At 63.7% G+C, this 57,671-nt stretch carries 42 protein-coding genes and 13 pseudogenes (1 of these 55 running past the window's edge); 28 read left to right on the forward strand and 27 right to left on the reverse strand.

The annotated features are described in order from the left end of the window. Window positions 1–292: 292 nt before the first annotated feature. The 3 genes and pseudogenes from BVER_RS01430 to BVER_RS35025 all read left to right on the forward strand — a co-directional run. Window positions 293–1,228: pseudogene (locus tag BVER_RS01430) on the forward strand (ATP-binding cassette domain-containing protein); the annotation flags it as partial. After that, on the forward strand, window positions 1,212–2,300 hold the full coding sequence (locus BVER_RS01435; RefSeq protein WP_269750722.1) for a TolC family protein: 1,089 nt from the start codon (window positions 1,212–1,214) through the stop codon (window positions 2,298–2,300). The pseudogene BVER_RS01430 and the gene BVER_RS01435, both read left to right, overlap by 17 nt. Before the next feature lie 17 nt (window positions 2,301–2,317). After that, window positions 2,318–2,548 (forward strand): TolC family protein, encoded by a 231-nt coding sequence (locus BVER_RS35025; RefSeq protein ID WP_269750723.1) that lies wholly within the window; start codon window positions 2,318–2,320, stop codon window positions 2,546–2,548. On the opposite strand, the gene BVER_RS01440 is transcribed toward BVER_RS35025, so the two are convergent. Next, entirely contained in the window at window positions 2,538–3,119 is a 582-nt protein-coding gene (locus BVER_RS01440; protein WP_050451758.1) for a TetR/AcrR family transcriptional regulator, read from the reverse strand. The two genes, BVER_RS35025 and BVER_RS01440, sit on opposite strands and share 11 nt — an antisense overlap. Before the next feature lie 109 nt (window positions 3,120–3,228). Between BVER_RS01440 and BVER_RS01445 the strand changes: the two are divergent. Continuing rightward, a pseudogene (locus tag BVER_RS01445) lies at window positions 3,229–3,697 on the forward strand (nuclear transport factor 2 family protein). Window positions 3,698–3,713: 16 nt separating this feature from the next. Here the strand turns inward: BVER_RS01445 and BVER_RS01450 are convergent. Next, window positions 3,714–4,736, reverse strand: coding sequence for a transporter (locus tag BVER_RS01450; protein ID WP_050451759.1), 1,023 nt, complete (start codon window positions 4,734–4,736; stop codon window positions 3,714–3,716). A gap of 351 nt (window positions 4,737–5,087) precedes the next feature. Here BVER_RS01450 and BVER_RS01455 point away from each other — a divergent pair, with 351 nt between their 5' ends. The 3 genes from BVER_RS01455 (at window position 5,088) to BVER_RS01465 (ending at window position 6,466) form a co-directional block, all read left to right on the forward strand. Beyond that, window positions 5,088–5,330, forward strand: coding sequence for a hypothetical protein (locus tag BVER_RS01455; protein ID WP_232316329.1), 243 nt, complete (start codon window positions 5,088–5,090; stop codon window positions 5,328–5,330). Continuing rightward, the gene (locus BVER_RS01460) at window positions 5,327–5,854 is read left to right on the forward strand and encodes a response regulator (RefSeq protein WP_232316330.1); all 528 of its coding nucleotides are present in this window, start codon (window positions 5,327–5,329) and stop codon (window positions 5,852–5,854) included. The genes BVER_RS01455 and BVER_RS01460 overlap by 4 nt, the downstream gene beginning before the upstream one ends. A gap of 333 nt (window positions 5,855–6,187) precedes the next feature. Beyond that, window positions 6,188–6,466 carry a hypothetical protein gene (locus tag BVER_RS01465; protein WP_050451762.1) on the forward strand — a complete coding sequence of 93 codons (279 nt, stop codon included), beginning with the start codon at window positions 6,188–6,190 and terminating at the stop codon, window positions 6,464–6,466. 79 nt (window positions 6,467–6,545) lie between these two features. Here the strand turns inward: BVER_RS01465 and BVER_RS01470 are convergent, their stop codons facing one another. Then, window positions 6,546–7,547 (reverse strand): chemotaxis protein, encoded by a 1,002-nt coding sequence (locus tag BVER_RS01470; RefSeq protein WP_050451833.1) that lies wholly within the window; start codon window positions 7,545–7,547, stop codon window positions 6,546–6,548. A 370-nt stretch (window positions 7,548–7,917) separates the two neighbouring features. On the opposite strand from BVER_RS01470, the pseudogene BVER_RS01475 reads away from it, so the two are divergent. The 3 genes and pseudogenes from BVER_RS01475 (at window position 7,918) to BVER_RS01485 (ending at window position 10,329) form a co-directional block, all read left to right on the forward strand. Then, window positions 7,918–8,357, forward strand: a pseudogene (locus BVER_RS01475) (CBS domain-containing protein). A 139-nt stretch (window positions 8,358–8,496) separates the two neighbouring features. Next, window positions 8,497–9,490 (forward strand): annotated as a pseudogene (locus BVER_RS01480) (diacylglycerol/lipid kinase family protein). After that, on the forward strand, window positions 9,487–10,329 hold the full coding sequence (locus tag BVER_RS01485) for a metallophosphoesterase family protein (RefSeq protein WP_050451763.1): 843 nt from the start codon (window positions 9,487–9,489) through the stop codon (window positions 10,327–10,329). The pseudogene BVER_RS01480 and the gene BVER_RS01485 overlap by 4 nt, the downstream one beginning before the upstream one ends. Here the strand turns inward: BVER_RS01485 and BVER_RS01490 are convergent. Then, window positions 10,313–10,708, reverse strand: coding sequence for a PPC domain-containing DNA-binding protein (locus tag BVER_RS01490; protein WP_050451764.1), 396 nt, complete (start codon window positions 10,706–10,708; stop codon window positions 10,313–10,315). The two genes, BVER_RS01485 and BVER_RS01490, sit on opposite strands and share 17 nt — an antisense overlap. 87 nt (window positions 10,709–10,795) lie before the next feature. Here BVER_RS01490 and BVER_RS01495 point away from each other — a divergent pair, with 87 nt between their 5' ends. Both BVER_RS01495 and BVER_RS01500 read left to right on the forward strand, forming a co-directional pair. After that, a complete protein-coding gene (locus BVER_RS01495; RefSeq protein WP_050451766.1) occupies window positions 10,796–11,137 on the forward strand; it encodes an MAPEG family protein in 342 nt (113 codons plus the stop codon). Window positions 11,138–11,221: 84 nt separating this feature from the next. Continuing rightward, the gene (locus BVER_RS01500; protein WP_050451767.1) at window positions 11,222–11,896 is read left to right on the forward strand and encodes an alpha/beta hydrolase; all 675 of its coding nucleotides are present in this window, start codon (window positions 11,222–11,224) and stop codon (window positions 11,894–11,896) included. Between the two features lie 3 nt (window positions 11,897–11,899). Here the strand turns inward: BVER_RS01500 and BVER_RS01505 are convergent, their stop codons facing one another. The 10 genes and pseudogenes from BVER_RS01505 to cobA all read right to left on the reverse strand — a co-directional run bounded on the left by BVER_RS01505 (window position 11,900) and on the right by cobA (window position 23,671). Continuing rightward, window positions 11,900–12,853 (reverse strand): nucleoside hydrolase, encoded by a 954-nt coding sequence (locus BVER_RS01505; protein ID WP_050451769.1) that lies wholly within the window; start codon window positions 12,851–12,853, stop codon window positions 11,900–11,902. Window positions 12,854–12,857: 4 nt separating this feature from the next. Next, the gene (locus tag BVER_RS01510) at window positions 12,858–14,369 is read right to left on the reverse strand and encodes an ATP-binding response regulator (protein WP_232316331.1); all 1,512 of its coding nucleotides are present in this window, start codon (window positions 14,367–14,369) and stop codon (window positions 12,858–12,860) included. Window positions 14,370–14,399: 30 nt separating this feature from the next. Further along, window positions 14,400–14,864 (reverse strand): hypothetical protein, encoded by a 465-nt coding sequence (locus BVER_RS33205; protein WP_232316332.1) that lies wholly within the window; start codon window positions 14,862–14,864, stop codon window positions 14,400–14,402. Window positions 14,865–15,254: 390 nt separating this feature from the next. Next, complete coding sequence (locus BVER_RS31120) at window positions 15,255–15,413, reverse strand: hypothetical protein (RefSeq protein WP_157055892.1); 159 nt, start codon at window positions 15,411–15,413, stop codon at window positions 15,255–15,257. A gap of 109 nt (window positions 15,414–15,522) precedes the next feature. After that, window positions 15,523–18,297 (reverse strand): Hsp70 family protein, encoded by a 2,775-nt coding sequence (locus tag BVER_RS01520; RefSeq protein WP_050451773.1) that lies wholly within the window; start codon window positions 18,295–18,297, stop codon window positions 15,523–15,525. Beyond that, entirely contained in the window at window positions 18,298–20,178 is a 1,881-nt protein-coding gene (locus BVER_RS01525) for an Hsp70 family protein (RefSeq protein WP_050451776.1), read from the reverse strand. After that, window positions 20,175–20,748 (reverse strand): annotated as a pseudogene (locus BVER_RS01530) (DUF2760 domain-containing protein). Before BVER_RS01530 ends, BVER_RS01525 begins: the two are co-directional and overlap by 4 nt. 325 nt (window positions 20,749–21,073) lie before the next feature. Continuing rightward, a pseudogene (locus BVER_RS01535) lies at window positions 21,074–22,186 on the reverse strand (CmpA/NrtA family ABC transporter substrate-binding protein). A gap of 21 nt (window positions 22,187–22,207) precedes the next feature. Then, window positions 22,208–22,804 (reverse strand): ANTAR domain-containing response regulator, encoded by a 597-nt coding sequence (locus tag BVER_RS01540; protein ID WP_157055893.1) that lies wholly within the window; start codon window positions 22,802–22,804, stop codon window positions 22,208–22,210. 96 nt (window positions 22,805–22,900) lie between these two features. Continuing rightward, a complete protein-coding gene (gene cobA, locus BVER_RS01545) occupies window positions 22,901–23,671 on the reverse strand; it encodes a uroporphyrinogen-III C-methyltransferase (RefSeq protein WP_157055895.1) in 771 nt (256 codons plus the stop codon). A 633-nt stretch (window positions 23,672–24,304) separates the two neighbouring features. Here cobA and BVER_RS01550 point away from each other — a divergent pair. The 9 genes from BVER_RS01550 (at window position 24,305) to BVER_RS01590 (ending at window position 35,656) form a co-directional block, all read left to right on the forward strand. After that, the gene (locus BVER_RS01550; protein ID WP_050451834.1) at window positions 24,305–25,633 is read left to right on the forward strand and encodes an MFS transporter; all 1,329 of its coding nucleotides are present in this window, start codon (window positions 24,305–24,307) and stop codon (window positions 25,631–25,633) included. Window positions 25,634–25,647: 14 nt separating this feature from the next. Beyond that, the gene (gene nirB / locus BVER_RS01555) at window positions 25,648–28,188 is read left to right on the forward strand and encodes a nitrite reductase large subunit NirB (RefSeq protein WP_050451782.1); all 2,541 of its coding nucleotides are present in this window, start codon (window positions 25,648–25,650) and stop codon (window positions 28,186–28,188) included. A 17-nt stretch (window positions 28,189–28,205) separates the two neighbouring features. Then, complete coding sequence (nirD, locus tag BVER_RS01560; RefSeq protein WP_050451783.1) at window positions 28,206–28,550, forward strand: nitrite reductase small subunit NirD; 345 nt, start codon at window positions 28,206–28,208, stop codon at window positions 28,548–28,550. Then, window positions 28,547–29,815 carry an NAD(P)/FAD-dependent oxidoreductase gene (locus BVER_RS01565; protein ID WP_083452003.1) on the forward strand — a complete coding sequence of 423 codons (1,269 nt, stop codon included), beginning with the start codon at window positions 28,547–28,549 and terminating at the stop codon, window positions 29,813–29,815. The genes nirD and BVER_RS01565 overlap by 4 nt, the downstream gene beginning before the upstream one ends. A gap of 18 nt (window positions 29,816–29,833) precedes the next feature. Continuing rightward, entirely contained in the window at window positions 29,834–32,569 is a 2,736-nt protein-coding gene (locus BVER_RS01570) for a nitrate reductase (RefSeq protein ID WP_050451785.1), read from the forward strand. A gap of 532 nt (window positions 32,570–33,101) precedes the next feature. Next, the gene (locus tag BVER_RS01575) at window positions 33,102–33,449 is read left to right on the forward strand and encodes a hypothetical protein (RefSeq protein WP_050451787.1); all 348 of its coding nucleotides are present in this window, start codon (window positions 33,102–33,104) and stop codon (window positions 33,447–33,449) included. A gap of 90 nt (window positions 33,450–33,539) precedes the next feature. Continuing rightward, entirely contained in the window at window positions 33,540–33,854 is a 315-nt protein-coding gene (locus tag BVER_RS01580) for a hypothetical protein (protein ID WP_050451788.1), read from the forward strand. Between the two features lie 147 nt (window positions 33,855–34,001). Beyond that, on the forward strand, window positions 34,002–34,940 hold the full coding sequence (locus BVER_RS01585) for a hypothetical protein (RefSeq protein WP_232316333.1): 939 nt from the start codon (window positions 34,002–34,004) through the stop codon (window positions 34,938–34,940). Window positions 34,941–35,074: 134 nt separating this feature from the next. After that, window positions 35,075–35,656 carry a hypothetical protein gene (locus BVER_RS01590; RefSeq protein WP_050451789.1) on the forward strand — a complete coding sequence of 194 codons (582 nt, stop codon included), beginning with the start codon at window positions 35,075–35,077 and terminating at the stop codon, window positions 35,654–35,656. Window positions 35,657–35,695: 39 nt separating this feature from the next. Here the strand turns inward: BVER_RS01590 and BVER_RS01595 are convergent. From BVER_RS01595 to BVER_RS01625, 8 genes and pseudogenes are all read right to left on the reverse strand, one after another. After that, a pseudogene (locus BVER_RS01595) lies at window positions 35,696–37,131 on the reverse strand (heavy metal sensor histidine kinase). A gap of 86 nt (window positions 37,132–37,217) precedes the next feature. After that, complete coding sequence (locus BVER_RS01600) at window positions 37,218–37,931, reverse strand: heavy metal response regulator transcription factor (RefSeq protein ID WP_050451790.1); 714 nt, start codon at window positions 37,929–37,931, stop codon at window positions 37,218–37,220. 115 nt (window positions 37,932–38,046) lie between these two features. Further along, window positions 38,047–39,507, reverse strand: coding sequence for an efflux transporter outer membrane subunit (locus BVER_RS01605; RefSeq protein ID WP_050451792.1), 1,461 nt, complete (start codon window positions 39,505–39,507; stop codon window positions 38,047–38,049). Window positions 39,508–39,834: 327 nt separating this feature from the next. After that, window positions 39,835–39,990 (reverse strand): annotated as a pseudogene (locus BVER_RS36630) (efflux RND transporter periplasmic adaptor subunit); the annotation flags it as partial. Beyond that, on the reverse strand, window positions 39,933–40,739 hold the full coding sequence (locus tag BVER_RS33215; protein ID WP_502255020.1) for an efflux RND transporter periplasmic adaptor subunit: 807 nt from the start codon (window positions 40,737–40,739) through the stop codon (window positions 39,933–39,935). The pseudogene BVER_RS36630 and the gene BVER_RS33215, both read right to left, overlap by 58 nt. 15 nt (window positions 40,740–40,754) lie before the next feature. After that, window positions 40,755–43,952 carry an efflux RND transporter permease subunit gene (locus tag BVER_RS01615; protein WP_050451793.1) on the reverse strand — a complete coding sequence of 1,066 codons (3,198 nt, stop codon included), beginning with the start codon at window positions 43,950–43,952 and terminating at the stop codon, window positions 40,755–40,757. 294 nt (window positions 43,953–44,246) lie between these two features. After that, the gene (locus BVER_RS01620) at window positions 44,247–44,516 is read right to left on the reverse strand and encodes a DUF4148 domain-containing protein (protein WP_083452002.1); all 270 of its coding nucleotides are present in this window, start codon (window positions 44,514–44,516) and stop codon (window positions 44,247–44,249) included. Window positions 44,517–44,750: 234 nt separating this feature from the next. Then, window positions 44,751–45,035 carry a DUF4148 domain-containing protein gene (locus BVER_RS01625; RefSeq protein WP_050451796.1) on the reverse strand — a complete coding sequence of 95 codons (285 nt, stop codon included), beginning with the start codon at window positions 45,033–45,035 and terminating at the stop codon, window positions 44,751–44,753. A gap of 335 nt (window positions 45,036–45,370) precedes the next feature. Here BVER_RS01625 and BVER_RS33220 point away from each other — a divergent pair. Both BVER_RS33220 and BVER_RS01630 read left to right on the forward strand, forming a co-directional pair. Next, window positions 45,371–45,847 (forward strand): annotated as a pseudogene (locus BVER_RS33220) (DUF5672 family protein); the annotation flags it as partial. 240 nt (window positions 45,848–46,087) lie between these two features. Further along, window positions 46,088–47,220 (forward strand): annotated as a pseudogene (locus BVER_RS01630) (Nramp family divalent metal transporter); the annotation flags it as partial. 67 nt (window positions 47,221–47,287) lie between these two features. On the opposite strand, the gene motB reads toward BVER_RS01630, so the two are convergent. Together motB and motA are read right to left on the reverse strand one after the other, a co-directional pair. Then, the gene (gene motB, locus BVER_RS01635) at window positions 47,288–48,340 is read right to left on the reverse strand and encodes a flagellar motor protein MotB (protein WP_050451797.1); all 1,053 of its coding nucleotides are present in this window, start codon (window positions 48,338–48,340) and stop codon (window positions 47,288–47,290) included. Between the two features lie 43 nt (window positions 48,341–48,383). Beyond that, window positions 48,384–49,253 (reverse strand): flagellar motor stator protein MotA, encoded by an 870-nt coding sequence (motA, locus tag BVER_RS01640; protein ID WP_050451799.1) that lies wholly within the window; start codon window positions 49,251–49,253, stop codon window positions 48,384–48,386. A 250-nt stretch (window positions 49,254–49,503) separates the two neighbouring features. Here motA and BVER_RS01645 point away from each other — a divergent pair. Together BVER_RS01645 and BVER_RS01650 are read left to right on the forward strand one after the other, a co-directional pair. Continuing rightward, window positions 49,504–50,326, forward strand: a pseudogene (locus BVER_RS01645) (helix-turn-helix domain-containing protein). Between the two features lie 134 nt (window positions 50,327–50,460). Then, the gene (locus tag BVER_RS01650) at window positions 50,461–50,733 is read left to right on the forward strand and encodes a hypothetical protein (protein ID WP_050451800.1); all 273 of its coding nucleotides are present in this window, start codon (window positions 50,461–50,463) and stop codon (window positions 50,731–50,733) included. A 279-nt stretch (window positions 50,734–51,012) separates the two neighbouring features. Here the strand turns inward: BVER_RS01650 and BVER_RS01655 are convergent, their stop codons facing one another. After that, window positions 51,013–52,503 (reverse strand): MFS transporter, encoded by a 1,491-nt coding sequence (locus tag BVER_RS01655; protein WP_050451801.1) that lies wholly within the window; start codon window positions 52,501–52,503, stop codon window positions 51,013–51,015. A gap of 115 nt (window positions 52,504–52,618) precedes the next feature. Beyond that, window positions 52,619–53,911 (reverse strand): annotated as a pseudogene (locus BVER_RS01660) (MFS transporter). A 501-nt stretch (window positions 53,912–54,412) separates the two neighbouring features. Here BVER_RS01660 and BVER_RS01665 point away from each other — a divergent pair. Next, complete coding sequence (locus tag BVER_RS01665; RefSeq protein ID WP_050451802.1) at window positions 54,413–55,156, forward strand: response regulator transcription factor; 744 nt, start codon at window positions 54,413–54,415, stop codon at window positions 55,154–55,156. 70 nt (window positions 55,157–55,226) lie between these two features. Here the strand turns inward: BVER_RS01665 and BVER_RS01670 are convergent. After that, a pseudogene (locus BVER_RS01670) lies at window positions 55,227–56,130 on the reverse strand (dihydrodipicolinate synthase family protein). A 202-nt stretch (window positions 56,131–56,332) separates the two neighbouring features. Between BVER_RS01670 and BVER_RS01675 the strand changes: the two are divergent. Both BVER_RS01675 and BVER_RS01680 read left to right on the forward strand, forming a co-directional pair. Then, window positions 56,333–57,292, forward strand: a complete 960-nt coding sequence (locus BVER_RS01675; RefSeq protein ID WP_050451835.1) for a 4-hydroxyproline epimerase — start codon at window positions 56,333–56,335, stop codon at window positions 57,290–57,292. Further along, window positions 57,289–57,671: the 5' end (the start) of an NAD(P)/FAD-dependent oxidoreductase gene (locus BVER_RS01680; RefSeq protein WP_050451803.1), read on the forward strand. The gene runs 799 nt beyond the window's last position; the window shows 383 of its 1,182 coding nt (coding positions 1–383); it begins with the start codon at window positions 57,289–57,291; the stop codon falls past the right edge of the window. Before BVER_RS01675 ends, BVER_RS01680 begins: the two co-directional genes overlap by 4 nt.

A 57,671-nucleotide genomic window follows, 5' to 3' on the forward strand; every position in this document is an offset into this window, starting at 1 on the left:
TGCGTGGCTATTTCGCGTACCACGCAGTCCCCACGAACTCGCGCGCGCTTGGCGCGTTCCGTTACCACGTCGTTGATCTCTGGCGGCGCGCGCTCCGGCGTCGCAGCCAGAAGGATCATATGACGTGGACACGGGTCGAGAGGATCGCGGATGCCTGGCTCCCTCAACCTCGCATTCTTCATCCATGGCCTGATCGGCGCTTTGTCGTCAAGCACTCAAGGTAGGAGCCCGGTGCCTAAATTGGGCACGCCGGGATCTGTGCGGGGGGTGTTCAGTAATGGACATCCCTACCGCAATCACCTGGATGGCGGCGCAACTTATGTTGAGCGGCGCGGTGTCGGTCGGCGTGTTCTATTCGTTCCTGATCTACAAGGGACTGATGTCCGAGCGTTTCGCGAGCACGATCAACTCGACGTTCCAGTACTTCATGCTGAGCGTGCCGGTTGCGCGCGTGGACGATATCGTCGAAGCTAAATCCGAGCGCTATACGCCGCTCGTCGATAGCCAGAAGGCGACGGAGGTGCGCGATTTTCGTCATATCGAAGTGCGCGACGTGACTTTCAACTACGGCATTTCCGATGAAGCCGTGCTGCGAAACCTGAGCTTCGAAGTGTCGCGGGGCGACAAGATCGTGATCACCGGGCCGTCGGGCAGCGGCAAGTCCACGCTGTTCAAGCTGCTGGCCGCGGCGGAACCGCTGCAGCACGGGCATATGGCGCTCAACGGTATCGCGTGGCCGAACCTCGCCGTCGATGAAATCCGCCGGCATATGGCGCATATGCGGCAGGGCGACATCATCCTGCACGGTTCGATCGCGGATAACGTCACGCTGTTCGCCGGCAACGCCGATGAAGATCGCGTGCACAAGCTGCTCGCCGACGTCGGCCTGCTCGACGATGTGATGCGCCTGCCCATGCGCACGCGCACGATGATCAGCGACACGATCGCCAATATTTCGGCGGGGCAGCGGCAACGGCTGTTGCTGGCGCGCGCGTTGTATCAAGATCGCGAAGTGCTGATGCTCGACGAACCGACTTCGAATCTCGATCCCGCGTCGGTGCGGCATATCGAGGGCTTGTTGCAGAGCCTGAATCGCACGGTCGTCGTGATTACGCACGACATGTCGCTGGCATCGTCGTTCGATGTTCGCTATCGCTTCGTCGATGGCGGACTCGTGCGCGACGCGCAAGCTCAAACGCCGGAACTCGCAGATGCAATCGATGAATAAGCTGCGCGTGTCCGCGTGGGCGTTGGCCGCGTGCTGTCTGTTCGCGACGACCGCGCGCGCCGACGATCTGATGACGATCGTTCAGCACACGCTCGACTACGACAAGGACGTCGGGCAGGCGCGTGGCGATTTCGAAGCCGCGAAGCAGGCGATTCCGATCGCGCGCGCGGCGCTGCTGCCGCAGATCGGCGGCGGCTGGGGATGCTCGTACAACGAGATCAAGATGGACGGTTTTCCGCGTCAGCACTACTGGCAGAACGGCTGGACCGTGCAGGCCACGCAGCCGCTGTTCGACTGGAGCAAGTGGACCGCGTATCAGCAGGCCGATTATGTCGCCGCGCAGGGCACGGTGAAGCTGGCGGCGGCGCAGCAGACGGCGATGCTCCGTGCCGTGCGCGCCTATTTCGACGAACTCGCCGCCGAGGACGAACTCGCGCGCACGCAAGACTATCTCGCCGCCATCGATACCCAGCGCGACCAGATTCGCAAGAAGCGCGCGGCGGGCGAGGCGACCCTCATCGACGAGCGCGATGTCGATGTCGCGCGCGAGCAGGCGCAAATCCAGCAAGTCGACGCGCAGCAGGATCTCGCTATGAAGCGACGCATGGTGCAGCAGGTAAGCGGGCAGCCGACTGCATCGCTGAACAGCTTGTCGGGCGGCACGGCACTGCCGGGTGTGACGCCGGAGAATCCGGATGTGTGGGCGGATCAGGCGCGATCGAGCGGTTACGACGTGCAGGCGAAGCAACTCGAACGCGAAATCGCGCGGATGGATTCGACCAAGGCGCGCGCGGCGCATTATCCGGTGGTGTCGGTCAACGGGTCGTACACGCCGGCGGGTGCCGCGTCGGGCTATTCGCGTCCGACGACGACGACCACCGCCATGTTGCAGGTCATGATCCCGATTTACTCCGGCGGTGAAATCCAGGCACGACTGAAGCAGACGCTCGCGCTCGAAGACAAGGCGGAGCAGGCGCTGGAATCGGCGGCGGTGCAATCGGAAGGCGCGGCGCGCGACAGCTATGCGACGTTTCTGAAGGCGCGCGTGCGTGCCAGCTCGCTCGACTCCTGAAAACCGCCCGCGATACCTTGGATGCGACCGAGCAAGGCTTCAAGGTCGGCAGCCGGACGCAGGTCGATGTACTGCGCGCGCTCGACACGGTCTACACGAGCCAGCGCGATCTGGCGCGCTCGCGTTACGAGGCCATCGTCGCGTTGTTGCAGTTGAAGGCCGATGTGGCTTCGCTCGATATGCAGGACATCGCGCAGGCGAATGCATTGCTCGTGCCCGCGAATCCGAAGCCGACCGTCACGCCTTGATCGATGCCTGCTTGATCGCCCGCACCGCGCGCGCGAGCGCTTTCAACGCATTGGCGGGCGATTCCGCGAATTGCGCCGCGACGATCGCGCCGTCCACCGCGAGGGCGAGCGCCTGAGCGTCCGCCTTCGCCGCGCGCGAAGTCGGCATCAGCGCGCGAATCGCGGCCGTCATGTCGCGTTTGTGTCGGCGCGAAATATCGAGCGCCTGGGGCAGGGTGCCGCCCACTTCCACGACCGAGTTGATGAACGCGCATCCGCGATACGTCTCGCCGCCGAACCACTCGGCGAGCGCGGGCACGAGCGCGTCGAGCGTGCCGCCGAGACGCGCGAATGCATCGCGAAACCAGTTGATCCAGTTGTCGTGCCGATATTCGAGGAACGCGACGATCAGATCGTCCTTGCTCGGAAAGTAGCGATAAAACGTCTTCTTCGCGACGCCCGATTCCGCGATCACGCGATCGATGCCGGTCGCGCGAATGCCGTCGCGGTAGAACAGATCGTGCGCGGTGAGCAGGATGCGCGCATCCGGCGCGAGGTCGGCAATGTCGATGGATGGAGCGGGTGTGTTCATGCAATCGATTGTAGACAGGTCTGTCTCCCTGCGCTAGAGTGCTCGAAAGGAGACAGATCTGTCTCCTTTGATCGATACTTCAATACTCACCGTCCGCAAAGGAGCCGAAATGGAATCCAGACCGCCGTTCCCGCCGTTCGATGTAGAAACCGTCGCGCAAAAGGTCCGCCTCGCCGAAGACGGATGGAACACGCGCGATCCGAAGCGCGTCGCGCTCGCGTACAGCGAAGACACGCGCTGGCGCAATCGCTCGGAGTTCGTGACGGGGCGCGCGGCGGTGGAAGCATTTTTGCAGCGCAAATGGACGCGCGAGCTGGATTATCGGCTGATCAAGGAGTTGTGGGCGTTCGCCGACAATCGCATCGCGGTGCATTTCGCCTATTGAATGGCACGACGATTCGAACAACTGGTTTCGCAGCTACGGCAACGAGAACTGGGAATTCAACGACTCCGGTCTGATGACGCGCCGTCATGCTTCGATCAACGATCTGCCGATCAAGGAATCCGAACGCAAATATCACTGGCCGCTCGGACGCCGGCCCGACGATCGTCCGGGCTTGAGCGCACTCGATCTATGAGAACGACGCCGCGCCGCTAGAGGTTGCGGCTGCGGCGGAACGCCCACCATCCGGCCAGCGCGGTAAAGCTCGCGACGATGAACACCAGCAGCCAGAAGCCGTGGTGATTTTCCGCGAGCGGAATGCCGCCCACGTTCATGCCGAAAAAACCCGCGACGATATTGATCGGCAGCGCGAGCACGGTCACGAGCGTCAGCGTGAACAGCGTGCGGTTGCTTTGCTCGTCCATGCGCGTCGCGATTTCTTCTTGCAGCAGCTTGATGCGTTCGACGAGACCGGCGAGATCGTTGAGCACCATCGAAAATTCTTCGGTCGCGTCGCGCAGATCCTGAATGTCGTGAGAGTGCAGCCAGCGCGGCGGCCGCGCCAGCAGCCGGAACACCGATCCGGGTTCCGGCGCGAGCACGCGTTGCAGCCGCACCAGCACGCGTCGCAGCGCGCCGAGATCGGAACGGCTGGAGGGCGAATGCATCGACAGGAAACGATCTTCGATGCCGTCGACTTCCACGGCCGTGCGCCGCACGATCTGCACCAACAAGTCGGCCTGATCGCGCAGCAGATGCGCCAGCAACTCGGCGGGCGAGCGGAACATCTCGCCGCGCCGCACCGATTCGCGCAGGGAATCGACCGAACGCAGCGGCTTCATCCGCGCGGTGACGAGAATCTTCTGATGCGTGTAGACCCACAGCGTGGCGATCTCGGCGGGCGTCAGTTCGAAGTTGAACATCACGTCGTTGATGACCGCGAACAGCGCGCCTTCCTGATGCTCGATGCGCGTCGAATGCGAGCCTTCGTGCAGCGTGTCGAAAAACGCGTCCGGCAGGCCGAGGCGCGTGCGCATCCAGCGTTCGCAGGCGCTGTTGGCCAGATCGAAGTGGAGCCAGACGAATTCCCGCGTCGTGTCCTCGCGCGCGAGCCATTCGCTCGCGGCTTCGGCGTCGATCGCCTCGCCGGGTTGGTCGGCGCGGAAATGAAAGCCGCAGACGAGGCCGGAGAAGTCGGAGCCGTAAGGCGGTCTTTGCAGGGTAGCGGGATTCATTCGGGCGTTGGCTGACTGTTCTTTAAGCTCGATGCAAAACGGCGGCGCGAAGGCGTAAGGCGATAGTGTGCCACTGGTCGCGCCCCGGAATGCGATCCGTGTGCGCGATGCGCCGCATGTAACGATGTCGATATGACACGCAGATCGCACAAATATGTCTGTCACGTTTCGGGCGTACTATTGCGCGACGCAAGACGAGCGCGGCAGCGCCGCCGTCGATCGCGTCGGAAAAGCCGGATAGGGGAGAAAGGCAGTGGACGATCAAGACGATTGGGATGGCGCGACGCAGACCACGGCATCCGGCCTGATCCGGCTGGCTTCGGTCATGGCGGGCCTGTGCGCGAAGGCGCGATGGACACGCGCTTCGGCGCGAAACTGCTCAAGCGCCTGGAAAAAGAGGCGCGTCGCGTGACCGAACGGGGCGAAACCGCGCTCGATCAGACCGAACGCGATGCGCTGACCGGCGCGATCGGCGAATTCGATCTGGCGTTGCGTCAGCGCGACGCGGCCTTGCTGGTCGAGGCGAATGCGCGGCTACGCGAGCACGAGGAAGCGTCGGGCAAGCGTCGCAAGAAGAAGGACGCCGGCGCGTGAACGGCTCGGCAGCCTGCTGTCACGACGAAGCGGAAGCAGGCGCGAATCCTGCTGAGGCGACGATCGATTCAAATCGTCCATCGCCTATGTACCTCTCCATGCCTTTCGATCACTGCGCGCTGTGGACGAACCGCAGCGTCGACGTCGATCTCCAGCAGTGGCGCATTCTCGTCGTCGACGATCACGCTTACAGCGCCGAAGCGCTCGCGGCCGCGCTCGCCGCCGATGGCTTCGACACGCGCGTCGCGTTATCCGGCGTGGACGCGCTGCACGCGGTCGATGCGTGGAGCCCGCACATCGTCATTCTCGATATCACCATGCTCGAACACGACGGTTTCGCGACCGCGCGCGTGTTGCGCCGGATCGCGCAGACGCGGGATGCGGGCATCATCGCGTTCACGGCGTTGGGCGAGGAACTCGTCCGCAAGCAAGGCCTGAGCGCCGGTTTCGACGGATATTGTCAAAAGGGCAATCCGCCCGCCGCGCTGGTGCAACTGATCCAGCGACTGGTCCACGTCCACTGACAGATAACCTGTTTTCGATGGCCTCGATACGGCTTTGAGCGCCGTGTTTAGCGCTCGCGTACGCAGAAAGATTGTTCTGTCCCTGCCGAACGAACGTTCGCAAGCTATTCCTCAGGCACGTTAAAAAATCCATACGAATCAATGCATAGTGGCTGAATGGCACGCTCGTTCAGCGCATGATTGTTGGCGCTGAGCGAAAACTGAATTGAAATATATTGGGATAAAAAAATCGATAGTAGGGGTATACACTGCATTCCATCGACGTAGCAGACAGTTTCTCGCAAAACCGCGGCGCTTTCTGAATGAACGTCAACTGTCTTTGGAGCCAACACCATGAAACGCAATCTTCTCGCTACCCTTCTGATCGCTGCTTCCGCCACCATCGCTGCGCCGGCTTTCGCCAGCGGCTATGGCCCGGCACCGTTCTATCGTCCGGCAGTCGGCGCGCCGACGTCGCAACAAGGCCCGCAAGCTCAAGCGATCGCTGCTCAAGAGCAAGCCAACGGCGTCAACGCCACGGCGTTCGGCGGTTCGCATGACACGGTCGCTCAATCGGGCAACCGCGCTCAGTCGAACAACGACAACACGCAATCGGTTTTCTTCGGTCACTAATCGAAGCTGAACCCGAAATAAACGACGCCCGGAAAGCAGAACTTTCCGGGCGTCGTCGCGTTTACGGGCTTTAGATGCTTCAGGTCGCGCGGCCGAGCGCGCCGCGCATCACGTTAGCCAGTTCGACCGGCTCGAATTTCGATACATAGGCGTTCGCGCCGACCTTGCGCACATGCTGCTCGTTGGCCGCGCCCGACAGCGACGAGTGGATCACCACCGGAATGCGTTGCAGATTCGCGTGAGTCTTGATGCGTCGCGTGAGCGTGAAGCCGTCCATCTCGGGCATTTCCAGATCCGTCAGCACCAGCGCGATGTGATCGGACACTTCGGTGCCTTCCTTCTTCGTGCGCATCACGACGTTTTCCAGCACGTCCCACGCTTCCTGACCGGTTTTCGTCATCACGAAGGGCACGCCCATCGCGGTCAGGCTTTGCTCGATCAGCGCGCGCGCCACGCCCGAATCGTCGGCGGCGAGCACGCGTGCGCCCGGTTTGATGATCAGCCGGCCCGTGTTGGCCTCGGTGATATCCGCGCCCTTCGACGGCAACACGTCGCGCACGATACGCTCGACGTCCAGCACCTGCGCGAGCCGCGAACCGTCGATATTGCCGTCGATACGCGCGAAACTTGTCACCGTGTGACCGCCCGAATGCGATTCCGCCGACAGCACCTGATTCCATTCAAGCCGCACGATATCGTCGACTTCCTCGACCGCGAAGCCTTGCGTCGTGCGCGCGAATTCGGTGACGAGCAGGATCTTCGGCCCGTGCTTCGGACGGCAGCCGACGATGCGCGCCAGATCGATCACCGGAATGATCTGGCCGCGAATATCCGCGACGCCGAGAATGTTCGGGCTCGAACCCGCGACGGCGGTGATATCCGGCATCGCCAGAATTTCGCGCACCTTGAAGACGTTGATGCCGAACAGTTCCGATGCATGCGCCGGAATGCCCGCGCCGATGCGCAGCGGCGCGCGCTGGTCGGCTTCCGCCGGATCGCCGAGACGGAACAGCAGCAACTCGAACATGTTGCTGCCCGCGAGCCGTACCCGCTGCTCGATATCTTGCTGTGAACTGTTCACTTCGTGGTTTCTCCGCGCGTTGTTAAGTATGTGCTGCGCCATGCCGCGGTTCGTGTGAACGCGGGATTCCTAATTAGCGGCATCGTTCGGGAAAACTGAAGGCAGGGTTGACGCGAATGGCGTGCGCGGGCGGCGTCGCGCGGCGTATCCGTGATCTATACTTTTTTCGAATGGTCGGGTTAATGCCGATGAAGGCCGCGCGCGCAAAGCCTTACGCTGAGTGACGACGCAGCAGTTTCGTCGACACACCCGGAACGAACCCAGAGCAACGTTTCCCGCCAACAACCAACACAACAGCCAGGCGCATTCGCCGACCGCACGCATCGACGCGAGACTCGACGAACCGCGCAAAGCCAGACGGAGGCGCTCGATGGCAACAGTCGCACAAGTCTTGAGCACGAAGCCCGATCAGCCGGTGCTCACCATCGCGGCGAGCGCGTCGGTTTTCGATGCGATCAAGCTGATGGCCGACAAGTACATCGGCGCGGTGATCGTCACCGAAGGCGACGAAATCGTCGGCATCGTGACGGAGCGCGACTACGCGCGCAAGGTCGTGCTCATGGATCGCTCGTCCAAGCAGACGCCGGTTCGCAACATCATGACGTCGCAGTGCGCTATGTGCACGTCGACCAGACCACCGACGACTGCATGGCGCTGATGACCGAAAAGCGCATCCGCCATTTGCCGGTGATCGACGGCGGACGGCTCGTCGGCATGATTTCCATCGGCGATCTGGTGAAGAACATCATTTCCGAGCAGCAGTTCACCATCAAGCAACTCGAGTACTACATTCGCGGCGAGCAGGCCTGAATCACAGCGCCGGTCTGACTGTAAGCTATTCGTTATAATTCGGTAGATGCCCGGCGGACGGGCCGCGCGCGCCATGTCGGCGCGGCGGCTCGCTTCGCCGGTTCGTTGATGCAACGACGCCCGCCAGGAGCGCCTGCCGATGACCCTTTCCGCCACGACAGCCGCGCACGCCATTCCCGGCCGCGCGATTCCCGCCGATGCGCCGTTTTTCATCGTCATGAACGCGGGCTTGGGCCGCAAGCAGGCCGACGACGCGCACCGTGCTCGACCGCGAACTCGGCGCGGCCGGACGACGCTTCGAGCTATGCGTCGTCGACGATCCCGCGCGCCTCGGCGATATCGCCCGTAAAACCGCCGAAACCGCCGTCGAGAAGAACGGCGTGCTGGTCGGCGCGGGCGGCGACGGCACGCTCTGCGCCGTTGCTCAAGCGGCCTACACGGCCGATTGCCCGTTCGCCGTGCTGCCGCGCGGCACCTTCAATTACTTCAGCCGCGATCACGGCATTCCCGCCGATCTCGACGCTTCCACGCGATTGCTGCTCGACGCGCGCGCGTATCCCGCGCAGGTCGGCTTCGTCAACGGACGGATGTTTCTCGTCAACGCCAGTCTCGGCCTCTATCCGAAGCTGCTCGAAGACCGTGAAATCTACAAGCAGCAGTTCGGGCGCAGCCGGCTGGTCGCGCAGTATTCGGCGCTGTTCACGATGCTCAAGCCGCATCGCCATTTGCGGCTGCATATCGAGCATGAAGGACAGACGCACGATATCCGTTCGACGACGCTGTTCGTCGGCAACAATCGGCTGCAGATGGAGCAGATCGGCATGCCCGACGAGGCGCACGCGCTGGAACAGGGTTTGCTCGTCGCGATTGCGCCGCGACCGGTCGGGCGGCTCGCGCATTTGCTGCTTTCGTTGCGCGGCGCGGCGGGGCGTCTCTCCGATTCCGATCACGTCACGAGCTTCAGTTTCGAGCGCATCACGGTGACGCATCCGTCGAAAAAACGGCGTCGCGTCAAGATTGCGACCGACGGCGAAGTGATGCGTCTCGACATGCCGTTAGAATTCCGCGCTTCCGATAAGCCGCTGCTGCTGCTCAAACCCGAGCCGGCGGTGGCCGAAGCCAATCGCTCATGAGCTTGTTGTTGCAGATTTCCGACCCGCATTTCGGGACCGAACGGTCGATGGTCGTCGCCGCGCTATTGCGCCTGATCGACGCGTTTCCGCCCGATCTCGTCATCGTGTCGGGCGATATCACGCAGCGCGCGCGCCGCCAGCAGTTCGCCGCCGCCCGGGCGTTCTTCGATACCTTGCGCCCGACGCCGATGGTCGTCGTGCCGGGCAATCACGATATTCCGCTGTTCGATCCGCTCGCGCGGCTGTTTTATCCGCATCGCAATCATCAGCGCGCGTTCGGCGCGGAGCTGGAGCCGTCGTTCGAATTGGACGATCTGCTGGTGATCGGCGTCAACACGACGCGGCCGTATCGTCACACCGACGGCGAAGTATCGATGCAGCAGATCAGGCGCGTCGCGGCGCGGCTGGAGGCGGCGCGCGAATCGCAACTGCGCGTGGTGATCACGCATCAGCCGGTGGCCGTCACGCGCACGCAGGACGAAAAAAATCTACTGCGCGGACACGAACGCGCCGTGCAGCGCTGGGCGCGCGCGGGCGCGGATCTGATCGTCGGCGGCCATATTCATCTGCCTTACGTGTTGCCGCTGCACGATATTTTCGCCGGTCTGCCGCGCCGTATGTGGGCGGTGCAGGCGGGCACGGCGCTGTCGCATCGGGTGCGCGGGAGCATTGACAATTCGGTGAACGTGATTCGCTATTCGAGCGAAGCAACGACGCGCGGCACCACGGTCGAGCGCTGGGATTACGTCGAAGCCAGCGAGCGCTTCGAGCGCGTCGCCCAACATGATCTCGCGCTGGACGGCGCGCCGCAGCCCGATGCGCTCACGTCCGCCGGATGACGAGTTCGGCGAATCCGGTCGCGGCATCGTGCTCGCGGGTGTAGCGCTCGTCCGGCAACAGCGCGACGACGATCTCTGCCGTCGTCCGCACGATGCAGCCCGCCGTCACATGGCCGCCCGACACGCGGCCGTCGGCATCGGAAATGCTCATGTGCAGATGCGGCCCCTGCGCCGACAGCGAGCCCGCCAGCGTGAGGATTTCGAAGTCGCCGCGCAATTCGGCGGCGGCATCGCGGCCTGCGTAGCGAAGCATCGCGACGCTCAGACTGCCGATGCCCTGAAGCACGAACGCGGCCGAGGCGCCGCGCGCCTGAAACGCGCGATCGAGCGAAAGGCGCAGGTCGTCGCCGGGAGAAAGCCGCAAGGTGAAGGTATGCATAGACCGAAGACTACACGCGTCGCGGTCATGATGGCATGATGGGCGCGCCGCTTGCGCACGCAACGGTCTGATCAACGCGGAGACACCATGAGTTTCGAACTGACGATGCTCGCCTGGACCCTCGTGCTCGCGCTGGTGCAAGTGTTGCTGCCAGCCGTCGTGCGCAATCGCGAACTCGGCATGCGCTATCAGGCCGGTCCGCGCGATGCCGCCGTGCCGCCGCCCAGCAAGCTGTCCGGGCGTCTGATGCGCGCGCAGAGCAATCTTTTCGAGACGCTGCCCGTGTTCGCCATCGCCGTGCTGATCGTGCATGTCGCGGGCCGCGAAAACGCGCTCACGCATTACGGCGCGCTGGCTTATTTCGTCGCGCGGCTGGTGTATGTGCCGCTGTACGTGTTCGGCGTGCCGTTCCTGCGATCGCTCGTGTAGCTGGTGTCGATCGTGGGCATCGTGCAGATTTTCGTTCCTATCATCTAGCAGTTCATTTAGCCGCTCATCGAGCCGAGTGCCGCCATGACCGATCAACCGTCCACCGTCGAAATCGAAACCGCGCCGAATCCCGAATTCGCCGTGATCCTCATGCACGGCCTGGGCGCCGATGCCAACGACTTCGTGCCGCTCGTGCCCGAACTGCGTCTCGCCGATGCACCCGCCATGCGCTTCGTGTTTCCGAACGCGCCGGAAATGGCGGTGACGGCCAACAACGGCTACGTGATGCGCGCGTGGTACGACATTCTGTCGTTCGAAGGCATCAACCGGCGCGTGGACGAGTCGGGCATCGAGGCATCGTGCAAGCGCGTGCGCGAACTGATCGCGGCGCAGAACGCGCGCGGCATTCCGACCGAATGCATCTTTCTGGCGGGCTTTTCGCAGGGCGGCGCGATGACCTACAGCGCGGGTCTCACGCATCCGGACAAGCTGGCGGGGCTGATCGTGCTGTCTGGCTATATTCCGGCGAAAGGGCTGATCGACGCATCGTTCAGCGACGCAAACCGCGCCACGCCGATCTTCGCCGCCCACGGCACCTTCGACGACGTGCTTAACGTGCGGCTCGGCGAGGAGGCGGTCGAGTTCGCGCGCGAACACGGCTGCACGGTCGAATGGCAAACCTATCCGATGCCGCATTCGGTCTGCATGGAGGAAGTCGAGGCCTTGCGCGTGTGGCTCGGCGCGCGGCTGTCGGCGTAAAGCTCAGGCGCGCAAGGTTCGCGCGAACAGATCGAGCACCGCGTCCGCGTCCACGGCGACGCACGCATCGCAGGACGGACGCGCGTCCCAGTCCGGCGCGGGCGCGCGCATCGACGCGGGCTTCTGCACTGTCATGCCCGCCGCGATGCCGTCCGTCAGCACGCACACCGGGCCGCCGCGCGTCGTGAACAATTCGCGCGCGACGACGAAGGCCGCCGCCGAATAATCGTGCGCGTAGATGCCGCGCGTCATGCCGTCGTCAGAATGGAAGCGCTCGTAGAAGCGCGATACGTCCCACACGAAGCGGCCCGCATCGCCCGCCGAATCGCGGACGCTCGCCAGAAACGCGGTCGTCATGATGGTCGCGTGCGTGACGTCGAGTCCGACGATCGACACTTTCCACGGCGCGCCGAACACGATGTCGGCGGCGTGCGGATCGCTGTGCGCATTGGCTTCGGCGGTTGGCGTCACGTTGTCGAGATCGCCGTTGAAGCCGAACGCGCCGCCCATTACGACGACTTCGCGTACCAGCGCGGCGATCTCCGGCGCTTCTTGCAGCGCCAGCGCCAGATTGGTGAGCGGCCCGACGGCGAGCAGCGTCACTTCGCCCGGATTCGCCCGCACCGTCTCGACGATAAACCGATGCGCCGCGCGTCCGTCCTCGCGCACCGTGACGGCTTCCGGCCGCGCGATATCGCCGAGCGCGTCGTGGCCGTGGATATGGGGAATCGGCGCGGGCGTCGGACGCTTCAACGGCTGCGCCGCGCCGCGCACGACCGGCACGTCCGCGCAAAACCGCGACGCCAGATACAGCGCGTTGGCCGTCGTCGTATCGATATCGGCGTTGCCGAACACCGTCGTGATGCCGAGCAAGTCGATGTGCGGATGCCGCGCCTGAAACACCAGCGCGATCGCGTCGTCGATGCCCGGATCGGTATCGTAGATGACCTTGTGCATGCGCTTACTGGACCGTGGCGGCTTCGGCTTCGCAGGCGCATTCGTCGGCGCGCGCGATCAGCGCGACCATCTCGCGCCGCAACTCCGCCGGGCTGACCGGCTTGCTCAGCACGTCGTGATCGCAGGCGAGCGGCACGATGGTCGCGGTCGGCTCGCCCGTCACGACCAGACACGGGCAGGCGCGCCCGAGCCGCGTGGCGCTGGCCATCGCGACTTCGCGCGCGGTCTTGGCATCGCGCAGACGGAAGTCGGTGATGATCAGATCTGGAAAGCGCTCGATATCCGCGAGAATCTCCTCGTATTCCTCGAAGGTCGCAGCCGAGTCGAACAGCACGCCCCATTGCGACAACAACGCCTCGGTGGACGCGCGCACCAGCCCGTCGTCCTCGACGAGCAGCACATAGCGGCCGTTCAGTTGCGCGGTTTCGTCGGCTTCGGAACGTTGCGGCGCGCGGCTCGACGGCTTGTCGATCGTCGGTCCGCACAGCGGCATTTCCAGCGAGAAACGCGAGCCGCGCCCCTCGGTCGATTTCAGCTCGATACGATGCTGATCGAGCATCGACACCACCGCGTTGACGATCGACAGCCCGAGCCCGAGACCCTTGTCGCGATCCTGCTCCGGATTGTTGACCTGGAAAAACGGCTGAAAAATCGCCTCGAAGTAATCGCGCGGAATGCCGATGCCGTTATCCAGCACGTCGATACGCGCGCGCGTCGGCGAGTGCACCACGCCGACGATCACGGTCGCCTTGGTGTCCTTGCCCTTGTCCGCGTACTTGATGCCGTTCGACATCAGATTGGCGACGGCGCGCCCGAGCCAGTGCGCGTCGCTGCGCACGCAGACGACTTCCTCTTTCGGCAGACGCAGTCGAATCTCGACGCCGCGGCTCATCGCGAAAGGCCGCAATTGCGCGGCGGCTTCCTCGACGATCTGCCGTACGTCGAACACGTGATAGCGCGGCACCACGCGCCCGGATTCCAGCCGCGACAGATCGAGCACCGCGTTGAGCAGGCGCGCCAGAATCACCGACGAGCTGCCGCATTCGTTCATCAGGCGCTCGGCCTGCGCGTACTCGCCGTTGCGGATCGCTTCGGCGGCGGCTTGCAGGAACAGGTTGAGCGCGTGCATCGGCTGACGCAGATCGTGGGTGGCGGCGGCGAGAAAGTTGGATTTTTCGCGGCTCGCGGTCTGCGCGGCGATCATCTGCTGTTCGCGCAAGGCGAGCAGCGCGTTGGTCTTGTTCTCCTGATCCTTCTTGGAGATTTCCAGTTCGCGATTCTTGCGTTCGAGCGAGCCGTTCGCGCCGCGCAGTTCGTCGTTCAGCGACGCCAGCGCGCGCTCCGACAGAAAACGCTCGCGCGAGACCCGCTCCGCGTGCACGCAGACGCCGTGACCGATCACGATCACGTTGAACATATAGAACATGCCCGCGAAGAAGTCTTCGGTATGCAGCAGATGCGTGGTCAGTTGCAGGAACACGACCGACGCCATCGTGATGATCCCGGCCGTCAGCACGATGCGCGATCGCAGATAGAAGAAGCTGAACTACACGAACAGCGCGAGACACAGCCCGCTGAAATGCTGCGTGTAGTTATAGGGCGCGGGCGTGATGGCGACCAGCGACAGAATCAGGCACAGCAGCCCGTAGATGCTGCACAGAATGACGCGCTGCGACATCTCATGCGAGCGGAACGACGGCCTGAGCACCAGATATGCCGAGATGATGAGCAGTACGATGCCCACGAAGCGCACGACGAGAATTTCCGGCAGGCGCGCGTCGAGTGCATTGTTGCCACGCGCGAAACTGACGTCCCACCACAGAAAGCACGTCCACATCACCAGCGCGAGCAGCGTCGAGGCGCGGCGGAACGCGCAGAACCGCTGGCTGTGATCTTCGAGGAATTGCGCTTCGAGGTCCGGGTCGGCGAAACGCTTCGGGATCGACAGATTGCGAATGAAGCTCACGCCCGCTTCACGCGCGGCGGAGGACAGAATTCCGGGAGTGTGCACGCCGGCGGCGCGTCGAGGTACGGCCATCTTCGATGCTCGCGGTTGGAATCGGAGATTCACTACTTTAGGCCACTCCGCTCATACCAATACGCTTTTTTTTTAGCTATCAGCCGTTAAAAGCGGAAAAAATGCGGGAACGGGCGGGGTGGGACAGGATGAAGCCGAGGACTGCGAAGCCCGGAGCTGACACATCGGGCCACGCGCATTGTGCCGTCAAGCGCGCGTTACGTGAAGGGCTTGAGGGGGAGAATCGTGAGAAGGTTTCGTGTCGATCATACGAATGTCGACCGGCGAGCGTTTTCTCCGCTTTTTGACCGCGTTTTCATCGCTCGCCGGTTCGAAGGACAGCCACGACAACAGTTCCCCGCGCGAGGCGAGGGCACGACGCTTTCAGGATTTGGGTTTGGCCTTGGTCGTGCGCTTGGTGACTTGCGTGTCCTTGGCGCCGGCGGCCTTGGCGGGCGACGCCTTGGGCGCGGCGGTTTTCTTGCGGCTCGACATTTCCATTTCGGCGGGATTGCTCGCCTGGGCTTTACGTGGGGATGGCATGGCGACCTCCAGAGAGATGTGTCGGGAGCGACACATCGATAACCTTAGGATGCCGCTTGACGCTAATCAAGAAGTCATGCGCAAACGCTTCTGAGGCCGAAGCATTTCGTTAGCCGATCAGCTTGAGACCCGCCGGCAGCGCTTCGCCGAATACGCGTCCTTCGTCGGCGCGATCGAGCGTGACGACTTCGCTCACCATCGCGATCCACGCCTGCGCCGCGCCCGCCGCCGCAAGCCGCTCGATGACGGCGGCCCGCGCCGCATCGGCGATATCGCGCGAACGGTCGCCCGTCATGCGCGCGATCTGCACGGCGGCGAACGCGGCCGGCTCGACCTTCTTCCAGTCGAGCGCGAGCAGGGCATCGAGCCAAGCCGACGCAATATCAGGCGGCACCACGCCGTGCGCGCTGCCATAGAACGGCTGACGCGCCCCGATGCGCCCGAGCGCCCACCAGCTCTGCAGATTCTCGGACGGCTTCTTGAGGCGCGTCAGCAGCCAATCGCCGACCTCGATCTTGCGTTCCACCGGCACCCGTTCGAGCGAGGCCGCGAGCCGCACCATGTCTTCATAGCCCGCGCGCGCCGCGCCCGCCGCCTTGCGATAGCGGCTGGTGCCGGGCGGTTGCAGTACGAAAGCCATGTCGTCGAGCAGACGCAACTGCGCGGCTTCGTCGAGTCCGCCCGCGGCGCGCCGCCACAGCGTCCACCATTCCGACCAGATCTGGCTTTCGTTGCTGTACTGCACGCCCTGATCGAACAGCGTCCAGAGTTGCTCGACGCGCCACTCGTCCAGCGGATGCCCGAAACCCGGCCGCACGCAATAGCCGGTCAGATTGAGCCACAGACGTTCGTGATCGGCGGAGCGGCGACGGCGTTTGGCGCGATCCCACAGCGCGCCGAACAGTTCGCGCAGCAGGGCGATGTCCCACGTATCGCGCGAGCCGAGCGCCTGTTCGAGTTGCGCGCGCAGGCGTTTGACTTCCTTCGGGCCGACGTCGTGCGAGCGCGCGCCGAAGGTGCGGTCGATCAGATCGATGGCTTTCGGCAGCGCCGGATGCGTTTCGGACGGCGCGGCGTCGGCCTTCGGTTCGTCCTGACGCAACTGGAATTCGAGCAGCCAGCGCTTGGCGGGATCGTCGACGGCGATGCAGTGCATCTCCAGCGTGCCGACTTCCGTCAGCGAGGTCGTCAGCTGCACGGCGCTTTCGCTGGCCTTCCACGCGCCGTTGCCCTTGCTCTCGCCGCGCGGATCGACGACCGGCGCGATCGGCGGCAGCCGCACGAAGTCGCCCGCCGATGCGCCGACATCGGCGATCTCGCCGGGCGCATACGCGCTATCCGCCACCGACGACACGAAGTGAAACCGCACCGGCGCGCCCAGCGTCAGCGCGAAGGTGCGATCGGCGAGATGGATGGCCTGTGCTTCTTCGGTGCCGCGCGGCAGCAGGCAGACGCCGCGCGCGCCGTCGCTTGCAGGATCGTCGTCGAGCAGCAGGAAGTAGCTGCGCGCCGAGCCGCCGCCGATTTTCGGCGCATGACCCGCGCGCGCGAGCGCATAGGCGACCGCGCCGCGCGCCACCGCGACATCGGGATTGCCGTTGGCGAGCACATGCACCGGCTCGCCGCGCCACGCGCCGAGCGTATCGGCGATGCGTCGCGCGAGCGGTTCGGCGCGGAACACGCCGCCGTTCAGCAGCAGCGTGTCGAGGACGATCTGCTCGCGCGTGTCGTGCGCGCCGAGAAACGCCGCCACATGCCGCGTGATGGCGGCATCGCTCGCATACGGCAAGCCGAATTCGACGATCCCGCCGCGCGTGCGCGTCGGCCGGTCGTCCTTCGATACCAGCGGAAAAAAGCCTTCGACGATGATCCGCTCGATTTCCTCGCGCGTGACGTCCGCCGAGCGCGCGCCGCCGATCAGCTTCGCGCCCGCGCCGAGCAACGTGATAGAGGTGGACGCGGGCGCATCCGGGCCGAGCAGTTGCTCCTTCGCGGCGCGGCTGCGCTCGACCAGTTGCGACAAGCGCGCGGCGAAGAGGCGCTCGCCATCGGATGCGAGCCGCTTCTCGACCAGATGCGCGAGCGCGAGGTCCATATTGTCGCCGCCCAGCATCAGATGGTTGCCGACGCCGATACGCGAGAGTTGCGGTTCGGCGTCGCCTTTCATCGCGACCTGGATCAGCGTGAGATCGGTCGTGCCGCCGCCGACATCGACGATCAGAACGAGACGCGTATCGGCCAATTCCTGCCCGAGTGTCGCGCGATGATGAAACAGCCAGTCGTAGAACGCCGCTTGAGGTTCTTCGAGCAGACGCAGCGTGTCGAGGCCCGCCATGCGCGCGGCCTCGAGCGTCAGCGCCCGCGCGCCTTCGTCGAAGGAGGCGGGCACGGTGAGCACGACGTCCTGCGCGTCGAGCGGCGCATCGGGGAAGCGCTCGTTCCAGGCCGCGTGGACATGCGCCAGATAGCTGGCGCTGGCGATCACCGGCGAGATTTTCTCGACGTCGTCGCCCGCGCCCCACGGCAGAATCGGCGCGAGACGATCGACGCTCGCGTGCGACAGCCAGCTTTTCGCGCTCGACACGAGGCGGCCGGGCACCTGCGCGCCGAGCTTGCGCGCGAAGCTGCCGAGCACGGCGGGCGCTTCCATCTCGCCCCACGGCAACTTAAGATCGGCGCTCTTGAGTTCGCCCGGCGCGAAGTGATAGCGCAACGAAGGCAGCAACGGCAGCGCGACCACTTCGCCGGGACCGACGAGTTGTTCGATGCCGAACACGCGAATCTCGTCGGAACCCGGCTCCGAATAGGCGACGACGGTATTGCTCGTCCCCAGATCGATGCCGACGCGATACTTCGCGTCCGCCGCCTTCTTGCGCGCGGCCACTTACAGGCCCATGCCCTGATCGGCGCTGACACCGCCGCGCACGTCGAACTCCACCTTCCAGCGCTCGTTCGAATTGCGCGGCACGGCTTCGAGTTCGAGCGTGCCCGCTTCCGTCACGCGCGCATGCAGCTTGACCGGCACGATTTCGCCGGGCGTGCGGCCTTCGGAAGGCAGCGAGGCTTCAATTTCTTCGAGTTCCTGCAATTCGTCCGGCTGCCAGAAATCGAGCAGCGTGCCGACCGTATCCTGCCGACGCACCGACGACCCGAAGAAGCGGAAATGCACCGGCTCGCCGACCACCAGCCCGAATTCCTGCGCGGGCAATGCGGCGTCGGTGCCTTCTTCCATGCCGAACGGCGCGACGCACAGCGCCGACACCGGCGGCTCCAGTCCGGGCGCGCCGGGCATCGCCGATTCGACCGCGCCGTAATACGCGCGCGCCGTGCCGCCGCGAATCCGCACGCCCTTGCCGCGTCGCACGTAGCCGTAATAGGCCGCGCCGCGTGCCACCGCCAGATCGAGATCCGCGCCTTCGATCAGCCGCGCGGCGGGCGCGTTCTCGGCGGCGAGCCACGCGTTCAGCGTGTTCATCACGCGCTCGACCAGCAGCGTCGATTTGAAGACGCCGCCGTTGAACAGCACGGCGGTGGGATGCAGCAGCGTCGCGCCTTGCGGTGCTTCATGCTGCAAGCCTTCGACTTCCGCCAGCGCATTGACCTGACGGCCGAGGAACGCGGCGAGATGGCGCGTCACGGCGGCATCCTGCGCGTAGGGCAGACCGAGCTGCGTCAGACCGGCGCGGGCGCGGCTGACCGGACGGGCGGCGGCATCGACTTGCGGGAAAAAGCCTTCGAGCAGAATCTGCGTGAGTTCGGCACGCGTGAGTTCGGTGCGGATCGATCCGCCGATCAGCTTCGAGCCGCGGCTCGGCACAACCAGCGGCACGGTCTCGACGGACGGATCGGTCAGCAGCGTTTCCTTGGCCGACCGGCACGCGTAAGTCAGCGCGCGAAGCTGCCACGGATCGGCCTGCGTGCCTTGCTGCGCCAGCTTGCGCGCGACCGTATGAGCCAGCGCGAGATCCATGTTGTCGCCGCCGAGCAGGATATGCTCGCCGACCGCCACGCGATGCAATTCCAGATTGCCTTCGCGCTCGACGACCGCGATCAGCGACAAGTCGGTCGTGCCGCCGCCGACGTCGACGACGAGAATCACGTCGCCGACCTTCACCTGCTTGCGCCACGCGCCGTTGCTCTTCTGGATCCAGCTATAGAGCGCGGCCTGCGGTTCTTCCAGCAGCGTCATGCGTCCGTAACCGGCTGCGGTGGCCGCTTCGGCGGTCAGTTCGCGGACGGCGGGATCGAACGAAGCGGGAATCGTCACGGTGACGTCCTGCTGATCGAACGGCGCATCCGGATGCGCGTGATTCCACGCCTCGCGCAGATGCGTCAGATAGCGCACCGAGCTTTCCATCGGCGACACGCGTTCGACTTCCTCGGGCGCATCGGCGGGCAGAATCGCCGCGCGGCGATCGACGCCCGGATGACACAGCCAGCTCTTCGCGCTGGAAACGAGGCGGATCGGCGTGCCCGCGCCCCGGCTGCGCGCCAGTTCGCCGACGATGAATTGGCGCTCCTGCGTCCACGGCAGCGTCATGTCTACGGGCGCAAGTTCGTTCTCGTGCGGCAGATAGAGAAACGACGGCAGCAGTTCGCGCTCTTCGGCCGCGCCGGGCGCGGTGAGTTGCGGAATCGACAGCACGCCTTGCGCGGTCTTCTCGCCGTCGCTGGCGTTCATGTCGACATAAGAGAGCGCGCAGTGCGTCGTGCCGAGATCGACGCCGATCGAATAGCGGGTTTGAGTCTGATTGACGTCGCTCACAGTTCCACCTCCGCCGGCGCGACGATGCTCGCATCATGCGATGGCGCGAGCTTGGGCAGGCGCGCGTCCTCGACCTTCCAGCCGCGATGGCTGATCGTGCCGGTAAAGGGCGCCTTGCCGACGACATTGCCCGTCAGACGAACCGCGCTCGCGTCGAAACCTTCCTGAAGCGTGAGGCGGCTGCCTTCGGCTTCGCGGCGCACGGGTTGAATCGTGAAGTGCTCGCGCAGCACGGCACGGCAGCCGTCGTGCACGAGGCGCGCGGCCGCGCCGATATCGGCGTCGTTGTAATTGGCGATGTCTTCCGACGAAATCGATGAAACGCGCGTCACGCTGCAACAAACCCAGCAGTTGCAGCGCGGCGACGGGACTCGCTGCGGTCAGGACAGAAGGCGCAGGCGCGGGCGTCGGCTCGACGAGCGCGGCGGCGGGCTTGGGCGGCTCGGGCATTTCCGGAGCATCGCGCAGACGCTGGACGCGTCCCGCGAACGCGGCGTTGCCCAGAACGCCAAAAAAAACGCCGAAGGCAATGCCTATCCTGCCGAAAAAGCCTGGATTCATATCGGTCATGTAATGCTCCTGTTGGCCGCGCGAGGACGACCCTCCTCGGGCGGCGCGGGTGGCCGGTGTTCGGTGCCGTATGAAGGGCGATGCCGTTTCGTCTGCCCTCGCCTGACGAAAAGACGGCGAAGTCGGTCGGGCGTCTTCGGCGCACAAGCGCATGCGAGTGCGTGCAGTCCCGGCGGGACACGCCAAAACGCTGCGGCCGATCGGCCCGTATCCCGTTATTGTCCACGATTGTGCGTCCCGACCGGGCAAAGCGCGGCGCGGGGCGTCCGTGGGGTGTTATTCAGCGGGCCTCATTCTCTTGATTTGACCCGCAAAGTCAAGGCCGCTATGCCTTGATGCGGTAGGCGGCCAATCGTCCTGCAGCGTCCGTGCCGTCCCAATCGAGGCCGTCGCAAAGCGTGGCCGCGCGGCGTTCATCCGGTACGGCCACGCTCGCTGCTCGCGCCGCCTCGCGATACAGCGCCGTCTGATTCACCGCTCGGGCAACAGCTAGATCATCGGCCAGGCCGTCAAGCATCCCCCAGCGCCGATACTGCGTGATGAACCACAACCCGTCCGACGCACGCGGATAATTCACCGCGCCGCCATCGAAAAATCGCACGGAACGCGGGCTATCCGCTTCCGCCAGCCGCGCCTCGATCTGTTCGCGCGGCACGCCGACAAATTCCGGCGACGCCAGCGCTTCCGCGATATCCCCGCGATGCGCCGGCGCATCGGCCCATGCGCACGCATCGAGCATCGTGCGCACCAGCGCCTGTGCCGTGTTCGGATACAGCGCGACGAAATCGCGCCGGCACGCCAGCACCTTCTCCGGATGATCCGGCCAGATCTCGCTCGTATAGGCGACCGTGCGGCCCGCGCCGCGCGCCTCGGCCACGGCATGCCACGGATCGCCCGCGCAGAAGCCGTCGAGCGTGCCCTCGGCGAGCGCGTCGGCCATTTGCGGCGGCGGAATCACTACGCTGCGCACATCGCGCAAGGGATGCACGCCGAACGCGGCGAGCCAGTAATACAGCCACATCGCATGCGTGCCGGTTGGGAAGGTCTGCGCGATGACCGGCTTGCGCCCGAGCGACGCGAGCGCGTCCTTGACCGGCGCACCTTGCGCGATCGCATCGGCCAACGCGCCGGACAGCGTGATGGCCTGCCCGTTGCGATTGAGCACCATCAGCACGGCCATGTCCGCTTGCGGCCCGCCGATGCCGAGTTGCACGCCTTAGACGAGCCCGTAAAGCGCGTGCGCGGCATCGATCTCGCCGGACAGCAGCTTGTCGCGCACGGCGGCCCACGACGGTTGACGGCAGAGTTCGATCCGGATGCCATGACGCTTGCCCATGTCGGCGAGGGCGGCGGCGGCGAGCGGCGCGGCATCGGAGAGCGCGACGAAGCCCAGCCGCAAATGCGTGCGTTCGGGCGAAATGGATTCGAGCAGATTCATAACGTATTCGTCCAACCCAAGCTAAAGGAGGTCCGCCACCGCGAGCAACTGGCGCGCGATGTCGGCGACCTTCGTTTTCTGGTCCATCGCGCGTTTGCGCAGCATGGCGTAGGCGTCGTTTTCCGAGAGGCCGCGCCGGTCCATCAGTAGCCGTTTGGCGCGGTCGATGACCTTGCGTTCCGCCAGTTCGTTCTCGACCTGCGCGAGCCGCAGCCGTAACTGCTCCTCGTGCGCGAAACGCGCCAGCGCGACATCGATGATCGGCGCGAGCCGCTCGGGCGCGAGTCCTTCGACGGAATACGCGGTGACGCCCGCGCCGACCGCCGCGCGGATGAACTGCTGATCCGCGTCGTTGCTGAACATCAGCACGGGACGCGGCGCGGCCTTGTTCATCACCGCGAGCTGTTCGAGCGTGTCGCGCGAGGGCGAATCGGTATCGATGATGACGACATCCGGCTTCTGGCTCTCGACCGCCGCATGCAAGGCCAAGGGCGCGGCGACTTCGGCGAGCATCTGATAGCCGAGGCGCGCGAGTTTCTCGCGCAGGTCGCCGATGGGCTTGTCGGTATCGGTGACGAGCAGGACGCGAAGCATGGATGGTGCGGGAGTCGAGGTCATGCGAAAGACGGCGAATTCGAAAGCATGAGCGACTTTAACGCGCGCCGCTTGCCCATCCGGCCGAATGGCATAGGCAAAAAGCACGGTCCGTTACCGTTACGCCGCATGCGCGAGTCCCTTGGCCGACACGGCGCGTTGCGCCTCGCCGATCGCGCCGCCGATCAGAATCACCGCCGGGCTGCCGAGTCTGGCCGCGTGGGCATCGTCGGCGATGCGTTCAAGCGTGGACACGACGCGCTTCTCCTGCGCCGATCCCGCGTGCTGGACGACGGCGGCGGGCGTATGCGCGGGCAGCGACGCGAGCAGCGCCGTCGTGATGCCGGCGATCCGGCTCATGCCCATGTAGATGGCGAGCGTGGTGCCGGTCGCGGCGAGCGCGGCCCAGTCCGGCTGACCGTGATCCTGCATGTGCGCCGTGACGAAAGTCACGCCCTGACAATGATCGCGATGCGTGAGGGAGATGCCGAGTCCCGCCGCCGCCGCGAATCCCGACGACACGCCGTTGACGATCGCGACTTCGATACCCTCATCGCGCAGCGCGGCGATCTCTTCGCCCGCGCGTCCGAACAGCAGCGCATCGCCGCCCTTGGCGCGCACCACATGCAAACCCTTCTTCGCATAGCGGATCATCAGCCGCTGGATAAAGGCCTGCGGCGTCGACTTGCAGCCGCCGCGCTTGCCGACGCGAATCGCGCGCGCGTTCGGCGCGAGCGTGTCGATGTCGGCGTTGGCGAGATCGTCGATCAGCAGGATATCGGCGCAGGCGAGCGCGCGGGCGGCGCGCAAGGTGAGCAGATCGAGATCGCCGGGGCCTGCGCTCAGCAGCGTGACCTTGCCTGAGACGTTGACATTGCAGTGAGTCGTCATCATCGCTTCCTGTATGTGGGGGATATCGCCGCAATGAACGCAAAAAGCGTCCGCTCGTGTCGATGCACGAAGGGACGCCATTGTCCTTGCTCGTTGGATTGTGTCTGCGTTGTTAATGCGTGGTTAATGCGTTGCTGCGTTCCGGCGCCGTTGCCGGATGTGCTTCGATCAATGCAAGTAGCGGGCCATCGCGGTTGAGCCCGTGAATACTTATATCGAGCGCGAATGCAGGCACTAACGCTGTGCACGCGGCACAACATGAGCGCGCGATTGCATTGCGCGAGTGAATCGGCGGGCTAACCGGATCGTATAAACTGAAACGCATTGCGTGGTGCGCTCGCACGGCAGAGGTGCTGCGTCGCACCAAGCGAGTGCCGGCCTGCATCGTCACGCGACATGACGAGCGCGCGGCCGGTCCGCGGGCCGCCCGCGCAATCCCTTATCCAGCAAGCGATACAGCGCGAAACGCCGCGCATGGCATAGCCCTTGCTTTATGTCTCGCCATCGGATCAACGGCGATCCGTCCTGATTACAGCGCCCGGCAAGTGCAGACATGCGGGCATCGGACAATGGCGTCCCCCGCATCGGCTTGACGGCTGAATGCGCGGGACGCCTTTCTTTTTTGGCGGAACGATGATGGACAAAGCCACACGGATCGATCTCTTCAGCATGCGTACGGCGCCGATGCGCGCCTTCCATCTCACATGGATGGCGTTCTTCGTGTGCTTCTTCGCGTGGTTCGCCTGCGCGCCGCTGATGCCGCTCATCAAGCGCGAATACGGCCTCAGTGCCGATCAGGTCGCGAACATCAATATTGCTGCGGTTGCCGTGACGATTCTCGTGCGTCTCGTCGTCGGGCCGATGTGCGATCGCTTCGGTCCGCGTCGCGTCTATAGCGTGGTGCTGCTCGCGGGCGCGGTGCCGGTGATCGGCGCGGCATTGTCGACGGGTTACGACAGCTTCCTGTGGTGCCGTCTCGCGATCGGCGCGATCGGCGCGAGCTTCGTGATCACGCAGTACCACACGTCGGTGATGTTCGCGCCGAACGTCGTCGGCACGGCGAACGCGACGACGGCAGGCTGGGGCAATGCAGGCGCGGGCGCGGCACAAGCCGTCGTGCCGATGCTGGTTGCCGCTGCAATTGCGCTGGGCGTCGGTGTGGCATCGGCATGGCGCGTCGCGCTGATCGTGCCGGGCCTCGTCATGCCGGTCATGGCGTTCTTCTACTGGCGCTATACGCAAGATTGTCCGCAAGGCGATTTCGCGACGCTGCGCCGCGAAGGCATCGCCATCGACGGCGGCAAGAAGGGCGGCTGGCAGAGCTTTCTCACCGCATGCTCGAACTATCGCGTGTGGATGCTGTTCGTGACGTACGGCGCGTGCTTCGGCGTGGAAGTGTTCATCCACAACATGGCCGCCGTGTATTACGTCGATCACTTCAAGCTGTCGCTCGGCGCGGCGGGTCTCGCGGCCGGCAGCTTCGGTCTGCTCGCACTGTTCGCGCGCGCACTCGGCGGCTGGGTCTCGGACAAGGTCGCCGCGAAGCGCGGACTCGACATCCGTTCGACGCTGCTGTTCGCGCTGATCGCGGGCGAAGGCATCGGCCTCTATGCGTTCGCGCATGCGCCGACTGTCGCGCTCGCCATCGTCTCGATGCTCGTGTTCGGTCTCTTCACGCACATGGCCTGCGGCGCGACGTACGCGCTGGTTCCGTTCATCGATCGTAAAGCGCTCGGCGGCGTGGCCGGCGTGATCGGCGCGGGCGGCAATGTCGGCGCAGTCGCGGCGGGCTTCCTGATGAAAGGTCTCGGCAACGCGCAGGCGACGCTCTCGATGCTCGGCGTCGTCGTCGCGGCAACGGCGCTGTGCGCGCTGGCCGTGCGCTTCTCGCCGGAACACAAGGCACGCGAAGCCGCATTGCGCGAAAGCGCGCTTGCAGCCAACAACGTCATCGCAAACTGAGAAGGGCGTCAGTCATGAAAATCGTCGTCATTGGCCACGGCATGGTCGGCCACAAGTTTCTTGAAGCGCTCGCCGAGAGCGGCAACGATGCGCTGCACGTCACCGTGCTGTGCGAAGAGCCGCGCGCTGCATACGATCGCGTGCATCTGACGGAGTTCTTCTCGGGCAAGTCGGCCGATGATCTTTCGCTCGTGCAGGAAGGCTTTTTCGAGCGTTCGGGCTATGCGCTCAAGCTGAATGCGCGCGCTGTTTCGATCGATCGCGACGCGCGTACGGTCACGGCTTCCACGGGCGATGTGCTGCCCTACGACAAGCTCGTGCTCGCGACGGGTTCGTATCCGTTCGTGCTGCCGATCGAAGGTAAGGATCGCGACGGCTGCTTCGTGTATCGGACGATCGAAGACCTCGAAGCGATGCAGGCCTTTGCCCAAGGCTCGAGAACGGGCACGGTCGTGGGCGGCGGTCTGCTCGGGCTCGAAGCCGCAAAGGCGTTGCGCGATCTCGGACTCGAAACGCATGTGGTCGAATTCGCACCGCGTCTGATGGCGGTGCAAGTGGATGACGGCGGTGGCCGCGTATTGCGCGGCAAGATCGAAGAACTCGGCGTGACGGTGCATACAGGCAAGAACACGCTGAATATCGGTGACGGCGAAGGCGCGGCGAACCGCATGAACTTCGCGGACCAATCGCATCTCGATACCGACATGATCGTGTTCAGTGCAGGCATTCGTCCGCGTGACGATATCGCGCGTGCGGCCGGTCTCGAACTTGGCGCGCGCGGCGGTATCGTGATCGACGATGCATGCCGCACCAGCGACGCCGATATCTACGCCATCGGCGAATGCGCGTTGTGGAAGGGCCAGTTGTTCGGTCTCGTCGCGCCGGGCTACGACATGGCGCGCATCGTCGCGAAGCAGATTGTCGGTGAAGAAGCGGCGTTTGCAGGCGCGGACATGAGCACCAAGCTCAAGCTGATGGGCGTGGATGTAGCGAGCATTGGCGATGCGCACGGCAAGACACCGGGCAGCCGTTCGTATCAGTACAGCGACGAGCGCAAGCAGGTGTACAAGAAGCTGGTCGTGTCCGATTGCGGCAAGTTTCTGCTCGGCGGCGTGATGGTCGGCGATGCAGCGGAATACGGCACGCTGCTGCAAATGATGCTCAACAAGATCGAGCTTCCCGAGTCGCCCGAATTCCTGATTCTGCCGTCGAGCGATGGAAAAGCGAAGCCCGCGCTCGGCGTCGAAGCGTTGCCCGATGGCGCTCAAATCTGTTCGTGCAACAACGTCAGCAAGGCTGAAATTTGCGCGGCGGTGTGCGCGGGCGCGACGAGTATCGGCGCGATCAAGTCGTCGTGCAAGGCGGGCGCGACGTGCGGCGGCTGCGTGCCGCTCGTCACGCAAGTGATGAAGTCGGAGATGAAGCGTCAGGGCTTCGCCGTCAACAATCATATCTGCGAGCACTTTCCGTATTCGCGTCAGGAGCTGTATCACATCGCGCGCGTGGAAGGGCATCGCACGTTCGGCGCGTTGCTGGACAAGCACGGCAAGGGACGCGGTTGCGATATCTGCAAGCCCGCTGTGGCGAGCATTCTTGCATCGTGCTGGAACGAGTTCGTGCTGAAGAAAGAGCACGCGAGCCTGCAGGATTCGAACGATTACTACCTCGCCAACATTCAACGCGACGGCACGTATAGCGTCGTGCCGCGCATGCCGGGCGGCGAAGTGACGCCGGATGGTTTGATCGCGGTCGGTCAGGTCGCGAAGAAGTATGGCCTCTACACGAAGATCACCGGCGGTCAGCGTGTCGACATGTTCGGCGCGCGCGTCGAGCAGCTTCCGTTCATCTGGGAAGAGCTGATCGATGCCGGTTTCGAATCGGGCCATGCGTACGGCAAGGCATTGCGCACTGTGAAATCGTGCGTTGGCTCGACGTGGTGCCGTTACGGCGTAGGCGATTCGGTTGGCCTCGCGATCGAACTGGAAAACCGCTACAAAGGCCTGCGCGCGCCGCACAAGATCAAATTCGGCGTGTCCGGTTGCACGCGCGAATGCGCCGAAGCGCAAGGCAAGGACGTCGGCGTCATCGCGACGGAAAAGGGCTGGAATCTCTATGTCTGCGGCAACGGCGGCATGAAGCCGCGTCATGCTGAACTGCTCACATCCGATCTCGATCACGACACGCTGATCCGTTTCATCGACCGCTTCCTGATGTTCTATGTGCGCACGGCGGATCGTCTGCAACGCACGAGCACGTGGCGCGACAACCTCGAAGGCGGCCTCGATTATCTCGCCGACGTGGTGATTCACGACAAGCTCGAGATCACCGCCGAACTCGAAACGGAAATGCAGCATGTGGTCGATACCTACGAAGACGAATGGCAGAAGGCCGTCACCGATCCGCAGACGCGCAAGCGCTTCCGCCACTTCGTCAACAGCGATGCGGGCGATGCCAACGTGACCTTCATCGAAGAGCGTGGACAGATTCGCCCGGCGACGCCCAAAGAACGCAAGACCCGTTTGACCGATATCCCCGTTGTCGTCGAAACCGTTTGAAACGAAAGGAGCGCCTCATGAACGACCGTATCGAACAGGACTGGATGGCAGTGTGCGAGCTCGACGACATCGTGCCGGACACGGGCGTTTGCGCGCTCGTCAACGGCTCGCAGGTCGCGGTGTTTCACGTCGCGGGCGATGACGACATCGTCTACGCCATCGACAATTTCGATCCGCATTCGCAGGCCGCCGTGTTGTCGCGCGGGATCGTGGGCAGTGTGGGCGAGCGTATCGTCGTGGCGTCGCCGATCTACAAGCAGCACTTCGATCTGCGCACCGGCGAATGTCTCGAAGCGCCGGATCAATCCGTGACGGCGTATCGCGCAAAAGTCGCGGGCGGCAAGGTGTGGATCGCCGCATGAAGACCGAATATGCGGTTGCCGACATTGCGGCCTTGAACGAGGCCGCGCCGCATCAAAGGCTCGTCGTGATCGGCAACGGCATGGCGGGCATGCGCACGGTCGAGGAGTTGCTGAAGATCGCGCCCGAGCTGTACGACATCACCGTGTTTGGCGCGGAACCGTACGGCAATTACAACCGCATTTTGCTGTCGCCGGTGCTCGCGGGCGAGAAGAGCGTCGACGACATCATCCTCAATACGCGCGAATGGTACGACGCGAACGGCATCACGCTGCATGCGGGCGATGCGGTCGTGAAGATCGATCGCGCGCGTCGCGTCGTGTATTCGGAGAAGGGCGTCGAGGCGCGTTATGACCGGCTCCTGATCGCGACGGGTTCGAAGCCGTTCATCATTCCGGTGCCGGGTTGCGAGTTGCCTGGCGTAATCGCGTTTCGAGATATTCAGGATGTCGAAATGATGTTGAGCGCCGCGCGCGATCATCGTCATGCGGTGGTGATCGGCGGTGGCCTGCTCGGACTCGAAGCGGCGAATGGATTGCAGCGGCAAGGCATGTCGGTGACAGTCGTGCATTCGAGCGAAAGCCTGATGGATCGTCAGCTCGACAAGGCCGCTTCGACACTGCTCAAGCGCGCGCTCGAAGCAAAGGGCCTGCGCTTCGCGATGGCAGCGAAGACGACCGAGATCATCGGTGACGACCGCGTCAAAGCCGTTCGTTTCGCGGACGGCACGCAGATCGACGCCGACCTCGTCGTGATGACGGCGGGCGTGCGGCCGAATATCGCGCTCGCGCAGCAAGCGGGTCTGCATTGCGAACGCGCGATCATCGTCGACGATACCTTGCAGACCTACGATCCGCGCGTGTATGCGGTCGGCGAATGCGTGCAGCATCGTTCGGCGACGTTTGGGCTCGTCGCGCCGATCTGGGATCAGGCGCGTGTCGCGGGTGCGCATCTCGCGGGCGCGGGACATCGCCGCTATGTGCAGCGTGCAACGGCCACCAAGCTGAAAGTGACCGGCTTGGACCTGTACTCGGCGGGCGATTTCATCGGCGGAGAAGGCAGCGAAGATCTCGTGCTGCGCGATCCACGTCGCGGCGTGTACAAGCGCCTCGTGCTGCAGGGCGGACGCATCGTCGGTGCGGTGCTGTATGGCGACGTGAAAGACGGCGGCTGGTACTTCGATCTGATTCAAAGTCGCGCGGACGTGTCGCATCTGCGCGGCAAGCTTCTGTTCGGCAAGGCGCTGTGCGAAGCGCAAGCGGCTTGAGCCAAGTGAGAACGTAAATTGACCCAGCCCATCATTCCGATCCAGACCGCTACCGTCAAGACGACGTGTCCGTATTGCGGCGTCGGCTGCGGTGTCAATGCGATGCCGAAGAGCGCGACTGAAGTCGGCATTGCGGGCGACGAATCGCATCCGTCGAACTTCGGGCGACTGTGCGTGAAAGGCTCCGCGTTGGGCGAGACCGTGGGACTCGAAGGCCGTCTGCTCGCGCCCAAGCTGCGCGATCGTGAGACGGGTTCGATCAGCGAAGTCTCGTGGGACGACGCAATCGGCACCGTGGCGAGCGGCTTCTCGCGCATCATTGCGGAACATGGTCCGGATGCGGTGGCGTTCTATGTGTCGGGGCAATTGCTCACGGAAGACTATTACGTCGCGAACAAGCTGATGAAGGGCTACATCGGCAGCGCGAATATCGACACGAATTCGCGGCTGTGCATGTCGTCGTCGGTGGCGGGGCATAAGCGCGCCTTCGGCGAAGACCTCGTGCCGATGAACTACGAAGACCTCGAACTCGCGGATCTCGTCGTGCTGGTCGGCTCGAACACGGCTTGGTGTCATCCGATTCTGTTTCAGCGCATCGTGAAGATGAAAGAGACGCGGCCCGATGCGAAGATCGTCGTGATCGATCCGCGCTATACGGCAACGTGCGAGATGGCCGATCTGCATTTACCGCTCAAGCCCGGCAGCGACGTGCGGCTCTTCAACGGCTTGCTTGCGTATCTCGCCGAACACGGCGCAAGCGATGCCGCTTTCGTCGATACCTACACACAAGGCTTCGATGCCGCGCTCGCCGCAGCGGGTCATGCGGACCTCGCGCAAACCGCGAAGGATTGCAAGCTCGATCCGCACGATCTCACCGAGTTCTATCGCTTGTTCGCCCGCACGGAGCGCATGGTGACGGTGTATTCGCAAGGCGTCAATCAATCGAGCGCGGGCACGGACAAGGTCAACAGCATCATCAATTGCCATCTGCTCACGGGGCGCATCGGCAAGCCGGGCATGGGGCCGTTTTCGTTCACGGGTCAGCCCAATGCAATGGGCGGGCGCGAAGTCGGCGGGCTCGCCAACACGCTCGCGGCGCATCTCGAACTCGCGGAGCCTGTGCATCGCGAGATCGTGCAGACGTTCTGGAACGCGCCGACGATCGCCACGCGCGCGGGTTTGAAGGCCGTCGAGTTGTTCGATGCGATCGAAGCGGGGCGCGTCAAGGCCGTGTGGATCATGGGCACGAATCCGGTCGTGAGCCTGCCCGACGGTGACCGCGCGAAACGCGCGTTGCAACGATGCGAACTCGTCGTCACGTCGGACATCATCGAGAAGACCGATACGAACGCGTTCGCGCATGTGATGCTGCCCGCGCTCGGCTGGAGCGAGAAAGACGGCACGGTGACCAATTCGGAGCGGCGCATTTCGCGTCAGCGCGCCTTTATTCCCGCGCCGGGAAAAGCACGCGCGGACTGGCGCATCATCTGCGATGTTGCGAAGCGCTTGGGCTTCGATGGTTTCGATTACGCGGGCCAGCACGAGATTTTCGATGAGCACGCGCGTCTGAGCGGCTATCGCAACGATGCGGCGACGGGCGTGTATCGCGCGTTCGATATCGGCGGACTGGTCGGGCTGGATCGCGCGCGTTACGACGCGCTTCAGCCGACGCAATGGCCGCTGCGTGCCGCGAACAACACAAGCTTGTCGCGTCTATTCGAAGACCGCCGCTTCAGTCACGTCGATGGCCGCGCGCGTTTCGTCGCCACGCCGCCGCGCGATCCGGTCAACGCGACCGACGAAGACTATCCGCTGATACTCAACACCGGCCGCGTGCGCGATCAATGGCACACGATGACACGCACGGGCCGCTCGCCGAAGCTTGCGGGACATATCAGCGAATCGTTTATCGACATGCATCCGCAAGACGCGCTTGCATGCGGCGTACGCGATGGCGAACTCGCGCGCGTAAAAAGCCGCTGGGGCTCGATGATCGCGCGCGTGCAGCACAGCGGCGGCATGTCGCGCGGCAGCGTGTTCGTGCCGATCCACTGGAACGATCAGGTCGCGTCGGATGCGCGTATTGGCGCGGTCGTGAATCCGGTGGTCGATCCGATGTCGGGCGAGCCTGAATTCAAGCACACGCCGGTGTCGGTCGAGAAATTCCATGTGACGTGGCACGGCTTCTCGCTGTCGCGCGACATGCCCGCGCTCGACATGGCGACGCACTGGACACGCGTTCACGGCACGCGTTACATGCGCTATGAACTCGCCGGACGCAATTGCTTCGATGCCGCGCATGACGATCATCATGATTGGGCGCGCGCGTTGTTTCGTATCGACGATCCGCATGCGGACTGGATCGAATACGAGGACAAGAGCGCGGGTGTGTATCGCGCGGCGCATGTGGTGGACGATCGCATTGAAAGTTGCGTGTTCATTTCCGAGCGTCCCGATCTGCCCGCGCGCGCGTGGCTCGCGAGTCTCTTCGAGAAGGACCGTCTCGAAGACGACGATCGCGTGAGCCTGCTGCTGGGACAGCCGATCGGAAAGGGCGAGGACACCGGGCCGACCGTGTGTTCGTGCTTCGGCGTCGGCCGCAATACGATCTGCAACGCGATCCGCGACAAGAACCTGAAGACGGCCGCCGAGGTGACCGCGTGCGTCAAGGCGGGTGGCAACTGCGGATCGTGCGTGCCGGAGCTCAAGAAGCTAATCGTCGAAACCGAAATGGCGCGCCTCAGCACGGTTTGATCCTGCTGCATTCTTTACGGCACGCACGCTGCGTGTTTTGGCGCACATAAGGCCTTTCCCACAGTCCTTTCTTCCGCTCGGAAGTCCGTGAAAACCCTTTAAATTCGGGCGTTTCACGGCTTTTGGGCGACGTCAATGAGCGCTTCCTAACCAAACCTCACACGAATCGACGCGACGTGCGCGCGTGTGTTGGTTTTCCCACGCATCCCCCTGATCGAGTTCCGTAAAGTCACGTCAAACACAGGCACACAACACATAAAGACGCCTGATAACGACGAGCAGTGCAACGGGGATTGCGATGAAAAACGCACGATACGGCTTGAAAGCGGCAGGCCACCGCGCCATCGACATGCGACGAACGCCGCTCACACTAGGCCACTAACTCCTACTCGACTCGCAAGCTTCGACCACGCGTAGAAAACCGGATCGATAAAGTAGGAATGCTAATCAAATGAATTTTGCGGTAACCCGCTACATAACGGCGTCGATGTAGCGGCACAAGAACGTGCGCCGATAACTTTGGAGACTCATCATGCAACGCAAACTGATCGCAGCAACGATTCTCTCGCTCGTTTCAGTCGCCGCTTTCGCATCCGGCGCCAGCTCCAGCTCGAGCTCGACTTCGGGTGGCAACACGTCGGCGGCTGTCCACGGCTACGGCTACTTCACGGCCACCAACGCAGGCATCTCCGGCGGCACGGCTGCATCGACGGCATACAACGGCTACAACACGACGGGCAACCAGACCAGCGCGACGACCGGCCATATCAACACGTCGAGCGCCAACGGCTTCGGCAACGGCCGCGCGAATGTGAGCGGCACGTCGGGCGCGGACGCATCGGCGAATGCCTGGAGCAAGCTCGGCGGCGGCTGGCGTTAATCGGCTCCGGTGCCGATATCAGATTTCACACGTAGTCTGCTTCACCATAACCGATACAAAACTCAATTCAGTTAATAAGGATCACGAATCATGAAATGCGCTCTGATCGTTGCAGCAGTTCTTTCCTTCGCTTCGGCCGCCGCGATGGCCACGACCACGACGTCGGCATCGAGCTCGACCTCGGGCGGCTCGACCTCCGCTTCGGTTTCGGGTTACGGCCACTTCACGGCGACCGACTACAGCATGGCCAACGGCAACGCGCAAGCGCTGGCCGGCGGCGTGTTCGGCGTGACGGGCAACACCACGGACGCCACCACGAGCCACGTCAACACGTCGAGCGCCGGCGGCATCGGCCACGGCAAGGCGAACGCGTGCAGCAAGCTCGGCGCAGGCTGGCGCTATTAAGGTTCGACGAGACGGCGTCCACATACTCATAAACACACGGACGCCGTCTGTCGAGCCGGGCCCAATAGCGAAACCAATAACAAAACCAATACGCATGCAGGGAACGCCATCCGAACGGACGTTCCCCTTCAAATCCGGAGAACCATCATGAAAAAGACCACTCTGCAACTGGCTTGCGCGATCCTGTTCTGCGCCGCTCCGCTCGCCCACGCGACCGACGGCGCCGGCGTCGCGGGCACCGCCGCCACTTCCACCTCGGGCTCCATCTCGGGATCGACGTCCACCGGCATCTGTCAGGGCGGCGGTTCGAGCCTCAACAACATCGGTACGTCGGCAACGTCGACGACCAACTCCAACGCTTCGTCGGTCGGCGGCATCGGCATGTCGACGGCGAACGGCGGACGCGCATCGGCGAGCGGCGGTTCGTCGAACGTGAACATCTCGCTTACGATGCCTTCGCTGACGGCATCGAACACGAGCTCGAACGCATCGTCGTCCTCGAACTCGGGCAGCAGCGGCGTGCCGGCATCCACGACTGGCGCCGCCGATTCGACCAACCGCGCCGCCACCACGCCCGGTTCCAGCGCCTACGACACGCGCGCCAGGGTCGACTACAACCAGAGCTCGTACTCGGTGCGCACGACGCCGGCCATCGCCGCGCCTGCGCTGACCACGACGCTGTCGGACACCTGCATGGGCTCGGCGAGCTTCGGCCTGTCGATCACCGGCTTCGGCGCGACCGGCGGCACGACGCTCGTCGATCAGGCTTGCGTGCGCCGTCTCGACGCCCGCGAATTCTGTGCGATGGGTCTGACCGATGTCGCGCTCGCGCTGCTGTGCCAGAGCGATGCCAACCGCCGCGCCGTCGAAGCGACGGGCCATCTGTGCCCCGGCACCACCAAGCCGCTCGCGAAGTCGGGTGCGCAGGCGGAAGCCACGCTGTCGGATGACGAAAAGTATCGCGATCCGCTGATCCGCGCGCGTCTCGGTCTGCCGGTCACGGCCGCGAACGATCCGCAAGTCGATCTGAAGTCGCAACCCGCGCTGGCCGCGAAGAAGGAAGCGACTGTCTCGATGATCCAGTAAAGAATGCAAATGATCCGGCGCCGTGCGCGCCGGAGACCAGGGACGCGGAGCATGGCGTCTCTTCTTTTTGAGGGTTGGCCTGTGAAGTCGATGGTCCCGGAGGGCCAGCCCTCGTTTTCGCGCTGGAGAAAGGCATGTTGAATCGGATGAAGATGGCGATGGCGGCGACGATGCTCGCCGCTGCGAGCGCGCTGCCCATCGCGAGCGCGGCTGAAAGCGCCGGCGTGGTGTGGGCCGCCAATCCTGTCGGCGTGCAAGCAATGCCGGATGCATCGTCCGTTACGTTGTTGTCGTCGGGCGGATATGCGCCGCTGAAAACATCGGGCGGCAAATGCCTGCTGGTCGCGCGACGCGGCACCCAGATCGTCGCGATCGAATTGTCGCCGCTACTCGACGGCGGAAAAGTGATCGGCTGGAAGCCGCAAGCCATCGACATGAACACGCTGACGTCGAAGTGGGGCTATCACGCGGATGGCGCGAGCAATCCGGTCACGACGCAGATCGCGATGCAAAACAACTCGGCGCTCAACAAGGACGGCTCGTATTCGACCTCGAGCACCTGGAAGAACACGCACGTTCAGACGATCGCCTCGGGCGAGAGCGAATCGGCGGTAACGGTCACCGTGAACGGCAAGACGTACCGCAAATACAGCCATTTCAAGCCGGCCACGCCTGATGCGCCGCTGCCGGCATCGGACGAATACTTCTGCCGTTGATACGGCAAAGAAAAGAACGGAGCACGATCATGCGCGACTTCACGACGATGCGTTGCTGCCCGTCACGGCCTGCCGCACGCCTGCGCCGATCGGCACGCCCGGCGCATTGGGCAAGAGCGCGTCTTCACTCATCGCGCGATGCTCGTTGCCGAAGCGCGCAACCGAGAACGCGAACGTATTGATGCCGTGCTCGCTCGTCGCGGACACCGTGCCGCGATGCATCTCCGCCACCGCCTTGACGATGGCGAGCCCGAGCCCATGATTCTCGCGGCTATTCGTGCGTGAGCTTTCCGCGCGATAGAAACGATCGAAGAGATGCGCCATCACGTTCGGCGCTATCGCATCGCCCGGATTGGCGACGGCGATGCGAATGCGCCCATGTTCGCGCATGATCGATACATCGATGGTCGCGCCCGGCGCGCAATGCTGAATGGCGTTCATCACCAGATTGGACAAGGCGTGGCCGAACAACGACGTGTTGACGAAGGCCCGCGCATCGCCGTGCGATACGGCGCGCACTTGCGCATCTTCCAGCGGAATTTCCAGAAACTCCAGCGTGCGGCTGACTTCCGCCGCCAGCGATACTTCGACCAGACCCGTCGCGCGTTCGCCCTGATCGGCACGCGCGAGAAACAGCATGTCGTTGATGATCGCGCGCACGCGTTCGAACTCTTCGAGATTCGATTGCAGCGTATGACGCAGTTCGTCGATGGAACGGTCGCGCGTCAACGCCACTTCCGTTTGCCCGATCAGAATGGTGACCGGCGTGCGCAGTTCGTGCGCGACATCGGCATTGAACGATTCGAGCCGGCCATAGGCGTGATCGAGCCGTTCGAGCGCACCGTTGAAGGCCTTCGCAAGATCTTCGGTTCGAGCGGCAACGAGCGCGTGTTGAGCCGCTGCGAGCGATTGTTCGGGCTGACGTTCTGCGCATCGCGCGTGAGGCGCACGAGCGGCGCAAGACCGAGACGCACGACGGAATAACTCAGCAGCAACACGGCGACGGTCGCGAGCGCCATCAACGCGGCGAGCGCGAGGCCGAACGCGCGCATGGTGTGGACATTGGGCGAGCAGTCGATCGCGACGAACAGTTGCAGCGGCAAACGGTCGCCATTCGGCGGAATGGTGAGCGTGGTCATCAGCATGTCGTACGCGCGGTCCTGCGGGCGGAAATGCACGTAACCGCCCATCACCTTGCGCGTGATACGTCCGCTGGGCGAATCGCCGTAGTTGTAGCGTCCGTCGTTGCTGGTGACGGCGAACAGCGTGGAGCCGTCGTGCGGCGTGATATCCGCGAGCTTCTCCTTGGCGATCTTCCATTTCTCGGGCGTCGATACATGCGACACGATCAGCCGCGCCACTTCCGCGCGATTGTCGAGCGAGTCGCGCAGATGCTGTTCGAGTTGCACGCGCAAGACGAGGAAGAGCCCCGAGCCGACCAGCGCGAACACGAGCAGGACGACGAGCGCGAACATCACCGCGAGACGCCGCGCGATGGAATGCTGCGTATGCGGCACGCGCTCGTCTGACGACGATGCGCCGGATGTCACCCATCGCACATTCATGATGGCCTCGCGTCTTCCCTTGTTTCGCGCGTTTCGCGGGCTTCGCGCACTTCGAGCACATAACCCATGCCGCGCACGGTATGCAGCAGCTTGGTGCGGAACGGGCCGTCGAGCTTGGCGCGCAAGCGCTTGATGGCCGTCTCCACCACGTTGGTATGACTTTCGAAATCGACTTCCCACACCAGTTCGGTGATGGCCGTCTTCGACAGGATATCGCCGTGACGCCGCGCCAGCACGCTCAGCAACTGGAACTCCTTCGCGGTGAGATCGAGACGCACGCCGTCGCGCGTGGCGCGTCGTCCGATCAGATCGACATAGAGATCGCCGACGGAGATGAGTGTCGATTCCTGCGCGCGCGTGCGGCGTGCCAGCGCGTGCAATCGTTCGACGAGTTCGAGGAACGAGAAGGGCTTGGTGAGGTAGTCGTCCGCGCCTTCGCGCAGTCCGCGCACGCGATCGTTCACGTGATCGCGCGCCGTCAGCATGATCACCGGCGTGGACTTCTGCATGCGTAGCGCCTTGAGGACCGCGAAGCCATCGCGGCACGGCAGCATGACGTCGAGCACGATCACGTCGTAATCGTATTCGATGGCCAGATGCGTGCCTTCCTCGCCGTCCATCGCCACATCGACGACCCAGCCTTGCTCGGTCAAACCCGAGCGCAGGTAATCCACCACTTTATGTTCGTCTTCCACTATCAGGACTTTCATGCCTGCACCTGTGCGTTTTTCAGGGTGTGCTTACCGTGTTCTGCAACGTGTCTACTATACGAATACGAGCCTCGCGCGCATCCTGCTTATTTTCCGGTTACATTCGGCCTCATTTTTAGCGTGTTTTATCGTTCGACTGGCTTGCGGTTTCCTGCGGAGCGGGTTGCTGCACGTCCCAGCCGCCGCCCAGCGCCTTCACCAATGCGACCGATGTCGTGCGTTGCTGGCCGCGAATCTGCACGTCCTGACGCTCGCTCGTCAGCAATTGCTGCTGCGCGGTGATCACGTCAAGATAGGCGACGAGACCGCCCGAATAACGATCGTTCGCGAGCGACAGCAGATGCTGCGCATCCTCGACCGCCGCATGCGATTGCTTCGCCGCGCCATCCAGCACCGACAATCCGACGATGCCGTCCTGCACCTGTTGAAACGCATTCAGCACCGTTTGCCGATACGTCGCTTCGGTCGCGCGATAGCCTTCGCTCGCGAAATCCACAGCGGCGGCGCGGCGTCCGCCATCGAACAAGACTTGGCTCGCCATCGTGCCGACCGTCCACAACAGGCTCGGCGCTGAGATCAAACTGGCGAATGCGGTGCTTTCCCAGCCGATGTTTCCGTTCAGCGTCAGACTCGGAAAGAACGCCGCCTTCGCAACGCCGATCTGCGCGTTCGCGGCGGCCATCGCGCGTTCGGCCGATGCGACATCGGGCCGGCGTTGCAACACGTCGCTGGGCACGCCGAGCGGAATCGGCGGCAACGGTTGTTCGGCGAGCGCAGGCGCAATCGCGAACTGCGGCGCGGGCGTGCCGACGAGCGCCGCGATCGCGTGCTCGAACTGCGCGCGTTGCGACAGGAGCAATTGCGCCTGTACGCGCGTGGTATCGAGTTGCGATTGCTGTTGCAACACGTCGAGTCCGGATACCGCGCCGAGGCTATGCTGCGTCTGCACGTAATCGAGCGCTTTCTTCTGAAGATCGACGAAGCGATTTAGCACGTCGATTTCCGCATCGAGTTCGCGCATCGAAAAATAGGCGCTGGCGAGATCGGTGGTCAGCACGAGACGCGCGTTGGCGAGATCGTCGCCCGATTGATCGGCGGATGCGCGCGCGCTTTCCACTTCGCGGCGAATGCGGCCGAACAGGTCGACGTCGTAATTCACCGTGGGCGCGAGCTTCACATCGTTCTGAACGGTGGATTGATTCAGCGTGTTGTAGTTCGTGAGCGGCCGGTTCTTCGAGACGCGCAGACGCTGCGCCTGCGCGCCGAGATCGACTTCGGGCAAGCCGAGTGCGGACGTTTGCGCCAGTGTCGCGCGTGCCTGCGCGTAATGCGCGCTCGCGGCGGCAAGCGTCTGGTTCTGCGCGAGCGCCTGCGTTTCCAGATCGGTCAGCGTGGCGTCGTCGAAACTGCGCCACCAGTCGAGCGCGAGCGGCGCATGCGACGGCTCGCCCAAGCGCCAGTACGAATCGGTCTTCCACGCGGGCGGCGTGTCGGCAACAGGGCGCGTGTAATCCGGCCCGACCGTGCAGGCCGCGAGCAGCATCGACGCGAACGAGACGATGACGACGCGTTTCATGATGCGGCCTTCGTTTGCGCCTGCTTTTGCTGCGGCGCGATCACGACATGATCGCCATCCGCGATCGAATCGCTCGGGTTGATGATGATCTTGTCGTTCGCCTCGATACCGCTTTTCGATTTCGAGCGATTGCCCGAGATCCTGCGCGATCACGATCTTGTGCAGATGAACATGCCCCTCGCTATCGACTACAGCGAGACGCGGACCTTCCGCGCGAAACAACAACGCATTGCCCGGCACCAGCAGACGCGCGTGTGCGACGGCCGGCACGGCGACCTGCACATACGCGCCGGGACGCAGACGGCCATCGGGATTGGGCAGCCGCACTTCGACCTGCAGCGAACGCGTGGGCACATCGATCGCGCCTGAAATATGCGTGATCTTGCCGTGGAACGGTTGTCCAGGTAGTTCGGCCTGCGTAACAACTACGTCTTGGCCGACGGAGACATTCTGCGCATACGCCTGCGGCAGTTGCACGAACACGCGCAACGGATCGGACTGCGCGAGCGCGAACAGCGCGCGGCTCGTGCCGCTGCCCGCATCAATGAGATCGCCGACATCGACATTGCGTTGCGTTGCGTCACCACGCCCGCGAACGGCGCGGTGATGCGTTTGAACGATTCGAGTTGACGCAGACGCTTGACATTGGCATCGGCGGCGGCGAGATTGGCGACGTCCTGGTTGTAGGTGCTCTGGCGTTCGTCGAGTTCCTGTTGCGAGACAGCATCGCGCTGACGCAGTTGCTGCCAGCGTTCCAGCGAGCTTTTCGCAAGACCGAGACTCGATGCAGTCTGATCGCGTTGCGCGACGGCTTGCGCGAGCTCCTGATCGATCTCGGGCGTATCCAGATCGGCGAGCAACTGGCCTTGTTTCACGCGTGTGCCGATATCGACATACCAGTGCAGCAGATAACCCGTGGCGCGCGCATAGATCGGCGATTCGACGAAGCCGCGCAGCGTGCCGGGCAAGGTCGTATCGCCGCCGCCATCGGTCTGCTTGGGCACGACGACGTTGACGTATTGCTGCGCGTTCTGCCGCGTCTGATTGGCGATCGACCGGCTATGCAGCATATCAGTGACGACGGTGCGCGCCGCGCCGAGCGCGAGCAGCGCAAGCACGATTACCAGCGCGATCTTCGCGCGCTTCCATTCGACCTGGCGCGGCGGCAGCGCGGGGCCTTCGTCGGGATCGCGCGCTGGAATGGCGAGCGAGGCGTGGTTCTTTTCGGTCATGTCGGTCGAAGTCTTTTAATGAGCGGAATCGTCGTGGTTCGCGCCGGCGGGATGTGGCGCGCTGCCCTTGCGTTGGGCGCGACGCGCCAGCCGCGAATGAATGCCCGCGAATACGAGCGGCACAAAAAAGAGCGTGGATACGGTGGCGAACAGCAGTCCGCCGATCACCGCGCGGCCGAGCGGCGCGTTCTGTTCCGCGCCTTCGCCGAGACCGAGCGCCATCGGAATCATGCCGATGATCATCGCGAAGGCCGTCATCAGCACGGGACGGATACGGCTCGCGCCGGCTTCGAGCGCGGCGGTCAAGGGCGGCGCGCCCGCGGACAGGCGTTGTCGCGCGAAGGAAACCATCAGGATCGAGTTGGCGGTGGCGACGCCCATCGTCATGATCGCGCCGGTCAGCGCGGGCACCGACAGATGCCTGCCCGTGATGAACAGCATCCAGATAATGCCCGCGAGCGCGGCAGGCAACGCGCTCACGATGATGAGCGGATCGACCCACGACTGGAAGTTCACCACGATCAGCAGATACACGAGCACAATGGCCATCGCAACGCCGACGCCCAAGCCGAAGAACGACGTGCGCATGGTTTCGACCTGTCCGCGCACGACGATCTGGCTGCCGCGCGGAAGCGACTTGCGCGCTTCGTCGACGAGATGATTCACCTGCCGCGCGACGCCGCCGAGATCGCGTTCTTCCACGCTCACGAAGATATCGATCACGGGCCGGATGTTGTAGTGCGTGACCACGGCGAACTGATGATCCGGATTGAGCCGCACGAGATTGCCGAGCAGTTGCGTCGGCCCGTTGAGCGAGGCGGACACCGGCGTGCGCAACAACTCGTCGATCGACGACACCTGATATTGCGGCGTCTGCACGGCAAGGTTGTATTCGACGCCGTTATGCGGATTGAACCAGAAACCCGGCGCGGTTTGCGAACTGCCCGACAGCGAAATCAGCACGTTCTGCGCGACATTGTTCGCGCTGAGATTGAGCTGCTGCAAACGCGTGCGATCCATTTGCAGATTGATGACGGGTTCGTCGAGCTTCTGCTGGATATGCGTGTCGACATTGCCGGGAATCATGCGGATCTTTTTCATCAGCGTGCTGGCTGCCGCGAAGTTCGCCTCCTGATTCTGGCCTTGAATCTGCACGTCGATGGCGGCGGGCAGGCCGAAGTTGAGAATCTGCGTGACGATATCGGCAGGCTGAAAGAAGAACTCGGTGCCCGGAAACAAGCGCGGCAACAGCGAGCGCAATTCGTCGATATAGGTTTGCGTCGGCTTGTGATCGGCGTTCAGCGCGACCTGAATTTCGCCGTCGAGCGTGCCGATGGTGCCCGCATTGCTATACGACAAATTGATGCCGCTATATGGCAGGCCGAGGTTGTCGAGAATCGTCGAGAGCTGATCGGGCGGCACGACGCGGCGCACGACCTTTTCCACTTCGTCGGCGAGACGCGCGGTTTCCTCGATACGCGTGCCGGTCGGCGCGCGCATGTGCATGCGGATATCGCCCGAATCGACGCTCGGGAAAAAGTCTTCGCCGAGCACGAACACGAGTCCGGCCGAAATCAGACAGAAGCCGAGAAATACGCTCGCATACAGCCGGCGATGCACCAACAATGTACTTAGGATGACGATATATGTGCCGCGCATGCGCTCGAAGCCGTGATCGAATCGGCGATGCAGGCGCATGAAGAGATTCGGCTTCGCGTTTGCATCGGCGGCGTGGGCGTGGCCCATCAGCAGCATCGCGAGCGTCGGTACGAGCGTGCGCGACAGCACGTAGGACGCGAGCATCGCAAAGACCACGGCTTCCGCGAGCGGCACGAACAGAAAGCGCGCGACGCCGGTCAGGAAGAACATCGGCACGAACACGATGCAGATACACAAGGTCGATACCAGCGCTGGCACGGCGATTTCACCCGCGCCTTCGAGAATGGCCTCGTGCAGATCGATGCCCATATGCAAGTGCCGTTCGATATTCTCGATGGTCACGGTTGCATCGTCGACGAGAATGCCGACCGCCAGCGCAAGACCGCCGAGCGTCATGATGTTGATGGTTTGCCCGAGCGCATGCAGCGCGATCAGCGAAGAAAGAATCGACAGCGGAATCGACACCGCGATGATGCAGGTACTGCGCCAATTGCCCAGAAAGAGCAGGATCATCGCGGCGGTCAGCGCGGCGGCGATCAGCGCTTCGCGCACCACGCCCTGCACGGCGGCCTTCACGAACACGGACTGATCGAACAGAGCGGTGATCTTGATGTCCTGCGACAGCTGCGCGCGTGCTTGCGGCAAGAGGCCTTTCAACGTATCGACGATGGACAGCGTCGATGCATCGCCGTTCTTCAGGACCGAGATCAGCACGCCGCGCTGGCCGTCCTGTCGCACGACATTGGTCTGCGGCGAAAAGCCATCGCGTACATGCGCGACTTCGCGCAGATAGGTGGTCGCGCCGTTCACGGTGCGCACCGGTATGTCGTTCAGGCCCGCGACGGTCGTCGGCGAGCCGTTCATGTTGATGGTGTATTCCTTGGGGCCGATCTTCGCGGTGCCGGTGGGCAGAATCAGGTTTTGCGCGTTGGCCGCCTGCACGACATCGGTCGGCGTCAGGCCTTTGGCAAGCAGCGCGCGCGTGTCCAGATCGACGGAGATGAGGCGCGTCTTGCCGCCGTACGGATACGGCACGGCCGCGCCGGGAATCGTCACGAGTTGCGGGCGCAGAAAGTTGAGCGCCGTATCGTTGAGCGACTGCTCGGACTCGCGCGAACTCGACAGGCCGAGCTGAATCACCGGAATGCTCGACGCCGAATAGCTGATGACGAGCGGCGGCGTCGCGCCCGGCGGCATCTGCTTCAACTGCGCCTGCTCGACGGCGACGGTCTGAGCGATGGAGGTCTGAATGTTCGCGGTCGGCTGCAAAAACAGCTTGATGATCGCGATGCCCGGCAGCGACTGCGATTCGATATGTTCGATGTTATTGACGGTCGTCGTCAGACTGCGTTCGTTCACCGAGGTGATGCGGTTGGCCATGTCCTCCGACGAAAGGCCCGTGTAGTTCCAGATGATGCTGACGACAGGGATATTGATCTCGGGCAACACGTCCACCGGCGTCGTCAAGAGGACGAAGGGCGTTGCCAGAACAATCATGATGGCCATCACGATAAACGTGTAGGGCCGCTTGAGCGCAACGTTGACGATCCACATTGAGTCGTTCGGATAGTGCGAAAGTGCTGAAGGAAGGACACGGCGGCGCTTGAGCGTCCGGCGCACGAGACGTCTTCACGGGCGAGGCCGGAGGTCGCCAGTGCGCTTATGGTAGTGGCCGGGTGCCAACGACAATATGGCTTGAATATGGCGCGTTCGTCAGATTACGCGGGATGAAAGCGAACGTGCATGCGATGTTCATTCGCCGAAGGGGCAGGGCGCGCTTAGACGTAAGCTAAGCGCCAAGCAATCGTAAAGCGCGCCGCGTGGGACGCGCGTTGAAGCAGCATCGGCTTACTTCAGATAGCTCTCCGCGTTGGGCGCGAGATTCGGACCGGTCCAGAGTTTATAGGGCGTGCTTGCGCTGGTGATAATGCCTTCGCGCGCATCGAGAAAGCTGGCGGGATATTGCGCATCGTGTTCCGACGGACGATAGCCCGAACGTTCGGCACGAACCAGATCTTCCCTGACTTGCTGCCGCGTGAGCGGACCATCCGATTGAGCAATTGCAAGAGTCGGTGTTGCGATCAATGTAACGATGGCAAGGCGCGTGACTGTCCTCATGACGAACTCCTCGTGCTAAAGAGGGTGAAGAGGGATGCGGGGTGGCGCGTGCTCGATGAGCCGCGCAGCCGATTGTAGAAGCGGCGGCGGCGCGGAATTAACCCATGCGGGTCAATCGTCGCGCGAGCGAGGGAAGCACGAAGGAGCGGGGTAGACGCGAGACGGCGCGGGATCGATCGCAAGCGGCGGGGAGCCGCGCGTGCCTCGTGATGCGCTGTGATACGTTCAGCGGGATTATTGCGGCGTCTGTCCCAGCGGCGTGGTCGACATCGTGTGGCCGGATGCCGCCGAACCTTGCGATGCGCCGCCGTAGGCGTTCTGTGCATCGACCTTTGCTTCGGCAGCCTGAATATCGCTCGGATAGTACGCATCGCGTTCGGACGGGTTGTAGCCCGCCTGTTCGAGACGTTGGAGGTCCTGCTTGACCTGGGCGCGTGTCAGGCCGTCGGATGTCTGTGCGAGCGCGGCGAGCGGCGCGGCGCTCAACGCGACGATGGCGATCTTCATTGCGATTTTCATGGCGAACTCCCTGTTCGGTTGAGATGCGCGGTTTGACGGCGATGCGATTTGCATTGCTGCACGGCCGCTTGTGCCACGCTGACAATTCTATTGATCGGTCGTGACCACATGCTGGCGTTGAGATGACGAAATCGTCAGAATTGCGAAGTTCGTTAAACGAAAGGTTTTCGATAGGAAGTTTGATCGTTCTTTTCAATTTGTTTTATTACGCCGGATTACACTTCGCGGTCCGCCAATAAGAAGTGGATCACAGCGTGCTACAACTAAAAGAAATCACGCTATGCGCGGCCGATTCGATCAACCCATCGGTGGCCGCGCGTGCGCTCGACATTTCAATGACGCATTGCGAGTTCGGGGATGCGATTTTGTTTACCGATCGGCCGGTGCCTTGCAAGGCACGCATCGTTCCGATCGAGCCGATGCGATGCATCGCCGACTACAACCAGTTCATGTTGAAACAGTTGAAGGAATTTATCCGGACTCCGTGGGTGCTGGTCGTTCAGTGGGACGGCTATGTGTTGAATCCGTCGGAGTGGCGGGACGAGTTTCTCGAATACGACTATATCGGTGCACGCTGGCCCGGCTTTCCACCCGGTCTTTCAGTGGGAAACGGTGGCTTCTCCTTGCGATCCGCCCGGTTGCTGGAACTCACCGCATCCGACGAGTTTCCAACCGACGGATCGGCGCCGGAAGATGCGCTGATCGGGCGACAGTGGCGCGCCGATCTCGAATCCAAGCATGCAATCCGATTCGCACCCGAGGCGCTGGCAGACCGCTTTTCGATCGAAGGTGTACAAGCCGTCTACAAGCCGTTTGGCTTCCACGGCGTGAGCAATTTGTTGTGGGTGAGCGGTCCGGCGGAATGGTCCGCCATCATCCAGTCGCTCGAAACGCGCTCGTTCACTTCGATTGGATTGGTGAACGCACTTCGCTTGTTGACCGAGTTTGGCCGCACGTCGTGCGTGCGGGTGACTTATGCGCGCATCCGCGAAACAGCCGACACGCACGAGATCATCCGTAGTCTAGTGGTCTGTAGTATGGGTTTCGAGGTGGCTCTGAATCTCGTCGTCGTGCTGTCGAGTCTCGCGGCAATGGTCCTGCAATGTCTGTCGATGCGTCTGGGCATCGTCACGGGACAGGACCTCGCGCAGTTGTCGCGCGAGCGGTATTCGAAGCCCGTCGCGAATGCGCAATGGGCGCTCGCCGAGTTGTCGATCATTGCGTGCGATCTCGCCGAAGTGCTCGGCGGCGCGCTCGCGTTTCACCTGCTGTTCGGCGTGTCGCGTTGTGGGGCGTGATTCTCACCGCGTTCGATACGCTGATCGTGCTCGGCCTCAAGGGCAAGAATTTTCGCGATCTCGAAGCCATCATGCTCGGGCTGATCGCGACCATCGGCGTGGGTTATATCGTCGAACTCGCGCTGGTGAAGCCGCATTGGCCGGCGGTGGCGGCAGGGCTGGTGCCGTCGCTTAGCACCTTGTCGGAGCGCGAGCCCTTGTATCTCGCCATCGGCATTCTCGGTGCAACGGTGATGCCGCATAACCTCTATCTGCACTCGTCGATCGTGCAGACGCGCGTGGTCAAGCGCGATACGAAGAGTCTCGCGTCGGCCGTCGGGCTCTCGCGGCTCGATACCATCGTGTCGCTGATGCTCGCGCTGCTCATCAACGCGGCGATCCTGATTCTGGCCGCATCCGCGTTTCATGCGACCGGGCACACGCAAGTCACCGAGATCGAGGATGCCTACAAGCTGCTCGCGCCGATCGTCGGCAGCGGGCTCGCGGCGATTCTATTCGCCGTCACCTTGTTCGCGTCGGGACAAAGCTCGACCTTCACCGGCACTATCGCCGGGCAGGTGATCATGGAAGGCTTTCTGCGGCTGAAAATTCCGTGCTATCAGCGTCGCCTGATCACACGCGTGCTTGCACTGGTGCCCGCGTTGATCGGCGTGTATCTGATGGGCAACGGCGCGGTCGGCAAGCTGCTGGTCGCGAGTCAGGTCATGTTGAGTCTTCAATTGCCGTTCGCGCTGTATCCGCTGATCCGCATGACGAGCGATCGCGCGCTGATGGGGCAATTCGCCAATGCGCCGCATATGAAGCTGCTGGCGTGGCTGCTGTTCGTGGTGATCAGTGCGGCGAATATCTGGCTCGTCGTGCAGACGGCGACCGACTGGTTCGCCTAAAGGCAAACGCCATGCATTCGCGAGAATGCATGGCGTCGTGCTTGCAGCGTACCGCGCAGAAGCAGGCTTATTTCACCACTTCAACCGGCGCGGTCGATTTCGCGGCGACAGGCACCGGCGTCGTCGGCTTCGCGACCGCATTCACCGGCGCCGCCGATTTCGCCGCGACGGCCGCGGGAATCGCGTTTTGCGGCGGCAGCGTTTCATCGACCGTCGTGCGACCGCCGTCCTTGAAGAACGCTTCTTCGGCCGCCTTGTTCAGTACCAGAATACTGATGCGTCGATTGGTCGGCTCGTCCTTCACGTCCTTGTTGAGCGGCAGCGCATCGGCAAGGCCGCGCACTTGCAGCACCTTGCTTTCGTTCATGCCGCCTTGCACCAGCGCACGACGCGCGGCATTGGCACGCTCGCTCGACAGTTCCCAGTTCGAAAAGCCGGTCTGTCCGCCCGAGTAGGGCACCGCATCCGTGTGACCCGCGAGCGACACGCGATTGTCCACGTCGTTCAACGTCGAGCCGATATTGGTCAGGATCGTCGTCGCATAGCTCTCGAGGCGATAGCTGCCCGAGGCGAACTTCGGCCGATTGAGTGCATCGACGATTTCGATGCGCAGGCCTTCGCTCGTGATCGCGATGCGAATCTGATCCTTGAACGCCTTCAGCGCGGGCGTCACTTCGATCAGCGACGTCAGCTTCTGCTTGAGCTGCTGCAGACGCTGCTTGTCCAGATCGTTCAGGCTCGCGCGCTGCACGGAGGGCGTCGCGGGCGGCGTCGGTTGCGCCTGCGTCTTGTTCGACTCGCCGGGACGCGAGCTCGACAGACTGTCGCCGCCGCCGTTGACGATGCTCGTGTGATGCGCCGCGCCGCCCTGATCGCCAAACAACGCGGACAGCGGCGTGTTGAAGTACGCCTCGATGCCTTCCTTGTCGTACTTCGACGTGGAGCCGAGCAGCCACATCAGCAGGAAGAACGCCATCATCGCGGTGACGAAGTCGGCGTAAGCGATCTTCCATGCACCGCCGTGGTGGCCGTGTCCGTGCGCCTTCTTCTTGCGCTTCACGATGATCGTGGGCGCGAGCACGGATTGCATCGGGTCGCGTGATTGCTGTTTCTCTGCCATGTCTTTAAGCCGGGAATAGAGCCGTTAAGCGAGGATAAATGTCTTAAGCCGACTTCGGCATCTTGTTCGCACGCACGGCTTCGTCGAGTTCCTTGAAGCTCGGACGATCGGCGGTGAACAGTACCTTGCGGCCGAATTCGACGGCGACGGTCGGCGCGTAGCCGTTCATCGACGCGAGCAGCACAGCCTTGACGCACTGGAACGGCTTGGATTCGGCGGCGGCCTTGGCGTTGAGCACGTCGGCGAGCGGGCCGATAAAGCCGTACGCCAGCAAAATGCCGAGGAACGTACCGACCAGCGCGGCCGCGATCATTTCGCCGAGCACGGCGGGCGGCCCGCCCACGGAGCCCATCGTGTGAACCACGCCCATCACCGCGGCGACGATACCGAATGCCGGCAGGCCGTCGGCCATCTTCTGGATCGCGTTCGCGGCGATCGCGCCTTCGGCGTGATGCGTCTCGAGTTCTTCGTCCATCAGATCCTGCATTTCCATCGCGTTGACGTTGCCCGCGGACATCATGCGCAGATAGTCGACGATAAATTCGAGCAGATGGTTATCGGCCATCACGTGCTCGTACTTCTGGAACGTGGGGCTGTTTTCCGGCGCGTCGACGTCGGCTTCGAGCGCCATCATGCCTTCCTTGCGCGCCTTCTGAAGCAGTTCGTACAGCAGCGCGATCAGCGAAAGATACTTTTCCTTCGTGTAGCCGCCGCCCTTGAACGCTTTCGGGAACGTTTCCATCGTTTTCTTGAGCGTGGACGTCGGGTTCGACACGACGAACGCGCCCAGCGCCGCGCCGAAAATACACACCAGCTCGAACGGCTGCATGAGCGCGGCGAGGTGACCGCCTTCCGCCACATAACTGCCGATCACGCAACCGATGATCACCACCCAACCGATAATGACAAACATGATTTCTCCGCTAAATGTCTGCGTCGTGAGCCGTGCGTGCTCGAATTCGGGGTTTTCAAGGGCGCACGGCTCGCGACACACAGGTTCCCTTGATGTGCGCTTTTAACGGCTTGGGACAGTTGGAGATTTAGGGTAAGGGGCAAAGATTTCTTAGCAAATGTTTGCGAGGTAAGAATTTCCTCGCCCAATTTGCCGATCTGACCTGCGAGGTAATGGAAATGACGACGTCGCCTGCACTACGATGGAGCGCATGAACTCGACCCTTTTTCGCACGACGATGCCCGCGCCGGTCGGCGAGTTATTGCGCGACTGGCGGCAAAAGCGGCGCATGAGCCAGCTCGATCTGGCGGGCGTGGCGGATGTCTCGACGCGGCATCTGAGCTTCGTCGAATCCGGGCGCTCGCTGCCGAGCCGCGACATGCTGATGCGCCTGGCCGAGCGGCTCGACGTGCCGTTGCGCGAGCGCAATATGCTGTTGGTCGCGGCGGGCTACGCGCCGTTTGTATCGCGAACGGCCGTTCGCCGATCCGCAACTCGATACCGCGCGCCGAGCCGTGGAACGCGTGTTGAAGGCTCACGAGCCGTATCCGGCGCTTGCTGTGGACCGGCACTGGACGATGATCGCGGCGAATGCGGCGCTCGGGCCGCTGGTGGCATCGGCGGATGCATCGCTGCTGGTGCCGCCGGTCAACGTGTTGCGGCTGTCGATGCATCCGCGCGGATTATCGAACGCGATCGACAACTGGCACGAATGGCGCGCGCATTTGCTGGCGCGCGTTCGGCGTCAGATCGACGCCTCGGGCGATGCCACGCTCGTCGCGCTGCTAGAGGAGTTGGCAGCCTATCCCGCGCCGCCGCATGCCCGCGACGACGCGCGCGGCGAGCCCGATCCGGTGCTCGTGCCGCTGCGCTTGCGCACGCCGCACGGCTTATTGTCGTTCGTCAGCACGACGACCGTGTTCGGCACGCTGGTGGACATCACGCTATCGGAACTGGCGATCGAAGCCTTCTTTCCCGCCGACGACGCCACGGCTGACGCCATGCGCGCCGCCGCCGACGCGCGTCGCGGATGAGCATTGCATCGCGGACCGCAAGCTTACAGAATTGAACCTGTCGACGGCGCGCGAATCAATCAGGGAACGGAGTGTGCTTTATGCACACTCGACGGCGTCCTCAGGCTTTTGTCCAACCAACCCGGAAGGCAGCGATGATTCAGACATTCGAACAAGTAATCGGCGGCCAGACGATGCAGTTCTGCGCCAGCATCGCGGAAGGCGGCGGCCCGCCGCGCGTGATCATCAGTCAGGCGGAATCGGCCAAGTCGTTGGTGATCGTCGAAGTGGGCGGCATCATCGGCGCGATCAAGGCGGAAGTCGAAGCGCCCGACAGTTTCGTCGCGGATGCCGTGCGTCATGCGCAGCAGGAAGCGCTGATCGAGCGTGCGCTCGAAACCGGCACGGTGCAGACCACCAAGCTGTAGGCCAATTCGACAACCAAACGCGACAATGCCCGCGCAACTACGCGGGCATCGTTGTTTAAAGACGCGGTTCGCCGTTCTTCGGATCGGCGGGACGATCGGCGTCGCGGAATCGGGGCCGTCGGGCAGATCGGGATCGTCGGGATTCGGCGGGGCGTCCGGGTCGAGCAACTTGTCGGGATCGGGTTCGATCGGCTCCTCGGGGGAGCGGGACATCAGCGAGGTCATGGTCGGTTCTCCAGAAAGGTCCGGGACTCGCTAAGCGCGTTGCAACGGGCGTTCCTACTCCGTCGCGGGCGTCCCGCGGCTGCTTTTGTCCGGCGTCGGCTTCGGCGTCACGTTTTGCACGCGGCGCGCGATCAGTGCCGCGACGATCAGCAGCGCCACCGAAATGCCCGCTGACCAGCGCACCGCATCGACGATCTGCGCGATCGCCGCGCCTTCCGCCGCTTCCACGTTGCCGGCAAGCGCGCCGAAGGCCGCCACGCCGATCGCGCCCGCCGCCTGGCGCGCCGTATTCAGCACCGCCGATGCCGTTCCCGCGCGTTCCTGTCCCACCGTGCCGAGCAGCGCCGTCGTCATCGCCGGAACGGCCACGCCCATGCCGGAAGGAATCAGCAGGAACGGCAGCAGCAGTGCGACGGTGGGCGTCGACGGGCCGACGAACATCAGCGCGGCGAAACCGGCGGCGTCGAGCAGCGCGCCGAGAATCATCGGCGGACGCGAGCCGAAACGGGCCGTCAGCGGGCCGCTCGCCAGATTCGACAGCAGGAAGCCGCCCGTCAACGGCAGAAACGCCAGGCCCGTCTGCAGCGGCGTATGGCCGAGCACACGTTGCAGATACAGACTCAGCACGAACACCATCCCGTAGTAAGTCAGATTCACGCCGATGCCGAACGCCGTCGCCGCGCTGAACGTGCGCTCGGAGAACAGCGAAAGCGGCAGCATCGGCGCGGGCGTGCGCCGTTCGATGGCGATAAACGCCGCCGCCGACGCGCACGTCAGCACGATCCCGCCGATCACCAACGGATGCGCGATGCCGAGCGGACGCATCTCGATCACCGAACCGACGAAGGCCGTCAGCGCGACGATCGCGAACGCCTGACCGGGCAGATCGACGCCACCGGCATGCGCGGGCCGGTCGCGGCGGCGCGGCGGTTTTACGTCGTCGACCCAGGCACACGTTGCCGCGATGCCCGCCACGTACAGCAGCGGCACATTCACCCAGAAGATGCTGCGCCAGCCGAACGCGGCGATCAGCAAGCCGCCCGCGATCGGTCCCGACGCGATCGAGATCGATCCCGCCGCCGTCCACAGGCCTACCGCGCGGGCGCGCACGCCGCGCTCGTTGCCGCAGGCGGCGTTCAGCAGCGCGAGCGAATTGGGCAGCATCGCGGCCGCGCCGACGCCCTGAATCGCGCGGGCCGCGACCAGTTGCGCGGCATCGCGCGAAAAGGCGCACAGCAGCGACGCCAGCGCGAACAACGCGAGGCCGCCGACGAACAGCCGTCGCGCGCCGAAGCGATCGCCGAGCGAGCCCGCCGAGAGCATCAGCGCGGAAAAGGCGAGCGCGTAGCTATCGACGGTCCATTGCAGGCTGGCGACGCTCGCGTGCAGATCGCGCCCGATGCTCGACAGCGCGACATTGACGATCGACACGTCCAGTTGCGACACCACGAAACCGACGCTGGTCGCGGTGACGGTGAGAATCTGCCGCGCCGACAGGCGCGACGCCGGGGAATGAGCGGAAAGGTTCGAGTTCATGCCGTTCATCGTAGGCGCGTGGCGCGCGCGATGTTTCGGCCTCGGGTGAAATGAAAAAAGCGCACCGGAATGCGGTGCGCTTCGTGGGTCTTACATCGTGGGTCTTACATATAGATCAGACGAATCAGTGCGTGTCCGGCGTGTGTTTGATTAACAGCGTCGTCAGCGCACCGATCACGCACAGCGCGCCGACATACATCACCGGGGCGAGCGGGCTGGATTTCATCATCAGCGACACGACGATCGGCGTCAGGCCGCCGAACACCGCGTAGGCGACGTTGTACGAGAACGAGATGCCCGAGAGAAGCGCACGGCGGCCGGGAACGACTTGACCATCACGAACGGAATCGCGCCGATCACGCCGACGAAAAAGCCCGCCAGCGCGTACCACGGCAGCAGCGTCGAGGCATCGAGCGCGACTTGCTGGAACATCAGGTAGTACGACACGGCCAGCGCGATACCGTCGACGAAGATCGTCTTGCCCGCGCCGATGCGGCCCGCGATCGCGCCCACCAGCACGCAGCCGATGGTCAGGCACAGCGTCGCCGCGCAATTGGCGACCAGCACCGTCGCCGGCGCGATGTGGAACTGCTTCTGCAACAGCGTCGGCGTCATCAGAATCACGACGACGATGGCCGCCGACAACATCCAAGTCAGCAGCATCGAGATGATCACGGCGCGGCCGTGGTCGCGCAGCACGGCCTTGAGCGGAATCTCGGCGGCCAGCGACAGTTCGGCGAACACCGGCGTCTCATGCAGCCAGCGACGCAGATACACCGAGCACAGGCCGAACAGACCACACAGAAGGAACGGCAGACGCCAGGCGAAATCCGCGACCTGATCCGCCGCGAAGTTCTTATTTGATGCCCGTCGCGATCAGCGAGCCGAGCAGGATGCCCGCCGTGAGACCCGCCGTCAGCGTGCCGCAGGCATAGCCGACGTGACGTCCCGGCACATGCTCCGACACGAACACCCACGCGCCCGGCACTTCGCCGCCGACGGCCGCGCCTTGCATCACGCGGAACAGCAAGAGGAGCACGGGCGCCATCAGGCCGATCGACGCATAGGTCGGCAGCAGGCCCATCAGCAGCGTGGGCACGGACATCAGCAGCACGGAGAGCGTGAACATGCGCTTGCGGCCGAGCAGATCGCCGAAGTGCGCCATGATGATGCCGCCCAGCGGCCGTGCCAGATAACCCGCCGCGAAGATGCCGAAAGTCTGCAACTGACGCAGCCAGTCGGGAATCGCCGCCGGGAAGAACAGCTGGCCGATCACCGGCGCGAAGAACACAAAAATAATGAAGTCGTAAAACTCGAGCGCGCCGCCGAGTGCGGCGAGAACCAGCGTCTTGTAATCGCCGCGCGTGAGGGCGCGGCCGGCGGTGCGTTCGCCGCCGGAAAGAGGTGTTGCCTGCATCGAATGAAACCCGTAGGAATGAAACCCGTAGATAAGCCGCCATGCGCGATGCACGGCGCGGACAAGTAAACGGCTAGCGATTGCCCTGCGGGTTGTCAGACGCACCGGATGGGCGCGAAGGGAAGGACGACACGGAGGCGGCGAGTGTTGCCGCGGTCCGTCACCGCGCTGCGGTGGAAGACGGGCAGTCTGCGCGCAGCGGTCTTCGCGGCGTTTCGGTAAAAACGACGGAAGCGGGAATTCTGTGTGCCAAAGACTGCATGTTACCGGATGTAAGACGAATAAGTACAAAAAGCGCGATAAATCCGAAGGAAAGTTGCTTCGATGCAAATATCAAGCGTTTGTCACATGCGTTGACACATTCGGACCAGTCCGATGTGAAAGGGCGAGGGCGGTCGAGAGAATGCGGGCCTGAAATTCGCCGTCTCAACTTTTTACGAGACGTCCTGCGAGGCCGGTATGCCGGCATCGCAACTCCCTAGAATGACCAGGCTTCACACTATGCGCGTCGCCGTTTTGCAAACCGACCCGAGCTATCGGAACCTCATCAGCGATGTCGTCAAACGACTCGGCCATACCTGCGTGACTTTCGGCGATGGCCTGCTGCTGTCCAAGGCTCTTTCCCGTTCCACGGTCGATCTGCTGATCCTCGACTGGAATTCCTCGGGCCTGTGCGGGCTCGATCTGCTGAAGTCCGTGCGCTCCAGTTTCGGCGAGCGCGTGCCGGTGTTGTTCGCGACGCCGGACGGCGCCGAGCACAACATCGTCTGCGCGCTGACGGCCGGCGCGGACGATTACGTCGTCTATCCGATCCGTCCGGGCGAGTTCGGCGCGCGCGTCGAAGCGCTGTTGCGGCGCGCGTATCAGGCCAACTCGAACGCATTCCTCGAAGTCGGTCCGTACCGCTTCGATTCGCGTCAGCAGACCGTCACCGTGCGCGGCAAGCCGGTCGCGCTGAGCGGCACGCAGTTCCGTCTCGCGCAGTTGTTCTTCTCCAATATCGGCCGCGTGCTGTCGCGCGATCACATCTTCGCGATGGTCTGGGGCCGCGAGTTCCGCGAAACCACGCGCACCATCGATAGCCACGTGTCGCGTCTGCGTCTCGCGCTGGAGATCGAGCCGGTCAATCACTTCCGCCTGCAGCCGGTATACAAGAGCGGTTATCGCCTGCTTCATCTCTACGATGAAAACGACGACCATTCCGACGACGGCGCCGACACCGAACGCGCGCAAATCGCCGCGTAAGCTGGCCGCCGCCGAATAGAAAATGCCGTCCTCGCGACGGCATTTTCTATGGCGCGAGCGTAAGCGCCGCTTAGAACTGAGGCAACTCCGGCCGCGTTTCGATACTGCGGCGAATCAGCGCCTCGACCTCACGACGCTCGTCGCCCGCGAGCGGCAGACGCGGCGGCCGCACCGGCTCCGTGCCGAGCCCAACGATCGCTTCCGCGAGCTTGATGTTCTGCACCAGCTTGTTCGAGACATCGAGCGCGAGCATCGGCGCGAACCAGCGATAGATCGCGCGCGCTTCCTCGATGCGTCCGGCGCGAATTAGCTTGCTGATCGCCACCGTCTCGCGCGGAAACGCGCACACGAGGCCCGCGACCAAGCCGTGCGCCCATCAGCATGGCTTCCATCGCCAGATTGTCGACGCCGCAGAACAGCGCGTAGCGGTCGCCGACTTCGTTGATCAGATCGGTGATGCGCCGCACGTCGCCGCTCGATTCCTTGATCGCCGCGAACGTCCGGTCTTCGGCGAGTTCGGCGAACATCTTCGGCGTCACGTCCACACCGTACGCGAGCGGATTGTTGTAGACCATCAGCGGCAGCGGGCTGGCGTCGGCGACCATGCGGAAATGGTTCAGCGTCTCGCGCCGGTCCGACAGATAGCGCAGCCCCGGCAGCACCATATAGCCCGCCGCGCCGTGCTTCGCGCCGCGTTCTGCCTGACGGCAGCCGTCGAGCGTGCCGTTTTCGGCGATGGTCAAAAGCACCGGCACGCGGCCGCGCGCCGCCTCCACGGCGATATCGAGCACTTCCAGCTTTTCGTCGAGCGAGAGCGTCGACGCTTCGCCGAGCGAGCCGCACACGATGATGCCGTCCACGCCCGCATCGATCTGCGCATCGATATTCTTCGCGGTCCACGCGCGGTCTATGCTGAAATCGGCGTTGAACTTGGTGGTGACGGCGGGCATCACGCCTTCCCAGATATGCGCCACGGCGGCTCTCCAGAAGTGATTGAACGCTGTGCAGTTTAAGTACCGAAAATTCGGGCGTTTTGCGCGATTCGCGCGCGCCGCGTGCAGATTTCGGCACAGCTTTTTTGCACCGATCCGGGCGCGAACGCCATGCATTCGACTATGCCGATTTCGTCATCGAAAGACGCGACGCGGGCCAAGACGCGCGCGCCGTATTTCTAGGATAGGCGGCATGAAAACCATCGACTTCATCGATTCGCACACGGGCGGCGAGCCGACGCGCCTCGTGACGGCGGGCGCGCCGGATCTCGGCGCGGGCACGCTCGCGCAACGGCTCGACGTGTTCCGCACGCGCTTCGACGACTGGCGTCGCGCGATCGTCACCGAACCGCGCGGCTCGGATGTCGTCGTGGGCGCGCTGCTGTGCGAGCCGGACGATCCGGGCGCGGCGGCAGGCGTCATCTTCTTCAATAACGTTGGCTATCTCGGCATGTGCGGGCACGGCACCATCGGGCTGGTGGCGTCGCTGGCGCATGCGGGGCGGATCGCGGCGGGACGGCATCGCATCGATACGCCGGTCGGTCCCGTCGATGCCACGCTCAACGCGGACGGCAGCGTCAGCGTGCGCAACGTGCCGGCGTACCGGCATCGGCGCGCGGTGACGGTCGATGTGCCGGGCCACGGAACCTTGACGGGCGATGTCGCGTGGGGCGGCAACTGGTTCTTCCTCGTCGCCGATCACGGACGCGATCTCGTGCCCGCGCGCATCGCGGAATTGACTGCCTTCACGCAGGCTTTGCGCGACGCTTTGCATGCGCAAGGCATCACGGGCGCGAACGGTGCGTTCATCGACCACATCGAATTGTTCGCGGATTCGCCGACGCCCGGCGTCGACAGCCGCAACTTCGTGCTGTGTCCCGGCAGCGCCTACGATCGCTCGCCGTGCGGCACGGGCACCAGCGCCAAGCTCGCGTGTCTCGCCGCCGACGGCGCGCTTGCGGCGGGCGCGATCTGGCGGCAGGAAAGCATCATCGGCAGCGTGTTCGACGGCAGCTATGCGATGGACGGCGACACGCTGATTCCGACCATCACCGGTCACGCGCACATCATGGCCGAAGGACGGCTCGTGTTCGACGCGCGCGATCCGTTCGCGCGAGGCATTCCGCTGCACGTCGAAGCATGAGTGCCGATGTAATCGTCGTCGGCGCGGGCATCGTCGGCGCGGCGTGCGCGGCGGAACTGGCCGGGCGCGGCTTGTCGGTCGACGTATTCGACGGCTATGGCATCGGCGGCGGCGCGACATCGGCGGGCATGGGCCATCTCGTCGTGATGAACGATTCGCCCGCGGAGTTCTCGCTGTCGCGTCTGTCGCGCGCGTTGTGGCTCGAACTCGCGCCGCACTTGCGCGCCCGCGATGCATTTTCCCGCTGCGGCACGCTCTGGGTCGCGGAAGACGACGAGGAGCTCGCCGCCGCCCGCGCGATGCGCGACGATTTCGCGGCAGGTGGCATCCGCGCGTCGATGGTCGATCAGGCGGCCTTGCGCGCGCTCGAACCGGCGCT

This window comes from Candidatus Burkholderia verschuerenii (assembly GCF_001189365.1).
GTDB classification, from domain to species: Bacteria; Pseudomonadota; Gammaproteobacteria; order Burkholderiales; family Burkholderiaceae; genus Caballeronia; species Caballeronia verschuerenii.

What these genes read in the sequence shown, in the direction of transcription:
- BVER_RS01485 (WP_050451763.1), top strand. Translation starts at nt 9,487, where the DNA reads ATGAGCTTGTTGTTGCAGATTTCCGACCCGCATTTCGGGACCGAACGG.
- BVER_RS01575 (WP_050451787.1), top strand. Translation starts at nt 33,102, where the DNA reads ATGCAACGCAAACTGATCGCAGCAACGATTCTCTCGCTCGTTTCAGTC.
- BVER_RS01540 (WP_157055893.1), bottom strand. Translation starts at nt 22,804, where the DNA reads ATGACCTCGACTCCCGCACCATCCATGCTTCGCGTCCTGCTCGTCACC.
- motA (WP_050451799.1), bottom strand. Translation starts at nt 49,253, where the DNA reads ATGTTTGTCATTATCGGTTGGGTGGTGATCATCGGTTGCGTGATCGGC.
- BVER_RS01465 (WP_050451762.1), top strand. Translation starts at nt 6,188, where the DNA reads ATGAAACGCAATCTTCTCGCTACCCTTCTGATCGCTGCTTCCGCCACC.
- BVER_RS01615 (WP_050451793.1), bottom strand. Translation starts at nt 43,952, where the DNA reads ATGTGGATCGTCAACGTTGCGCTCAAGCGGCCCTACACGTTTATCGTG.
- BVER_RS01550 (WP_050451834.1), top strand. Translation starts at nt 24,305, where the DNA reads ATGATGGACAAAGCCACACGGATCGATCTCTTCAGCATGCGTACGGCG.
- BVER_RS01580 (WP_050451788.1), top strand. Translation starts at nt 33,540, where the DNA reads ATGAAATGCGCTCTGATCGTTGCAGCAGTTCTTTCCTTCGCTTCGGCC.
- BVER_RS01440 (WP_050451758.1), bottom strand. Translation starts at nt 3,119, where the DNA reads ATGAACACACCCGCTCCATCCATCGACATTGCCGACCTCGCGCCGGAT.
- BVER_RS31120 (WP_157055892.1), bottom strand. Translation starts at nt 15,413, where the DNA reads ATGCCATCCCCACGTAAAGCCCAGGCGAGCAATCCCGCCGAAATGGAA.
- BVER_RS01665 (WP_050451802.1), top strand. Translation starts at nt 54,413, where the DNA reads ATGCGCGTCGCCGTTTTGCAAACCGACCCGAGCTATCGGAACCTCATC.
- BVER_RS01605 (WP_050451792.1), bottom strand. Translation starts at nt 39,507, where the DNA reads ATGAAACGCGTCGTCATCGTCTCGTTCGCGTCGATGCTGCTCGCGGCC.
- BVER_RS33215 (WP_502255020.1), bottom strand. Translation starts at nt 40,739, where the DNA reads ATGACCGAAAAGAACCACGCCTCGCTCGCCATTCCAGCGCGCGATCCC.
- BVER_RS01650 (WP_050451800.1), top strand. Translation starts at nt 50,461, where the DNA reads ATGATTCAGACATTCGAACAAGTAATCGGCGGCCAGACGATGCAGTTC.
- BVER_RS01450 (WP_050451759.1), bottom strand. Translation starts at nt 4,736, where the DNA reads ATGAATCCCGCTACCCTGCAAAGACCGCCTTACGGCTCCGACTTCTCC.
- BVER_RS01655 (WP_050451801.1), bottom strand. Translation starts at nt 52,503, where the DNA reads ATGAACGGCATGAACTCGAACCTTTCCGCTCATTCCCCGGCGTCGCGC.
- BVER_RS01490 (WP_050451764.1), bottom strand. Translation starts at nt 10,708, where the DNA reads ATGCATACCTTCACCTTGCGGCTTTCTCCCGGCGACGACCTGCGCCTT.
- BVER_RS01495 (WP_050451766.1), top strand. Translation starts at nt 10,796, where the DNA reads ATGAGTTTCGAACTGACGATGCTCGCCTGGACCCTCGTGCTCGCGCTG.
- BVER_RS01500 (WP_050451767.1), top strand. Translation starts at nt 11,222, where the DNA reads ATGACCGATCAACCGTCCACCGTCGAAATCGAAACCGCGCCGAATCCC.
- nirD (WP_050451783.1), top strand. Translation starts at nt 28,206, where the DNA reads ATGAACGACCGTATCGAACAGGACTGGATGGCAGTGTGCGAGCTCGAC.
- nirB (WP_050451782.1), top strand. Translation starts at nt 25,648, where the DNA reads ATGAAAATCGTCGTCATTGGCCACGGCATGGTCGGCCACAAGTTTCTT.
- BVER_RS01455 (WP_232316329.1), top strand. Translation starts at nt 5,088, where the DNA reads ATGGACACGCGCTTCGGCGCGAAACTGCTCAAGCGCCTGGAAAAAGAG.
- BVER_RS01435 (WP_269750722.1), top strand. Translation starts at nt 1,212, where the DNA reads ATGCAATCGATGAATAAGCTGCGCGTGTCCGCGTGGGCGTTGGCCGCG.
- BVER_RS01590 (WP_050451789.1), top strand. Translation starts at nt 35,075, where the DNA reads ATGTTGAATCGGATGAAGATGGCGATGGCGGCGACGATGCTCGCCGCT.
- BVER_RS01565 (WP_083452003.1), top strand. Translation starts at nt 28,547, where the DNA reads ATGAAGACCGAATATGCGGTTGCCGACATTGCGGCCTTGAACGAGGCC.
- BVER_RS01585 (WP_232316333.1), top strand. Translation starts at nt 34,002, where the DNA reads ATGAAAAAGACCACTCTGCAACTGGCTTGCGCGATCCTGTTCTGCGCC.
- motB (WP_050451797.1), bottom strand. Translation starts at nt 48,340, where the DNA reads ATGGCAGAGAAACAGCAATCACGCGACCCGATGCAATCCGTGCTCGCG.
- BVER_RS01600 (WP_050451790.1), bottom strand. Translation starts at nt 37,931, where the DNA reads ATGAAAGTCCTGATAGTGGAAGACGAACATAAAGTGGTGGATTACCTG.
- BVER_RS01505 (WP_050451769.1), bottom strand. Translation starts at nt 12,853, where the DNA reads ATGCACAAGGTCATCTACGATACCGATCCGGGCATCGACGACGCGATC.
- cobA (WP_157055895.1), bottom strand. Translation starts at nt 23,671, where the DNA reads ATGACGACTCACTGCAATGTCAACGTCTCAGGCAAGGTCACGCTGCTG.
- BVER_RS01625 (WP_050451796.1), bottom strand. Translation starts at nt 45,035, where the DNA reads ATGAAAATCGCAATGAAGATCGCCATCGTCGCGTTGAGCGCCGCGCCG.
- BVER_RS01620 (WP_083452002.1), bottom strand. Translation starts at nt 44,516, where the DNA reads ATGAGGACAGTCACGCGCCTTGCCATCGTTACATTGATCGCAACACCG.